The following is a 57,671-nucleotide window of genomic DNA, read 5'->3' as shown; positions in this document are numbered from 1 at the left end:
CACCCGCCAGCTTAAATCGGGGAATTTTTGTTCTTTGAGCCTGTTCAGGGCATTAAGAGAGGTGACACCCGGCGAAAGCACCAACTGGTTTTCTTTAACGCCTGCCAGTGTTTTGGGCCGCGGGCTACCCATGCGATAAACCATCTGCTGAGAAACAGAGTAATAAGCAGGGCCAGCGCGGTATTGCAGGCTGCGTTGGGTGTTGTAGACCAGGCCCGCAGCGATGACATCGGCATCATTATTATCAATGTCATCGAACAGCTCTTGAATGTTGGGGCGAACGGTCACTTCGAGCTTCACGCCAAGATAATCAGCAAACTGCTGGGCCAGTTCGTAATCCAGGCCGATTCGCTTACCCTGATAGAGCCCGTAAGTTAAAGGTGACTGAATGGTACTGACGCGCAGAACCCCCCGCGCTTGAATGGCGGCGATACGGTTTTCGGCTTGTCCGAACCAGGGAATGGAGGGCCATAGCGCCACTGCCAGCAACACGGTTACGGCACCGATAAGCAGATAATTAATCTTAAATAGTTTCAAATAGTTAATCTTCTGCGGTGCGTCGAGTTTTCGCTAACAACAGGCTTCAAAAATAGAGGTTCTACGAAGTGATGTGGCGCATTTTGCTTAACAAAACGCCACTGTGCAACTTTTTCAATATTAATGATTAAAATATCGCCAATGAAAACTAATCCGTTTATTTATACGCAAACGGTTTCGTCACGGCGGCGGATTATCTATAATGGCGCCCGTTTTCCCCTTGCGCCCACTGAAGCGTCCCCCTGGCGTTTCGAAGACGAGAGATCTTTGATGATGGAAATTCTGCGTGGTTCGCCCGCTTTATCGGCATTTCGTATTAACAAATTACTGACCCGCTTTAATGACGCCAACCTTCCGGTCAGCGACATTTATGCCGAGTATGTTCACTTTGCCGATCTCGAGTCGCAGCTCGACGCTGAAGAGCACGCCCGCCTGCAACGGTTGTTGAAATATGGTCCAACCCTTGCCGACCATGCCCCGACCGGCCACCTGATTCTGGTCACGCCGCGTCCTGGTACCATCTCACCCTGGTCCTCTAAAGCGACTGATATTGCCCATAACTGCGATTTGGCGAAAGTTAAGCGCCTCGAACGCGGTGTGGCGTATTACGTTACTGCAAGCCAACTGACCGACGCACAGCGCCAGGACGTTGCCACATTGCTGCATGATCGCATGATGGAAAGCGTATTTGGCTCGCTCGAGGATGCGCAGCAGTTGTTCTCTCATCACACACCTGCTCCAGTGCAAAGTGTTGACCTGCTCACGCAGGGCCGCGAAGCGCTGGTTGAAGCCAACATACGTTTAGGGCTTGCATTGGCAGAAGATGAAATCGACTACTTGCAGGATGCGTTCACTAAACTGGGTCGCAACCCGAACGACATCGAGCTGTATATGTTCGCGCAGGCTAACTCCGAACATTGCCGCCACAAAATTTTCAACGCCGACTGGATTATCGACGGCGTAGAGCAGCCTAAATCGCTGTTCAAAATGATTAAAAACACCTTCGAGAAAACGCCTGACTACGTGTTATCTGCCTATAAAGATAACGCCGCAGTGATGGAAGGCTCACAGGTAGGGCGCTTCTTTGCCGACCACGAAGCGGGCCGCTACGACTATCACCAGGAAGATGCGCATATCCTGATGAAAGTTGAAACCCACAACCACCCAACAGCCATTTCCCCATGGCCGGGTGCTGCGACCGGTTCCGGTGGCGAAATCCGTGATGAAGGCGCAACGGGTCGTGGTGCTAAACCGAAAGCAGGGCTGGTAGGTTTCTCCGTTTCAAACTTGCGTATCCCAGGTTTCGAACAGCCGTGGGAAGAAGATTTTGGCAAGCCGGATCGTATTGTTACCGCGCTGGATATCATGACCGACGGCCCTCTGGGCGGTGCGGCGTTTAACAATGAATTTGGTCGCCCGGCACTGACGGGTTACTTCCGTACTTACGAAGAGAAAGTAAACAGCCATAATGGCGTAGAGTTACGCGGTTATCACAAGCCAATCATGCTGGCGGGTGGCATCGGTAACATTCGTGCCGACCACGTTCAGAAAGGTGAAATCACCGTGGGTGCGAAACTTATCGTACTCGGTGGCCCATCCATGAACATTGGTCTGGGCGGTGGAGCGGCATCTTCTATGGCTTCTGGCCAGTCTGATGCGGACCTGGATTTTGCTTCCGTACAGCGTGACAACCCAGAAATGGAACGCCGCTGCCAGGAAGTGATCGACCGTTGCTGGGAGTTGGGTGATGACAACCCAATTCTATTTATCCACGATGTGGGCGCGGGTGGTCTTTCCAACGCCATGCCTGAACTGGTGAGCGATGGTGGCCGCGGTGGCCGTTTCGAACTGCGTGATATTCTGAACGACGAGCCGGGTATGAGCCCGCTGGAAGTGTGGTGTAACGAATCCCAGGAACGTTATGTTCTGGCGGTTGCGCCAGACCAGTTGCCGCTGTTTGACGAACTGTGCCGCCGTGAACGCGCACCATATGCCGTTATAGGTGAAGCCACTGAAGAAAAACACCTGGCGCTTAACGACAGCCATTTCAACAACCAGCCAATTGATATGCCGCTGGATGTACTGCTCGGTAAAACGCCGAAAATGGAACGCAACGTTGAAACCCTGAAAGCGAAGGGCGATGCGCTGGATTTGCGTAGTATCACGATTGCTGATGCCGTCAACCGTGTGTTGCATTTGCCAACCGTTGCGGAAAAAACTTTCCTCGTGACTATCGGTGACCGTTCGGTGACCGGCATGGTTGCTCGCGACCAGATGGTTGGCCCGTGGCAGATCCCGGTTGCCAACTGTGCGGTCACCACGGCAAGCCTCGATAGCTACTACGGCGAAGCGATGTCTCTGGGCGAACGCGCACCTGTTGCGCTGCTCGATTTCGCAGCATCTGGCCGCCTGGCGGTGGGTGAAGCGCTGACTAACATTGCGGCAACGCAAATCGGTGCGCTTAATCGCATAAAACTGTCTGCTAACTGGATGTCTGCGGCGGGTCACCCGGGTGAAGACGCCGGTCTGTACGAAGCCGTTAAAGCGGTGGGTGAAGAACTTTGCCCAATACTTGGCCTGACGATTCCGGTCGGCAAAGATTCTATGTCGATGAAAACGCGCTGGCAGGAAGGCACTGAGCAACGCGAGATGACTTCTCCGCTGTCGTTGGTTATCACCGCATTTGCCCGTGTTGAAGATGTCCGTCGCACCGTTACGCCACAGCTGCATACCGAAGATAACGCCTTGTTGCTTATCGATCTTGGCGCTGGCCACAACGCGCTGGGCGCTACCGCACTTTCTCAGGTTTACCGTCAACTGGGAGACAAACCTGCTGACGTTCGCAGCGCTGAGCAACTGAAAGGCTTCTTTAACGCGATTCAGGCGCTGGTGGCCGAGCAGAAACTGCTGGCTTACCATGACCGTTCTGACGGTGGCCTGTTAGTGACGCTGGCAGAGATGGCATTTGCTGGTCACTGTGGCGTGGAAGCGGATATCGCCACACTGGGTAACGACCATCTGGCGGCGCTGTTTAACGAAGAGTTAGGCGCGGTAATCCAGGTGAAAGCCGCCGATCGTGCCGCCGTTGAGAAAACGCTGGCTGAACACGGCCTGGCAGAATGTGTTCACTTCCTTGGTAAAGCGGTGACAGGTGATCGTTTCACGCTGACTGCTGATAAACATGCGGTGTTTAGCGAAAGCCGCACCACGCTTCGCCTGTGGTGGGCAGAAACCACCTGGCAGATGCAGCGCCTGCGTGACAACCCAGACTGTGCCGATCAAGAACATGAAGCGAAAGCCAATGACAACGATCCTGGCCTGAACGTTAAGCTGAGCTTCGATATCAAAGCCGATATTGCCGCACCGTTTATCGCCACGGGTGCGCGTCCGAAAGTCGCTGTGCTGCGCGAGCAGGGCGTTAACTCCCACATTGAAATGGCGGCTGCGTTCCACCGTGCGGGCTTTGATGCCATCGACGTGCACATGAGTGATTTGCTGGCTGGTCGCCGTGGTCTGGAAGATTTCCAGGCGCTGGTGGCGTGTGGCGGCTTCTCTTATGGTGACGTGTTGGGTGCAGGTGAAGGCTGGGCGAAGTCCATTCTCTTTAACTCACGTGTCCGTGACGAGTTCGAAACCTTCTTCCACCGCCCGCAAAGCCTGGCTCTGGGCGTGTGTAACGGTTGCCAGATGATGTCGAACTTGCGTGAACTGATTCCGGGCAGCGACCTGTGGCCACGCTTTGTGCGTAACCATTCAGACCGCTTTGAAGCGCGCTTCAGCCTGGTTGAAGTGACTTCAAGCCCGTCGCTGCTGCTGCAAGGTATGGTCGGTTCGCATATGCCAATCGCGGTTTCTCACGGCGAAGGGCATGTGGAAGTGCGCGATGCGGCACATCTTGCGGCGCTTGAAAGCAAAGGCCTGGTGGCGCTGCGCTTTATCGACAACTTCGGCAAGGTCACGCAGAACTATCCGGCAAACCCGAATGGTTCGCCAAACGGTATTACTGCGGTCACCAACGAAAGCGGGCGCGTCACGATCATGATGCCGCACCCGGAGCGTGTGTTCCGTACCGTGAGCAACTCCTGGCACCCTGCCGAGTGGGGCGAAGATAGCCCGTGGATGCGCATTTTCCGTAATGCGCGTAAGCAACTCGGTTAAGTTGTTGTGGAATCCCTGCTCCGGCAGGGATTTTTTTGTCACCATTTCCCGACAATCATCCGATTTAACTGTCTCCAATTTGAGACGTTTAAATCATTGATTTAAAATCATATAAAAAATAGATATTTTAAGTGTTGCTAAACAGCGACATTGTGTTTGAAAAACAATCAGTTTATTGCATGGTCAATTAAACAAATAAACATAATAGAAACATTGGCATGCATTATTTGTAGCAAACATGGCACATAGTATGCATAATACTGCGCAGTGGCTCATTCACCTTCTTATGTCAGCCCCCGCAAGGGTTGTGCTACATAAACCATAGAATGATGCACTCAAGGTGCCTGCCGTCCACTTTTGATTATTGTCAGTCTTGTACTGCTTTATCATGCTCCGGGCGAAACGTTGAGTAAGGCACCGCCTGATTCCAGGACAAAGGCAGAGATTATTCTCTGCCTTTGTTGTTTCTGCGTTCAAGACTTTAAACTCCCGCCATTCCCCGCTAGCATCAAATTATCCAGAATCCCAATGAGATAAGTCTATTGAACCAGTGGCATTTCTTCCCACGCTCCCTACGTCAGCTCGTCATGATGGCCTTTTTGCTGGTGCTAGTTCCGCTATTGGTTCTTGCCTGGCAAGCCTGGCAAAGCCTCAATGCGCTGAGCGACCAGGCGGCGGTGACTAACCGCACGACACTGGTTGATGCGCGCCGCAGTGAAGCTATGACTAACGTTGCACTGGAAATGGAACGTAGCTATCGACAGTACTGCGTGCTGGACGATACGACACTTGCCACGGTCTATCAGGGGCAGCGTAAGCGCTACGTACAAATGCTCGAAGCGCATTCCAGCGTTCTGCCCGACAACACGCTTTATCAGGCATTACGCCAGTCGTTAAACGATCTGGCCGACATCCAGTGCAAAAATAGTGGCCCGGATACCGCTGCTGCGGCACATCTTGAAACCTTCGCCACGAAAAATGCTGAAATGGTACAAGCGACGCGTGCGGTGGTGTTTTCCCGTGGGCAACAGTTGCAACAAGAAATTGCTGAACGCGGGCAGTTCTTTGGCTGGCAGGCGCTGGTGTTATTCCTGTTGAGCTTTGCATTGGTCATTATCTTTACGCGCATGATTATCGGCCCGGTTAAAGGTATCGAGAAGATGATTAATTTACTCGGTGAAGGGCGTTCATTGGGGAATTCGGTATTGTTTAAAGGGCCGCGCGAATTGCGCTCTGTAGGGCAGCGTATCGTCTGGCTCAGTGAGCGTTTATCCTGGCTTGAGTCCCAGCGCCATGAGTTTTTGCGCCATATCTCCCATGAGTTAAAAACCCCGCTCGCCAGTATGCGCGAAGGGACGGAATTGCTTGCCGATCAGGTCGTCGGGCCATTGACCAACGACCAAAAAGAGGTGGTGGAAATACTTGATAACAGTAGCCGCCACTTACAAAAATTGATTGAACAATTATTGGATTACAACCGCAAACTGGCGGATGTCCCGGTCGAACTCGAAAAAGTTGAGTTAGCGCCGCTTATTGAGATGGTTATCTCGGCTCACAGTTTGCCAGCACGAGCTAAAATGATGCGTACCGAATGCCATTTAAGCACCGTGGCGTGCCTTGCTGAACCCATGTTGTTAATGAGCGTGCTGGATAATCTCTACTCCAATGCGGTGCACTATGGGTCTGAATCCGGTACCATTTATCTACGAAGCGCGCAGGTGGGCAACACACTTCATATTGATGTTGGAAATACGGGTGACCCGATTCCCTCTGCGGAGCGAGAGATGATCTTTGAGCCTTTTTATCAAGGCAGCCACCAGCGTAAAGGTGCGGTGAAAGGGAGCGGGCTGGGGTTGAGCATCGCCCAGGACTGTATCCGACGCATGCAGGGTGAATTGCACCTGATTGACGATGAAACGGTAGATGTTTGCTTCCGTATCGAGTTGCCTGTTTTTCCCGAGAACAAATAAAAAATGAAAGCGACTATTTTTTACGTGCTGCGTAACCGCTTGTTTACCCGGCTTCGCAGCCCTGTTTTGATTCGTCCTGTTTCAGCATTGTTAGTGCCATTATTGCTGGCGAGCTGTGTCCAGAATACTGCGCCGAAAGATGTAAAACACGTACTGCCAGCAGAAGAGCCAGAGCAGCAACTGGCAGATTATTTGTCTACGGATTGTGAAGAGATCTGGCAAAACCAGAGCCACGATTCGATGAGTAACCCGCTTTACTGGCTCAGAGCGATGGACTGTGCCGAGCGTTTAGCGCCAGTGCAGGCGAGGGCAGAAGCACGCCGTTGGCCATCCGATACCTGGCGCGACACGTTTAAGCGCGGCATTTTATTAGCCAATGCGAAAATTACCCCAACCGAGCGCCGTCGTTACATGGTGAAGCTCGATGCGATGACGACAGAAGTGCCTGCACAGGTGCGCTCGTTATTCCAGGTGTGGCGTGATGGGCAAGCATCCTTGCTGGCGCTGTCAGATGAACGCACGCGCTACAGCAAATTACAGCAATCTTCAGACAACGAGCTCGATACGCTGCGTGAACAGCAGCAACGCCTCAGAAGCCAGCTCAACCTGACGACCCGCAAACTGGAAAACCTGACGGACATTGAACGCCAGCTTTCCAGCCGCAAACCTGCCGGTACTGAGCTGCCGGATAACACCAAACCCGCGCAGGAGGCGAAACCATGACGCAACGTAAACCCGCCAGATTACTGCTGGTTGATGACGACCCTGGCTTGCTAAAACTGCTTGGCATGCGTCTGACTAGCGAAGGTTATACCGTCTTAACTGCGGAAAGTGGGGCTGAAGGGTTGCGTCTATTAGGGCGGGAGAAAATCGACCTGGTGATCAGTGACCTGCGGATGGACGAAATGGACGGCATGGCGCTGTTCGCTGAAGTCCAGAAAGTGCAGCCTGGGATGCCGGTTATTATTCTTACCGCCCACGGTTCGATTCCTGACGCCGTGGCAGCAACGCAGCAGGGTGTATTTAGCTTCCTGACGAAACCGGTTGATAAAGACGCGCTGTATAAAGCCATCGACGATGCGCTGGAACACACCGTGAGCGCGGGTGACGATATGTGGCGCGATACTATCGTCACCCGTAGCCCTGGGATGTTACGCCTGCTGGATCAAGCGCGCATGGTTGCCCAGTCGGATGTCAGCGTCCTGATTAACGGACAAAGCGGGACCGGTAAAGAGATCCTCGCTCAGGCCATTCACAACGCCAGCCCGCGCAGTAAAAAAGCGTTTATCGCTATCAACTGCGGCGCGTTGCCGGAACAGCTACTGGAATCCGAACTGTTTGGTCATTCACGCGGCGCATTTACTGGCGCGGTCAGCAGCCGGGAAGGGCTGTTCCAGGCCGCAGAGGGCGGAACGTTGTTCCTCGATGAAATTGGCGATATGCCGATTCCCTTGCAGGTGAAATTGCTGCGTGTGTTGCAGGAGCGCAAAGTGCGCCCTTTGGGCAGCAACCGAGACCTCGATATTGATGTGCGTATTCTCTCTGCCACCCACCGCGACTTACCCAAAGCGATGGAGCGCGGCGAGTTTCGTGAAGATTTGTTCTACCGCCTGAATGTGGTGAGCCTGAAAATCCCTGCCCTGCAAGAACGCGCGGAAGATGTGCCTTTGCTGGCAAATCATTTATTGCGCCAGTCTGCCGATCGCCATAAGCCGTTTGTGCGCAGTTTTTCGACCGATGCCATGAAGCGCCTGATGGCGGCAAGTTGGCCTGGCAACGTGCGCCAGTTGGTTAACGTGATTGAACAGTGCGTGGCATTGACGTCCGCTCCGGTCATCAGCGAAGCCCTCGTCCAGCAAGCGCTGGAAGGGGAAAACACCGCGCTGCCGACGTTTGTTGAAGCGCGTAATCAGTTCGAGCTGAACTACCTGCGCAAATTGCTGCAAATGACCAAAGGCAATGTTACCCAGGCTGCGCGTGTAGCGGGGCGTAACCGTACCGAATTCTACAAATTACTCTCACGGCATGAACTCGATGCCAATGACTTTAAAGAGTAGTTTGTGGTAGGTTGAATCATTGATGAAGTGCGGGAAGACAGAGAAGACCATGAAAAAAATTGATGCGATTATTAAGCCGTTCAAACTGGATGATGTGCGTGAAGCGCTGGCAGAAGTTGGCATCACCGGCATGACGGTGACTGAAGTTAAAGGTTTTGGCCGTCAGAAAGGCCACACCGAACTGTACCGTGGTGCTGAGTACATGGTGGATTTCCTGCCAAAAGTAAAAATTGAAATTGTCGTGACAGACGACATCGTTGATACCTGCGTGGATACCATTATTCGTACCGCGCAAACCGGTAAAATCGGCGATGGTAAAATCTTTGTCTTTGACGTGGCACGCGTAGTGCGTATCCGTACTGGCGAAGAAGACGACGCCGCGATTTAACTGGCCTTTTTGGCGGGAGTTAAATTGATATTACTCGCCATTTTCAATACTCAAAATAATTCGAGTCGCAGGAAGGCGGCCAGGCCGCAAGTCCCCAGGAGCATAGATAACTATGTGACTGGGGCGAACGGATGCAGCCAACGCACCTGCAACTCGAAGTATGAAGAGTATAAATCACATCACCTTATGCGGGCCAAAACACTCATAATTAATTCGGTCCTGTTCAACGCCCACCTTCACTAACTGCTCCGCCGCAAAACGCATAAAACTCACAGGGCCGCACAGATAGAACTGCATATCTGGCGCGCTGATTTTGCTCTCCAGTGCGACTAAATCCATCAGCCCTTCGCTATCGAATTTAGCTTCTGCACGGCAGCTTGCGGATGGTGTGCGATACCAGACGTGGCGTTCAAAGCGTGGCAACTGTTCACCCAGGTGATTCACTTCATCCGCAAATGCATGTACGTCACCATGTTCAGCCGCATGGAACCAGTTCACCTGCGCGCTATGGTCATTTTTCGCCAGCGTATCAAGCATCGCCAGCATCGGCGTTTGGCCAACACCGGCTGATATCAGCGTAACCGGAGTTTGTGCGCTCACGTCCATAAAGAAATCACCCGCCGGAGCGGCAAGATGCAGTTCATCGCCCACCTGCGCGTGGTTGTGTAACCAGCTTGAAACCTGGCCCAAATCTTCGCGTTTCACCGCAATGCGGTAGCGCTTACCATCTGGCTTACGGGTCAGGGAATACTGGCGAATTTCCTGATGCGGGAAACCTTCAGGCTTCAGCCATACGCCAAGATATTGGCCTGGCAGGTAATCAACCACGGGTTTGCCATCCAGCGATTCAAATTCAAAGCTGGTGATAAGGGTGCTTTGCGGCTCTTTTGCCACAATGCGGAAGGCGCGAGTGCCTTCCCAGCCGCCATTTTTCGCCGCGTTTTGCTGGTAAATTTCCGCTTCACGATTGATAAACACGCCTGCCAGCACGCCATACGCTTTGCTCCATGCATCCAATACTTCCTGGCCCGGGCTGAACATTTCATCCAGCGTCGCTAACAGGTGACCGCCGACGATGTCGTACTGTTCCGGTTTGATCTGGAAGCTGGTGTGTTTCTGCGCGATTTTTTCTACCGCAGGCAGTAACACCGCCAGATTTTCAATATTAGTCGCGTAAGCACAGATGGCGTTGAACAGCGCTTTACGCTGATCGCCATTGCGTTGGTTGCTCATATTGAAGATCTCTTTCAGCTCAGGATTATGGCTGAACATGCGATCGTAAAAGTGTGCGGTAAGTTTTGGGCCGGTTGCTGCAAGCAGGGGAATAGTCGATTTCACGGTAGCGATGGTTTGTGCATCAAGCATGGTGTTTCTCCATTTTCGGGCAGGTAAATTAATTGATGTATTTTAAATACATCTTATAAAATTATCGGATTAAAAAAAAGCACTACATTGTAAATGGATACTTACTGAGTCGATTCGGCTCACAGAACGTGAAATTTCTGCATGTTGATGATGAATTAATATCCGCAGAAATAGCTTGCCACTTTTTCCTTCAAACCCTTGCAGGACGCCGAGCCAATCGTTTGCGTAAAAACCTCTGTCAAGACCTATCACCCAACACTGTTTCGGTTTACACTGTTGCCCGTTGTATTTAAGGCGGCCTTAAAGCTGTTCAAATATTTACTGTTAGCTGAGTCTGGAGATGCGAATGTTAAAACGTGAAATGAACATTGCCGATTACGATGCCGATTTATGGCAGGCCATGGAGCAAGAAAAAGTACGTCAGGAAGAGCACATTGAACTGATCGCCTCCGAAAACTACACCAGCCCGCGCGTGATGCAGGCTCAGGGTTCTCAGTTAACCAACAAATACGCTGAAGGCTACCCAGGCAAACGCTACTACGGCGGCTGCGAATACGTTGATGTCGTTGAACAACTGGCTATCGACCGCGCAAAAGAGCTGTTCGGCGCTGATTACGCTAACGTGCAACCGCACTCTGGTTCACAGGCTAACTTTGCGGTATACACCACTTTGCTGGAACCAGGCGACACCGTTCTGGGTATGAACCTGGCACACGGCGGCCACCTGACTCACGGCTCACCGGTAAACTTCTCCGGCAAGCTGTACAACATCGTTCCTTACGGCATCGATGAAACCGGTCACATTGATTACGCAGACCTGGAAAAACAAGCTAAAGCCCATAAGCCGAAAATGATCATCGGTGGTTTCTCTGCTTATTCCGGCGTGGTTGACTGGGCAAAAATGCGTGAAATCGCAGACATGGTTGATGCGAAACTGTTCGTGGACATGGCACACGTTGCTGGCCTGATTGCCGCTGGCGTTTACCCGAACCCGGTTCCACACGCACACGTTGTGACGACCACTACGCACAAAACGCTGGCAGGCCCACGCGGTGGTTTAATCCTCGCAAAAGGCGGCAGCGAAGAGCTGTACAAGAAACTGAACTCCGCTGTCTTCCCAGGCGCGCAGGGCGGCCCACTGATGCACGTTATCGCGGGTAAAGCTGTGGCACTGAAAGAAGCCATGGAACCTGAGTTCAAAACGTATCAGCAACAAGTGGCTAAGAACGCGAAAGCAATGGTTTCTGTGTTCCTGGACCGTGGCTACAAAGTGGTTTCTGGCGGTACTGACAACCACCTGTTCCTGCTGGACTTGGTTGATAAAAACCTGACCGGTAAAGAAGCCGATGCCGCACTTGGCCGTGCAAACATCACCGTAAACAAAAACAGCGTGCCAAACGATCCGAAGAGCCCGTTTGTGACTTCTGGTATCCGTATCGGTACGCCTGCGGTGACTCGCCGTGGCTTCAATGAAGCAGACGTTCGCGAACTGGCTGGCTGGATGTGTGATGTGTTAGATAGCATCAACGACGAAGCGGTTATCGAACGCACCAAGCAAAAAGTTCTGGATATCTGCGCCCGCTTGCCGGTTTACGCATAATTTCCGCTACGTAAGTGACTAAAGCCCACGTTATGTGGGCTTTGTTGTTTTTGAAGGCTAATGCTGATCGCGCGTGATTAAACTGCAGTTCTTCGCAGTGGCTACGGTATCGCTGCTCTGAGTTGCCTGAATACAGGCATCCATTGGCGATAAGGGGGGCGGGGTATTAACCGTCTGGGCTGCACAACCTACCAATAACAGCCCGAATATCATTGCACCTGCTTTATGCATCATTTCTCTCCATGCCAGATGTTGACTGGGATATCCGGGGAATATTTCCTCACGGCTTATTCTTTACCCAGCGTGGCTTCCACATACAAATAACCAATTCCCATCACTTGCTGTGGCCGCGAAAGCTTGCCGAAGCTAATTTGCGTCGCATTAATCTTTAGCGCATCGCCATGGTCAAACGGGTTAAACCCAATCTGCCGATTGATGGTGGCCAGCCAGTCCTCGCCAAATCCACAGCTTCTGCCATAAAACAAAATATTGTTAATATTTAATATATTAAGGAAATTATACAAACTCAGCCCAATGGCATTAGCGGCACTTTCTACCCAGCTGCGGACCTGTTCATCGCCATTATGCCAGGCGGAAATAAGCTGTGCGGAGGTGACATTTTCCGGGTCTTGTCGTACCGAACCAGGTTGCGATTTTAGCCAGATACGCGCCTGTTTTTTTAACGCCGAAAGCGATGCGACGGTTTCCAGACAGCCGTAGCGCCCACAGTCACAGGCCATGCCATCAGGGTTCACAATGGTGTGGCCGATTTGCCCGCTGCCATACAAACTGCCGCGATAAATCTGCCCGTTGATGACAAACGACGAACCAATCCCATAATCAACATTGATGACGCAGAAATCCTGGCGATTCGCCGGGTTTTGCCATTTCTCTGCCAGCGCCAGCATTACACAATCGTTATCCACTTTTACCGTTACGCCGAGCTTTTCCTCCAGCAGATATTTAATTTCCACCGGCTCTCGCCACGGTGCCTGTGGCATAGTTTGTGACACGCCGGTAACCGGGTCGACTTGCCCGTGGATAGCCAAAGCAAGGTTGATCGTTTTCTTCGGCCATTTTTTACGCTGAGTGCGCCAGATATTTTCAATCGCGGCCAGTAAATCTTGCGGTGTGCAAGCATTGACATGAATACGTTCAAACTCACCCAGTGGTGAAAGTTGCGCATCGCACAACTGGCTCTCAATGCTGGTGGGCGTCACATTCATGCAGAGAATAAAATCCCCGTCGAGCGGGATTTGGTAACTGCCACTGTTAATGCCTCGCAGACTGAGGTTCTCGCTGGAATGGCTTAGTTTGCCATCGTTGACCAGCTCGTCGAGGATCTTGCTCACCGCCGGAATCGACAGCCCGGTATATTGAGAAAAATGAGATTTGCTTAGCCGCTTATGCTGCCACACCAGCTTCATGAAAATCTGGCGATTGAGTTGCCGCACGCGTTGGTTGTTCAGCCCTGAATCATACATTTCACTAAACTCCGTTAACTTTATTGTGTGAGCATTAAGCGCTCTAAGCCTGAGTGAGTTCTCTACACTGCAAACATAACGTATTTCACTGTTGTTTGTTTACTGGAGAAGCGAAATGTACGGAGCCGTCAACGTCTGGCAAGAGACGATTGCTATACCCACCTGGACGACCGGTGCGGAAGACCCGAATCCGATGTTTCTGGAAAACCGCGTTTATCAGGGGTCTTCCGGTGCCGTTTACCCTTACGGTGTTATTGACACACTTACCGGCAATCGCGAGATGCGCGAATACAATGCAGTGTGGATTGAAAATGATTTCATCCGTGTGATGTTACTGCCTGAATTGGGTGGTCGTATTCACAGGGCTTATGACAAAGTGATGGAGCGCGATTTCGTTTACTACAACGAAGTGGTGAAGCCTGCATTGGTGGGATTAGTGGGGCCGTGGATTTCCGGCGGTATCGAATTTAACTGGCCACAACACCACCGCCCAACCACCTTCATGCCAGTCGACGTGACTTTCCAGAAACATGAAAACGGTGCGCAAACTGTTTGGCTCGGTGAAGTGGAGCCGATGCGCGGCTTGCAAGTGATGACCGGTTTTACGTTGTACCCGGAAAAAGCGCTTATCGAAATCACCGGCAAAGTGTTTAACGGTAATGCCACGCCGCGCCATTTCCTGTGGTGGGCAAACCCAGCAGTCAAAGGCGGAGACGAGCACCAAAGCGTCTTCCCGCCAGATGTCACGGCGGTATTCGACCACGGAAAACGTGACGTTTCTGCCTTCCCGATGGCCCACGGCACTTACTACAAAGTCGACTATTCCGCAGGCGTGGATATCTCGCGCTACAAAAACATCCCGGTGCCAACCTCATACATGGCGGATAAATCGGATTACGATTTTGTCGGCGCTTACCATCATGGCGAGCAGGGCGGTTTGCTGCATATTGCCAATCACCATGTTTCACCGGGTAAGAAACAGTGGACGTGGGGTAACTGCGATTTCGGTCTGGCGTGGGACCGTAACCTGACCGACGAGAACGGCCCGTATATCGAACTGATGACCGGTGTATTTACCGATAACCAGCCCGACTTTACCTGGATTGCGCCGTTTGAGGAGAAAGTGTTCGTCCAGAATTTTTTGCCTTACAGCAAGCTCGGTACGCTGCAAAATGCCAACACACAGGCGGCCATAAAACTGGAGCGCCACAACGGTAATCTGCACATTGGTGTGTATGCCATTGCGCCGGTACCTGACTTTACGCTCAGCATTGAAGCCGCAGGTAACACACTCTGGAAATCGGCACTTTCACTGCAACCCGCTCAGGCGTGGCAGGAAAAACTCAACAACGACTGGCCACAACGCCTGACGCTGAATTTATGTGATATGCAAGGCAACGTCATTCTCAGCTACTGCGAACATATCCCTGAAGATTTACCTCTGCCGCAACCTGCTTGCGTGCCCGCCAAACCGCATGAAATCACGAATTGCGATGAATTGTATTTTATCGGTCAGCATCTGGAGCAGTATCTGCACGCCAGCCGTTCGGCACTGGATTATTACCAGCGTGCGCTGGCATTAGATCCTGAAGATTACCGCTGCAATGTAGCGCTCGGGCAGCTTGAATTTAACCGGGGCAACTGGACGCTTGCCGAACAATATGCCGATGCGGCACTGAAGCGGGCGCACCGTCTGAACAAGAACCCACAAAATGGCGATGCCAGCATGCTGCGCGGTACCGCAAAAGAAAAACAGGCTGATTACGACGGCGCGTTTGATGATTATTTCAAAGCAAGCTGGAGTGGTAACTGCCGTGACGCGGCATTTTACGCCCTGGCTCGCCTGGCATTACGCAAAGGCGACGCGACGCAAGCTCTGTCATTTGTGAATCAAAGCCTGAAATTCAACGCCAGCAATAACCTGGCGATGGGGTTGAAAGCGCTGGTCTTACAGCAAACAGGTGCATCACAAAAAGCACTACTCTGGATTGCTGCACAGCTTGAGGAATACCCACTCAGCTACGCTCTGCACTACGCCCGCTGGGCCGTTACGCAAAATGAAACTGACCGCGCTGAACTGGTGCGTATTACCGGGAAACGCGGTGTGAATGCCAGTGTTCTGGCCGGGTGGCTGGTGAGTCTTGGTCAGGACGTTCAGGCCAGAGCGCTGCTGCGCATTCTTGGTTCGCAGGAAGCAATGCCGCTGTTATGGCAAGCCGCTCTGGAAACCGACCGCGCCCAGCAACATCTTTATGTGCAGCAGGCTCAGGAAAACTTTGCCCGCAAAGTACGCTTCCCTAACACGCTTGATGAAGTGCAGATGCTGCAACGTTTGCCGCATGATGGCTTCGCGCAATATCTGCTCGGTTGTTTCTGGTACAGCAAACGTCGCTATAACGAAGCCGTCGCCTGCTGGCACTTTAGCGCACAACAGCTGCCGGACTTCGGCGCGGTGCAACGTGTTCTGGGGATTCATGCCTGGAACAAATTGCACGATGCCCAAATGGCGCAGCAATATCTGCAACGCGCCGTAACGCTCGAACCCGATAACGCGCGCTTCCTGTTTGAACTCGATTACCTGCAAAAACTCAACGGTCACTCTACGGTGGATCGTCTGGCACATCTGGCCGCTCGCCGCGACGTGGTGCTTAAACGTGATGATCTGACTGCCGAGTTACTCAGCTTGTGGAATATTCACGGAGAAACAGACTCCGCAGCGCAAGTTTTAGCGCAACGTAAATTCCACCCATGGGAAGGCGGTGAGGGCAAAGTCACCGGCCAGTATCTGATTAACCTGCAACGCCGCGCACTGGAATGCATAGCCGCTAAACAGTTCGGCAAGGCTGAAGAGTTACTTCAACAAGCGTTGACCTATCCGGAAAACCTCGGTGAAGGGCGTTTAGTCGGCCAGAGCGATAACGACATCTGGTATCTGCTTGGCTGGTGTGCGCAGCAATTGCAGCAGCAAGAACGTGCGCAGCGCTATTTTGAACGCGCTCTGGAAGGGGGGGCTGCGCTGGACGCAGGCCGTTATTACAACGATCAGCCCGTTGATTACCTGTTCTATCAGGCAATGGCTTTGGTTCGTATGGGTGAAAAAGAGCAGGCGCAGCAGCAATTCCGCAGTTTTATTCGCTGGGCCGATACGCACTTCAATGACCTGTCCGAACCCGATTTCTTTGCCGTATCGCTACCCGACCTGGTTGCGCTTGATGCTGACCGCCAGGCTGCGCATCAGCAGCACTGCCTGTTTGTTGCAGCACTTGGGCACCTTGGGCTGGGGGAGTATTCCGAGTTTGAAACTGCATTAGAAACCTTACTTTCACGCAATCCTGCTCATGACAAAGCACATCTTCTGCAACTGGCAATGCAGCGTGGGGTCTTTGCCTGAGTTTTGACATAACAATAAATGGTGGGAAATAAATCCCGCCTCCTCTGTATCTCTACAAAGCGAGGAACAACAATGAAAACTGTGCAGACACAACTACGCATGGGCTATGTATGGACTATCTGTCTGGTGGCCGCCTGTGGCGGTTTGCTATTCGGATATGACTGGGTGGTGATTGGTGGAGCAAAACCCTTCTACGAAGCTTACTTTTCGATAACCGACCCTGCGCAGTCTGGCTGGGCAATGAGTTCCGCACTGGTAGGCTGTATTTTTGGTGCCCTGGTCTCTGGCTGGTGCGCCGATAAATTTGGGCGCAAAACACCACTGATTATCTCGGCGATATTGTTCAGTGCCTCCGCCTGGGGTACGGCGATGGCCAGCAACTTCGACATGTTTGTGGTGTTCCGCATTGTCGGTGGGGTGGGCATCGGTCTCGCGTCTGCATTAAGCCCAATGTATATCGCAGAAGTTAGCCCGGCAGAAAAGCGCGGCAAGTTTGTTGCTATCAACCAGTTGACCATCGTGATTGGCGTGTTGGCCGCACAGCTTATCAACCTGATGATTGCCGAACCGGTTGCCGCAACGGCGTCGATGCAGCAAATCACGCAAAGCTGGAACGGGCAGGTTGGCTGGCGCTGGATGTTCGGTGCCGAACTGGTTCCGGCGCTGGCTTTCCTGGTGCTGATGTTCTTTGTGCCAGAGTCACCACGCTGGCTTGTGCGTGCCGGGAAGAATGAACGTGCCCACAAAATGCTTAAGCGCATCGGTAACCAGAAATATGCCGATGATACGCTCAACGATATTCTGCAAACCCTGAATAACGACACACAAAAAGTCTCCTGGGGAACGCTGTGGCAGCCGCAGGTTAAGCCCATCATTATTATTGGGATGGTGCTGGCGGTGTTCCAGCAGTGGTGCGGGATTAACGTGATATTTAACTACGCGCAGGAGATTTTTGCCTCCGCCGGGTTTGATATTAACAGCACGCTGAAATCCATTGTTGCCACCGGTTTAATCAACCTTATCTTCACTCTCGCAGCACTGCCGCTGGTGGATAAAATTGGCCGCCGTAAGCTGATGTTATTTGGCGCTGCGGGCCTGACTATCATCTATGCATTAATCGGTGCCGCATACGGTCTGGGCATTCTGGGGCTGCCGGTGCTCATTCTCGTCCTGGCGGCGATTGCGATTTACGCTTTGACGCTGGCCCCTGTGACTTGGGTTCTGCTATCAGAAATTTTCCCGAACCGGGTTCGTGGCCTGGCGATGTCTTTGGGTACGCTGGCGCTGTGGGTGGCCTGTTTCCTTCTGACCTATACCTTCCCGTTGTTGAACGCCGGTCTTGGGGCTTCAGGGAGCTTCCTGCTTTATGGCTTGATTTGTGCCGCAGGTTTTGTCTATGTGCGTCGTTATGTTCCGGAAACCAAAGGTGTGAGCCTGGAAGCGCTGGAAAAACGCATGGCAGAACAATACGGTGCAGCGGCTAAAGCTCGCGCTGAAAAAGTGGCGCAATAACAATGCAAAGCCTGCTACTCGAAAATAGCCATCTGCGTTTAGTTGTCGCCCCGGAGGGGGCGGCAATCCTGAGCCTGGATTCACTCGCGCATCAGTTGCCGATACTTCATCCCGGCGAGAAAGCGCTGTTCCCGATGCTGCCGCTGGCAAATCGGGTTGCCGGAAATCACTTCCTGCTTCACGGTGAAACGATTACGTTGCCGGAAAGCCCGGTCGATGAACAATTTTTTCTCCATGGCGATGGCTGGCTGAAAAGCTGGCAGGTGGAAACCGAGGATAGTAAGCAGATTGTTTTAACGCTGGATAGTCAGCATGAGTGCGGGTTTGATTATCACGCGCGGCTGAATTACCGGCTGGAAGGTAAGCGTTTTATCGCTGAGCTTGTGCTTACTCACCGGGGAAGTAAGCCGATGGTCTATGGGCTGGGTTTTCATCCCTTTTTCCATCTCACACCCACGACACACGTGCAGTTTGGAGCAACGGGATTCTGGCCTGAAGGAGAGAATCACTTACCTCTTGAGTGGCGTGACCAACTGACGGCACAAACCAATTTCATCACGGCGAAAATCCCGGACAACCAGTGGTTGAACGTCGGTTATTCCGGCTGGAATGGCACGGTGCTGATTGAAAGCGGCGAAATGCGCCTGCAGCTTAAATGTGCAACTCCATATCTGATGGTGTTCCGCATGGTAGACGAACCTTTTATTTGCCTCGAACCGCAAAGCCACCCGGTGAATGCCCATAATATGGCCGGACAGCCGGGGCTGGTGTTGTTGGGGGCAGGGGAGTCGACACAGTTGCAGATGGAGATTGCCGTTTTGTCGTGAGCACCAGAATCATCTCGGTTTAGCGTAGCGATATCGGCAATAGTCACCCGGCATAACCATATCATTTGAAAGTGTTATTGGCTTGTTAATGAATGCTTGCAAGCTAGCCAACGCTCGGACACACTAACGCCTCCAAAACGGGAGGGATCATGGTTTTGCATTCAACGCGCTGGCTGGCGCTCAGTTATTTTACCTACTTCTTTAGCTACGGGGTTTTCTTACCATTCTGGAGTGTGTGGCTCGCCGGAGTCGGTCTGCCTCCTGAAACCATAGGGCTATTGTTAGGCGCAGGGTTAATTGCCCGTTTCCTCGGTAGTTTGCTTCTGGCCCCCCGTGTTACCGATCCTTCCCGACTTGTTTTTGCTCTACGACTTCTTGCTTTACTCACACTACTTTTCGCTGCTGCTTTCTGGTTCGGGCAAACCGCCATCTGGTTATTGGTTGTGATGGTCGGCTTTAACCTGTTCTTCTCACCACTGGTGCCACTGACCGATGCGTTGGCCGGAACCTGGCAGCGCCAAATCACCATGGATTACGGCCGCGTGCGCTTGTGGGGGTCGCTGGCATTTGTGATTGGCTCTGCCATGACAGGCAAGCTGGTGAGTATGTTTAGCTACCAGGCAATACTGGTGCTGCTGAGTATTGGTGTTGTATCCATGCTCATCGGCATGATGCTGCGCCCATCCGTGATGCCACAAGGTGAAACCCGTCATAGCGAAGGCGCGGGCTGGCCTGCGTGGAAGAAACTGGTGCTCGGTTCATGGCGCTTCCTTGCCTGCGTAACGTTATTGCAAGGCGCACATGCGGCTTACTATGGGTTCAGTGCGATTTACTGGCAGGGCGCAGGGTATTCCGCTTCGGTTATCGGCTATCTGTGGTCGCTGGGTGTCGTTGCGGAAATTGTGATTTTTGCCCTGAGCAACAAACTGTTCCGCAACTGGAGTGCGCGTGATTTGCTGCTGCTTTCTGGCGTGACGGGGATTTTGCGCTGGAGCCTGATGGCGTACACCACCGATTTGCCGTGGCTGATTGCCGCGCAAATCCTGCATTGCGGCAGTTTCACCGTGTGCCACCTCGCGGCGATGCGCTATATCTCGGCACGCGAGGGCAACGAAGTGATTCGCTTGCAGGCGGTCTATTCTGCGGTAGCAATGGGCGGCGGTATTGCGATTATGACCATGTTCTCCGGCTACCTTTACCAGCATATGCAGGGTGGGGTGTTCTGGATTATGGCGCTGGTGGCCGTACCTGCGTTGTTCATTCGGCCACGCCCAGTCTCGTATTGTGTTAACTCTCAATAATTTTGCGGATCTGCTGCTGCTGGTGTTCACCCAGCGGCAGCGTAACGTGAATCAGTGGTGGAGAAAAAAGCGGTAGCGACGTTGAATAGGGCGTGATCACCAACGCCACTTCTTTGGGCGCGCCCTCTTTTTGATAGCTGTGAATCGTCAGGTGTTTAATATTGAGCGGCAGTAACGTGAGTTCGCGTAGCTGCTGTTCAATACTTTGTTCAAGTTCAAGATTGTTACCCGTCAGCAATAAAACCTGTTTCTCATGCAGATCATTTTCCTGCATTAACCACGCGCCAAAAATCACCGCCACCAGACCCACTTCTTCATCTGAAAAACGCATCTCAAAATGGTTTTCAAAATCGTTGAATGCTTCACGCGTGGTGCGCATCAGGCGTGGATACAGGCGCGTAATTTCTTCCGGCAGGCTGTTATCAATGCCAATACCAAACTGGCAGCGATCCAACGCCTGGGCAAGATGAATGTACAGCTGGTCGCTGAGGCCCTGTTCATCGCTAAAAGACATCCCCGCCTGTTCGCGAAAGCGCGCAATCATGCCGGAAATGGCTACACGTAAGCGTAAGTCTTGTTGATGGTTATCGTTAATAGGATCAGGCATGCGCAGCAGCTGGAACAGAAGTGCCAGAAACAGTTGTTCGTTTTCATTAGCCGATTGCATCACCCGGCGCTTCCAGTGGCGGGCGATTTCAAGCGCTGCCATAAACTCCGGGCGCATTTGAGTCCACGAACGTTGCTGCTCGGTAAACTCAGGGGTAATTCCCGCATGGTGCTGATGCAGACAGTATTGCAGGAATAGGGTTAAAAATTGCACATCGCGGCTGTCAAACTGCCGCTGTAAGCGTCGTTCGCAGAGGCCTATCAACGCCTGGAGGTTTTTCTCGTCATACAATGCCGTCAGAATCCCTTGCTGTTTAAGCTGGGTTTTGAGTGCCGGCGTAAAATGCTGCTGCACAAAGTGCGGGCATAATCGCAATGCGCGGCGTAGCCAGTGCAACAAGCACAGGCGGCGATCCAGAGGCGTACCCTCAATCCGATAGCTGCCGTCCTGTTGTGTGATAAGCCTCAGCCGGTGATAGCGCTGGATTTCATCGCCCGTGTCGGCTATATCTTGCAGGGCTTTGGTGTCATCGACCCCGTTGAGCCTGGCGAGGATCTCTGGCGTGACGGTTTGGCCCGGTAAGTAAAGCAACAAAAGCAGGTGGCAGCGACGCTGCGGACTGGAGAGTACAGATGGTGGTGGGGAAAGCAGTGTCATCATCCGCATAACCAATTCAACGTTAATTAATGCTAAGAGTAGCTAAAGCTTTTGTCGTAGAGAGCGACATTTGAGCTTTTTAATTACGGAATTCTGACTGGCTCACAGAATTATAATTTCGAGAGAATAATGAGCAGGAAAATGTGTAACAGAATTGCGTCTTTTGCCTTAATTTCTGCACTTTTTAGCCCAGAGGCTTCGGCTCATCCGCACAGTTTTATCACGCTCGTGACGACGGTGATGAGCGAAAATGATCAGCTCACGGGTCTTAAAATGCAGTGGACGATGGATGAAATCACTTCAGCCGATCTACTGTATGACGCAGGCGATGCAAAGCCCGGTTCGCCGGTGTGGAAGAAACTTGCCGCCGAAGTGATGGCCAATGTTTTAGGGCAACATTACTTCACTGAATTCTGGCATAACGGCAAAAAAGTGACGTTTAACAATTTGCCACCCGAGTACGGGCTTGCGCGGGTAGGGCATCAGGCGGTGCTCACCTTTGTATTACCGCTGGCGCATCCGCAGCCATTTAAAGGGCAGACGTTCCAGTTTGCGACGTTCGACCCGAGCTATTTTGTCGATATGAGTTATGACAATTCCAGTGATGCCAAATTGCCGAAAACATTAGCCTCACTTTGCAAAATCTCAGTGAAAACCCCGCAGCCGAACGAAGATACGCTGGCCTTCGCACAATCGCTGGATAAAGCCGATGCACCGCCCGAAGATATGGAACTGGGCAAACAGTTTGCTCAACAGGTGATATTGCAATGTCAGTAATGCCTTCTGCTCAATCCCCTTCACGCCGCTGGCTTCAGCTGTGGCCGCTGGCATTCTTCCTGCTTATTTGTGCCGCAGCGCTTTACAGCCTGTGGCATTACTGGCCACAAATTCTCATCGACAGTGCGATGTGGCAGAAATCGATTAACCAGCAAATGAGCACACTTCTGCGTGAGGTTGCCGAGAACCCGGCGCGGGCGGGTTGGTCATTGCTGTCATTTAGTTTTGTTTACGGTGTTCTGCATGCCCTCGGTCCGGGGCATGGCAAAGTGGTGATCACCACCTGGCTTGCAACCCATCCTTCACGTTTAAAAAGCAGCCTTAAGCTGACATTCGCCGCTTCTTTATTACAAGGGCTGGTGGCGATTGGCCTGGTCACCATGGTGCTGGGGGTTCTGGCATTACCTTCCCGCCAGTTGCATATGAGCAGTTTCTGGCTTGAGAAAGGAAGCTATTTGCTGGTGGGCATTTTGGGTTTGATGCTCTGCGGTCGGGCGTTACGCCAGTTGATGAGGGCACTGCGTCAGCCGACGCGCTTTAAATCCTTCACGCCGCATCATGTTCACCATGAAAAATGTGGCTGTGGTCACCAGCACTTGCCGACGGAGCAACAGCTTGAAGCCGGAGAGGACTGGCGTGCCCGGGCGATGATTGTGTTGTCGATGGGGATGCGCCCATGTTCCGGGGCCATCATGGTGCTGCTGTTCAGTAAGGTGATTGGTGTGTATAGCTGGGGAATGTTCTCGGCGCTGACAATGGCGGCAGGCACCTCTATTACCATTTCTGGTCTGGCCTTTTTGGTCCACGGATTCCGTCAGCTTGCAGTACGCATTAGCGGTAATAAAGCACCGGTTTTATGGCGGCAAGTCGGCTGGGCGACACTGGCATTTGCAGGTGGTGGAATTTTAGTATTAGCAGCAGTGGTGATGTGGCTGAGTGCTCAACCGGTAATGCGCGGGATTCGACCGTTTTAATTGAATGCCTTCCCGACGGGAAGGCATTTTCTGAGATTAACGCTTCAGCGCTTCGCTCAGTTCATCACGCATAGCTGCCAGCATCGCTTTAACAACACGTGGATTACCTGCAACGATATTGCCGCTGGTCAGGTAGTTGTGGCCGCCGGTGAAATCACATACCAGGCTACCAGATTCGCGAGCAATCAGTTCACCTGCTGCGAAATCCCAAGGTTTCAGGCCAATCTCGAAGAAACCATCAACACGGCCAGCCGCAACGTATGCCAGATCCAGAGCAGCAGAACCGGTGCGACGGAAGTCAGCACACTGTGTGAACAGTTTGGTCACGATGTTCATATAAGGAGTAGCGTGTTGCTTCAGTTTGAACGGGAAGCCAGTTGCCAGAATGGTGCCATCGAGGTCACGTGCATTGCTGCCGCGCAGACGGTAACCGTTCAGCTGTGCGCCTTGACCACGAACGGCTGTGAACAGCTCATTACGCATTGGGTCATAAACAACGGCAACTTCGGTGCGGCCCTTAACACGGACAGCGATAGATACAGAGAAGTGTGGCAAACGTTTGATGAAGTTTGAAGTGCCATCCAGAGGATCGATAACCCATTGCACATCCTGCTCGGTACCCGCCAGCTCGCCTGATTCTTCAGCGATAATGGTGTGTTGCGGGTAGGATTTGCGGATAATTTCGATAATCAGACGCTCGGCGTCTCTATCTACGTTAGTCACAAAATCGTTGCTCCCTTTTTGACTCGCTTCTACAGCGTCAGGGGTTTCGTAGTTCTTGACAATTAAATTGCCCGCCTTGCGCGCAGCGCGCACGGCGATGGTGAGCATCGGATGCATCGGTCTCTCTCTGGATGTTAAAGAACGGGAAAACGCGGCGGAGTATAGCAGAGCGTTCGGAATATGTCCCAGGGTTATGATAGGATATCGCGATAATCTTTTCAGGCTATGAGTCAACGATGCTGCAAAACGTACGTATAGTGCTGGTTGAAACCTCCCACACCGGCAACATGGGCTCCGTAGCCCGTGCAATGAAAACCATGGGGCTGACAAATCTGTGGTTGGTTAATCCACTGGTGAAACCTGACTCTCAGGCAATCGCGCTCGCTGCGGGTGCCAGTGATGTTATTGGCGAAGCGAAAATTGTTGATACCCTCGACGAAGCCCTGGCGGGTTGTAGTCTGGTGGTAGGAACGAGCGCTCGTTCACGCACGCTGCCATGGCCGATGCTCGACCCACGCGAATGTGGTCTTAAGACCATTTCTGAAGCGCAAGATGCGCCAGTGGCGATTGTGTTTGGCCGTGAACGTGTTGGTTTGACCAATGACGAATTGCAGAAATGTCATTACCACGTCGCGATTCAGGCTAACCCGGAATACAGTTCACTGAACCTGGCGATGGCGGTACAAATCCTCGCTTATGAAGTGCGCATCGCCTGGCTTGCTACGCAAGAAGAAGGCAAAGAAGCGGTGGTTGTTGAAGACCAGACTCAGTATCCATCGGCTGACGATCTCGAGCGTTTTTACGTTCACCTGGAGCAAGTATTGCTGAAAACGGGCTTTATTCGCACCAGCCATCCGGGCCAGATTATGAGCAAATTACGCCGCTTATATAACCGTGCACGCCCGGAAACTCAGGAACTTAACATTCTGCGCGGCATGCTTTCTTCTATTGATAACGAGAAAAAATCCGGCAAATAATACTTGAGTAAATTACTAGGTTAAATAGTTGACCAATTTACTCGGGAATGTCAGACTTGCGACCTGCTATGTGACAATCACATTTATAAAAAACCCCCGGTTCGAGGGGCGATTTGAGGTTAAGTAAGACATGAGACTGACATCGAAAGGACGTTATGCCGTGACCGCAATGCTTGACGTTGCGTTGAACTCCGAATCAGGCCCGGTACCGTTGGCTGATATTTCCGAACGTCAGGGAATCTCTCTCTCCTACCTGGAGCAGTTATTCTCCCGTCTGCGTAAAAATGGCCTGGTTGCCAGCGTACGTGGTCCAGGCGGTGGTTATCTGCTGGGTAAAGAAGCAAACAGCATCGCAGTTGGCGAAGTTATCAGTGCTGTAGATGAATCTGTTGATGCCACGCGTTGCGCGGGCAAAGGCGGTTGTCAGGGCGGTGATAAGTGCCTGACCCACGCATTGTGGCGTGATCTGAGTGACCGTCTGACTGGTTTTCTGAATAACATCACCTTGGGTGAACTGGTGAATAACCAGGAAGTGCTGGACGTCTCTGGCCGTCAGCAAAATGAAAACCTTCGCAGTACGCGCTCTCAAGACGCGATCGACGTCAAACTGCGCGCCTAATTTACCCGTCATATTTCGGGTTGCAACTGTATTGGCCGCACTTGTTCACCCCAGTCACTTACTTGATGTAAGCTCCTGGGGACTCTCAAGTTTGCCGCCTTGCTGCAACACGAACTATTTAGGGTAAAAATAAAAAAGAATTTTAGAATCAGGCCGGGGTGTTACACCCCGTCAACAAGGTCGTTCATTCAGCCAGTTGCCTGATTCATTGCATTGAGTGATGTACGGAGCATAAAGAGCAATGAAATTACCGATTTATCTCGATTACTCTGCGACTACGCCGGTTGACCCGCGTGTTGCGCAGAAAATGATGCAGTTTTTGACTATGGACGGAACCTTCGGTAACCCGGCTTCTCGTTCTCACCGTTTCGGTTGGCAGGCGGAAGAAGCTGTTGATATCGCCCGTAACCAAATCGCTGAACTGGTTGGTGCAGACCCGCGTGAAATCGTCTTTACCTCCGGTGCAACTGAATCTGATAACCTCGCTATCAAAGGTGCGGCTAACTTCTATCAGAAGAAAGGCAAGCACATCATCACCGTTAAAACCGAACACAAAGCTGTGCTGGATACCTGTCGCCAGCTTGAGCGTGAAGGTTTTGAAGTGACTTATCTGGCACCACAGAGCAACGGTATCGTTGACCTGAGTGTGCTGGAAGCGGCGATGCGTGAAGACACCATTCTGGTCTCTATCATGCACGTGAATAACGAAATCGGCGTGGTGCAAGATATCGCGGCAATCGGCGAAATGTGCCGTGAGCGTGGCATTATCTATCATGTTGATGCGACTCAGAGCGTGGGCAAACTGCCTATCGACTTGAGCACCCTGAAAGTTGACCTGATGTCGTTCTCTGGTCACAAAATTTATGGCCCGAAAGGGATCGGCGCACTGTATGTTCGCCGCAAACCACGTATTCGTATCGAAGCTCAGGTACACGGTGGCGGTCACGAGCGCGGTATGCGTTCTGGTACTCTGCCTGTTCACCAGATTGCTGGCATGGGCGAAGCTTACCGTATCGCGAAAGAAGAGATGGAGACAGAAATGTCCCGTCTGCGCACGCTTCGTAACCGTTTGTGGAACGGCGTGAAAGATATGGAAGAAGTCTATCTGAATGGCGATCTGGAAAATGGCGTGCCAACGATCCTCAACGTGAGCTTTAACTACGTTGAAGGTGAGTCACTGATTATGGCGCTCAAAGACCTCGCGGTTTCTTCTGGTTCTGCCTGTACATCAGCAAGCCTCGAGCCATCCTACGTGCTGCGCGCACTGGGCATGACCGACGAACTGGCTCACAGCTCTATCCGTTTCTCTTTGGGTCGTTTTACTACTGAAGAAGAGATCGACTACACCATCGAACTGGTACGTAAGTCCATTGGCCGTCTGCGCGAACTTTCTCCACTGTGGGACATGTTTAAGCAGGGCGTGGATATTAACTCCATCGAATGGGCTCATCACTAATCGTTCGCTTTGAACGTCGATATCGGATTCAGGAAAATTAAAAATGGCTTACAGCGAAAAAGTAATCGATCACTACGAAAACCCACGCAACGTTGGTTCTTTTGATAATAGCGATGATAACGTCGGCTCCGGCATGGTGGGTGCACCAGCTTGTGGTGACGTGATGAAGTTGCAGATCAAAGTTAACAATGAAGGTATTATTGAAGACGCACGCTTCAAGACCTATGGCTGTGGCTCTGCCATCGCTTCCAGCTCGCTGGTGACCGAATGGGTCAAAGGTAAATCTCTGGATGAAGCGCAGGCAATCAAAAACACCGACATCGCAGAAGAACTCGAACTGCCACCGGTGAAGATTCACTGCTCAATCCTTGCAGAAGACGCTATCAAAGCGGCTATCGCGGATTACAAAAGCAAACGTGAAGCTAAATAATTATTGTTGAGTTTTTTTCAAAATAATTTGAGTTGCAGCCAGGTGGCAAGTTTATGAATCTCCAGGAGCTTACTAAAGTAAGTGACTGGGGTGAGTGAGAGTAGCCAACACCCCTGCGACTCGAAGAATGAAGAAAAATTGATTGAGGTTGTTGTATGTCGATTACCCTTAGCCACAGCGCTGCCGATCGTGTGAATGCCTTTTTAGCTAACCGCGGTAAAGGTTTTGGTCTGCGTTTGGGCGTTCGTACTTCTGGTTGCTCCGGCATGGCTTATGTTCTGGAATTTGTTGACGCACCGATGGCAGAAGACACCGTGTTCGAAGACAAAGGCGTGAAAGTGGTCGTCGATGGTAAAAGCCTGCAATTTTTAGACGGTACCGAGCTCGACTTCGTCAAAGAAGGTCTTAACGAAGGGTTTAAATTTACGAACCCTAACGTGAAAGATGAGTGTGGCTGCGGTGAAAGCTTCCACGTCTGATACTCGCAAATACCCCGTGTAGCGCAAGTTGTACGGGGTATCACGCTCTACTATGAAACCCCGAGTCTGTTATGGATTACTTCACCCTCTTTGGGTTACCGCCAGAATTTGCCCTCAACACTGAGCTGTTGGCTACCCGTTACCAGGAGCTGCAACGCCAGTTCCATCCTGATAAATACGCCAGTCGCCCTCAGGCAGAAATTCTGCTGGCGGTGCAACAGTCGGCGACCATCAATCAGGCATGGCAAACGCTGCGTCATCCATTGCCGCGCGCAGAGTACATCCTCTCCCTCAACGGTTTTGATCTGGCGAACGAACAGCATACCGTGCGTGACACCGCGTTTTTGATGGAACAACTCGAATTGCGCGAAGAGCTTGATAATATCGAGCACGCCAAAGATAGCGACCGCCTGGAATCCTTTAGCGCCAATGTTAATGCGATGGTGAAAACCCGTATGGCTTTGATGGTAGAGCAGTTGGATAATCAGGACTGGACGCAGGCGGCGGATACTGTGCGTAAACTGCGTTTTCTCGATAAACTGCGCAGCCAAATAGAACAACTCGAAGAAAAGCTGCTCGATTTTTAACTGGAAGCTCAATATGGCGTTATTACAAATTAGTGAGCCGGGCCTGAGTGCGGCACCTCATCAGCGTAAGCTTGCGGCGGGTATCGACTTAGGCACCACCAATTCACTGGTTGCAACTGTTCGTAGCGGGCAAGCTGAAACGCTGCCTGACCATGAAGGGCGTCACCTGTTACCTTCGGTGGTGCACTACCAGCAACAAGGCCTGAATGTGGGCTGGGACGCGCGTGCGCAAGCCGCAACAGATCCGGCAAACACTATCAGCTCCGTAAAACGTCTGATGGGCCGTTCGCTTGCCGATATCCAGGCGCGTTACCCGCATCTGCCTTATTCATTCAAAGCGAGTGAAAACGGCCTGCCGATGTTAGATACCCCGGCCGGGCTGCTGAACCCTATTCGTATTTCATCCGACATCCTTAAAGCACTTTCCGCTCGCGCAACCGAAGCGTTAGAAGGTGAACTTGATGGCGTGGTGATTACCGTTCCTGCTTATTTCGACGATGCACAACGCCAGGGCACCAAAGACGCTGCGCGTCTGGCTGGCCTGCATGTGTTGCGCCTGCTTAACGAACCGACCGCAGCGGCTATCGCCTACGGCCTGGATTCTGGCAAAGAAGGCGTTATCGCGGTCTTCGATTTAGGCGGCGGTACTTTTGATATCTCCATTCTGCGTTTAAGCCGCGGTGTGTTTGAAGTGCTGGCAACCGGCGGCGATTCCGCGCTGGGCGGCGATGATTTCGACCATCTGCTGGCCGACTGGCTGCGTGAGCAAGCCGGGGTGGCTGATCGCAGCGACAACCGTGTGCAGCGCCAGTTACTCGACGCCGCCATTGCTGCGAAGATCACCCTGAGCGATGCCGAAATCGCGACGGTTGAAGTCGCTGGCTGGACAGGCACCGTGACGCGCGAGCAGTTCAACGAGCTGATTGCCGCGCTGGTTAAACGTACTTTACTGGCTTGCCGCCGTGCGCTCAAAGACGCAGGCGTTGAAGCAGATGAAGTGCTGGAAGTGGTCATGGTTGGCGGTTCAACTCGCGTGCCATTAGTGCGTGAACGTGTTGGCGAATTCTTTGGCCGCACGCCGCTGACTTCCATCGACCCGGACAAAGTTGTCGCCATTGGTGCGGCAATTCAGGCGGATATACTGGTGGGTAACAAGCCAGACAGCGAAATGCTGTTGCTGGATGTGATTCCGCTGTCGCTTGGCCTTGAAACCATGGGCGGCCTGGTAGAGAAAGTCATTCCACGTAATACCACCATTCCAGTGGCGCGTGCGCAGGACTTTACGACCTTCAAAGACGGCCAGACGGCGATGTCGATTCAGGTGTTACAGGGCGAGCGCGAACTGGTACAAGATTGCCGTTCACTGGCTCGTTTTGCGCTGCGCGGAATACCAGCGATGCCAGCGGGTGGGGCGCATATTCGCGTCACCTTCCAGGTGGATGCTGACGGCTTACTGAGCGTCACCGCGATGGAGAAATCCACCGGCGTTGAAGCGTCAATCCAGGTGAAACCTTCTTATGGCCTGAGCGATGGCGAAATCGCCAGTATGATTCAGGACTCCATGAGCTATGCCGAGCATGATGTGAAAGCGCGCATGCTTGCAGAACAAAAAGTCGATGCAGCCCGGGTGCTGGAAAGCCTCCAGGGTGCATTAACCAGCGATGCCGCGCTATTAAGCGCTCATGAGCGAGCGGAAATTGACTCAGCGATGGCGGCGTTAAGCGCTGCCGCAGCGGGCGATGACGCCGATGCTATTGAACAAGCCATTAAAAACGTAGACAAACAAACACAGGATTTCGCCGCACGTCGTATGGATGAATCAATCCGTAAGGCGCTGAAAGGCCACTCCGTGGACGAGGTTTAACATGCCAAAGATTGTTTTTCTGCCTCATCAGGATTTGTGTCCAGATGGTGCAGTTTTGGAAGCGAATGTCGGTGAAACCATTCTTGACGTTGCACTGCGCAACGGCATCGAGATTGAACACGCCTGTGAAAAATCCTGTGCCTGCACCACTTGCCACTGTGTCGTGCGTGAAGGCTTCGACTCCCTTGCTGAAAGCACGGAAGATGAAGACGACATGCTGGACAAGGCCTGGGGCCTCGAGCCTGAAAGCCGCTTAAGCTGCCAGGCTCGCGTGACTGATGAAGACCTGGTTGTTGAAATGCCACGTTACACCATCAACCATGCACGTGAGCACTAACAGGAGTAGCTTATGGGACTGAAATGGACCGATAGCCGCGAAATTGGCGAAGCGCTGTACGACAGCCGCCCGGATCTTGATCCAAAAACGGTGCGTTTTACCGATCTGCACCAGTGGATCTGCGATTTGGAAGATTTTGATGACGATCCAGGCGCATCCAATGAAAAAATTCTGGAAGCGATTCTGTTAGTCTGGTTAGATGAGACTGATTAATTGAACCAAGCGGGCTGCCTCAGGCGGCCCGTTTTTATATGAAGCATGAGCTGAAAAGTATAAGGAAAAGAAAATGTCAGAAGCCATGAAAATCACGCTATCCACGTCGCCTGCCGATGCGCGTTGGGGCGAAAAAGCCGCTTACAGTATTAATGACGAAGGAATTACCCTGCACCTGACAGGCAAAGATGACCTGGGGCTAATCCAACGTGCGGCACGTAAAATTGACGGCCAGGGCCTGAAACACGTACAGCTGGCAGGTGAAGGCTGGGATGTTGAAAAGAGCTGGGCTTTCTGGCTGGGTTACCGTGCACCGAAAGGCACGCGCAAAGTTGACTGGGCTGTGCTTGGCGAAACCGAGCAAAAAGAGCTGAATAACCGCCTGAAAATCATCGACTGGGTGCGCCACACCATTAACACGCCTGCTGAAGAGCTCGGCCCGGAGCAACTGGCTTCCCGCGCTGTTGATCTGCTGTGTGACGTGGCTTGCGATAATGTTTCTTACCGCATCACCAAAGGCGAAGATCTGCGCGAGCAGAACTATATGGGTATCCATACTGTTGGCCGCGGTTCCGAGCGCCCACCTGTGTTACTGGCGCTGGATTACAACCCAACTGGCAACCCTGATGCACCGGTTTATGCCTGCCTGGTCGGTAAAGGTATCACTTTCGATTCCGGCGGCTACAGCATGAAGCAAAGTGCATTCATGGATTCCATGAAGTCCGATATGGGCGGCGCTGCCACCATTACCGGTGCACTGGCATTTGCAATCACTCGCGGTCTTGATAAGCGTGTGAAACTGTACCTGTGCTGCGCAGACAACCTGGTGAGCGGTAATGCCTTCAAACTGGGCGACATCATTAAATATCGCAACGGTAAAACCGTTGAGATCATGAATACTGACGCAGAAGGCCGCCTGGTGTTGGCTGATGGTTTGATCGACGCTTGTGCGCAAAAACCAGAACTGATCATCGACTGCGCAACCTTAACGGGTGCGGCGAAAACGGCGTTGGGTAATGATTACCACGCGCTGTTCAGCTTCGACGACGGGCTGGTCAACCGTTTAATGGCTAGTGCGGCGGCAGAAAACGAACCATTCTGGCGTTTACCGCTGGCTGAGTTCCACCGCAATCAGTTGCCGTCTAACTTCGCAGAGCTGAACAACACCTCCAATGCTTCATTCCCGGCGGGTGCCAGCACGGCGGCAGGCTTCTTGTCCCACTTCGTGGAAAACTATCATTCAGGTTGGCTGCACATTGACTGTTCGGCAACGTACCGTAAAGGTGCCGTTGAGCAGTGGTCTGCTGGTGCAACAGGCATTGGTGTGCGTGCGATTGCGAATCTGTTGACTGGAAAGTAACGTTACCTCAAGTTAATGTCGGATGTCGCTAACGCTAATCCGACCTACGAAGGTAATGAAAGCAGTTGTAGGGTGGATTAGCGAAGCGACATCCACCATATTGCTGGTAAGCGAGCGGTGGATAGCACTCCATTTATCTACCCAACATATTCTCGTTCTGTTTTCCCCTGGAACCACCATGTCAGAAGCAAAAAACGAACTCGAAACGCTGCTTGAGCAGGCCGCCACTGAACCCGCTCATCGCCCGGCATTCTTCCGCGTGTTACTGGAATCCACCGTTTGGGTACCGGGTACCGCCGCTGAAGGCGAAGCTATTGACGCCGATAGTGCAGTCGAATTGCAGCACTGGGAAAAAGATGACGGCACCTCGGTCATTCCGTTCTTCACCTCCGTTGAAGCGCTGCAACAAGCCATCAGCCACGAGCAGGCATTTGTCGTGATGCCAGTGCGTACGCTATTTGAAATGACGCAGGGCGCGACACTGTTCCTGAACGCGAAATTGCCAACTGGTAAAGAATTTACCCCGCGCGAAATCACCCATTTGATAAGCGATGAAAGTGACCCTTTAACTCAGCAGGAAGTGCTGGATGGCGGGACATCTTTGCTGCTTTCCGAAGTGGCTGAGCCACCGGCACAAATGGTCGACTCCCTAACCACGCTGTTTAAAAACCTGAAAACCGTGAAGCGTGCGTTTATCTGCTCGATTAAAGAACATGCAGATGAACAACCGAACCTGCTGATTGGTATTGAAGCTGAAGGTGATATCGACGCGATAATTCGTCAGGCGGGTAGTGTTGCAACGGACACTTTACCGGGCGACGAGCCAGTCGATATTTGCCTGGTAGCGGAAGGTGAGAAGGGCATCAGCCACTTTATGATGGCGCACATTACACCTTTCTATGAACGCCGTTGGGGCAGTTTCCTGCGTGATTTTAAAACCAACCGGATTATCTGATTTTTTATGCTGTTGCCTGCAACAGCAATAAATCAATCAGCATCACCAGATTCGACTCAAATGAGGTGATCCCGGCGGCCTCTGCCGCATAGTGGATTGCCTCGTCATACAGCGGAAAATGCACATCAGCCAGTTCGGATAAACTGTTTGGCGATGCTCGCGTGAACGCCACAATCGACATCCCCACATTTTGCGCGATCCGCGCCTTATCCAATACTTGCTCGGTTTCACCGCTGCGAGAAATGGCGATAAACACCTGATACTTTGAGGCGTTACTTAAAAAGATGCCCCGACTGTCACCCGGCCCGGAAATAAACGCCGTTTTCCCCAACACCTGAAGTTTCTTGGTCAGGTATTCCGCGAATAAATAAGAAAACCCGGCACCGTACAAAAAGAAACTCTCTTTTTCCCGCAGTAATGTCGCAAACTTCTCCATCAGTTCAGGCGTGACCCAACGGAAAGTCTGGCGGTAATTATCGACAAACTGATCAAATAAAACCGGCATTTCGCTGGCGGACTGAGCAGGTTGGTTAGCAATATGCGGAGTACTGGAAAGTAGTTGCTTACAGTGCCAGATAAACTCGCTGTAACCGCTAAATCCGAGCTTCTGGCACAGTCGCATAATGGTGGCGCTGGAAACAAAAGTTACCTGAGCGAGTTCCCGCACCGTGATATTACCAACCAGCAATGGGTGGTTTGTCAGGTGTGAGAGAACGCGGTATTCAGCGCGGGTTAAAGAATCCCCGCGCTCCAGCAAGCCTGCCAGTCGGTTGTCCATTACTGTGCTTGAGCGGGTTCGACGGGTAAATCCGGTCGTGCACCCCATTCACTCCAGGACCCGTCGTACAGTGAAACACCGTTAACGCCAAGCGTGGTTAGCGCCAGAACGACCACTGCGGCCGTTACGCCTGAACCACAACTGGCGATAATCGGTTTTTCAAAACTGACACCCTGGCGGGTGAAAATCTCGTTCAAGTCGTCGGTGGTTTTCAGTTGGCCGTTTTCTACCAGGTCATTCCATGGAACGTTGAAGGCGCCAGGAATATGCCCGCGTCGCAAACCTGGGCGAGGTTCATCGACTTGTGCGTTAAAACGTGGAGCAGGACGGGCATCAACAATTTGTGCGGTGCCTTCATGGCTGACCAGTAAGACATCGGTCAGGCGCTTAATCACCATCGGGTCGAAATTCACGTCGAACTCGCCTTCCGGCAATTCAACATCACCCTGCTGGAGGGGAAATTCTTCGCGCTGCCAGTCGGCCAGACCGCCTGCCAGAATCGATACGTTTTCCACGCCGAAAGTTCGCAGCATCCACCATGCACGCGGCACGGAGAACAGGTTGCCTTCATCGTAAACGACCAGATGTTTATCACTACTGATACCCAACTCTCGCATGGCGACAGCAAAGGCTTCAGCGCGCGGCATCATATGTGGCAAAGGGCTGGTGTGGTCGGAAAGGGCTTCAATATCGAAAAACACCGCGCCAGGCAGATGGCCGGCACGGTATTCGGCCGCGACATCACGATGCTCCTGGCCGGGAGGTGCCATGCGAGCATCAATAATCTGGATGTTCTCATCATTAATATGTTCTGCGAGCCAGTCGCCCGCAACGAAGAAAGTGGTGGACATGGTTGCCTCCGAATCGTTATTTACTCTCGGATTGTCGGTGTTTTTCACCCAACCGACAAGCAACCATGTCCAGGTGCGCGAGGTACCTCGTATTTATTGCAAAACTATTTCACGGCTTCGCCATCTTTCCACGCTTGTTGCAACTGCGGCCAGTAATCACGATTAGCTTCAATCATATCGTCGAGAATCGCTTTTGCATGTTGCATGGTCGGCACGGTGCGGTTGAGCGTAAACGCCTGCAATGCTTTCTCGTAGCTGCCTTCGATAGTGGCTTCAACCAGCAATTGTTCAGAAGCTAGCTGCTGCATCAATAATGTCTGATGGAACAGCGGAACCGCACCCATGCGCACAGGCTCTGGGCCTTCCGATGTGATGTAAGCCGGGACTTCCACCATGGCGTCATACGGCAGGTTGGCAATCGCCCCTTTGTTTTCCACAATAACCAGATGGCGCTGGCGTAAATCAAAGGCCAGAGAACAGGCGACATCAACGATAAACGCCCCGTGCACACCAACGTGGAAGGCATCCGGCAAAATACCGGTTTGCTTGTATTCGGCGGCTGCGGCAAACAGTTTCTTCTCGCGCCCATCCATCACTTCATTAGCGCGGGTATAGTCCGGGTTTTGATGCTCGACGATATCGTTCGGCATCAGGTAATACTGCAAATATGGGTTCGGCAGGAATTCCGGGAAATGATCCATAATCGGTTTGATATGGCGCCAGGTTTTCACCCACGACGGGTCCGAATGCTGTGGATCGGTTTGCGCGGCATCTTCGGTCAGCAGACCAAACTTAGCGATATGGCGGCGCAGCTCTGGCAGGCGGTCTTCGCCATCAACCAGCACGCGGGTAAACCAGCCGAAATGGTTCAGGCCGAAGTAATCGACTTCAAGCTTATGGCGATCAACCCCGAGGATGGCACCCATATTGCGCATTGCCGCAACCGGCATATCACAAATATTGAGCACTCGGGCGTTTGGACGCAAGCGGCGCACGCCTTCAGCCACAATTGCCGCCGGGTTGGAGTAGTTCACAATCCATGCTTTTTGGTTCGCGTAACGTTCGACAAAATCACACAATTCAACCATCGGCAAAATGGTGCGCAGGCCATATGCCAGGCCGCCTGGCCCACAGGTTTCCTGCCCAACCACACCATGACGTAGCGGGATTTTTTCATCCTGCTCACGCATTTTATATTGCCCGACGCGCATTTGTGCGAAGACAAAATGGGCACCGCTAAAGGCGACTTCCGGGTCGGTGGTGACAGTAAATTTGATGCTTTGGCTATGGTCACGAATGACTTTCTCTACCACCGGAGCAATGACCGACTGGCGCTCACCATCAATATCGTAAAGGCGAATCTCAGCTAACGGGAAATCGGCCAGGCGCACCATCAGGCTTTTAACAATGCCCGGAGTGTAAGTACTGCCACCACCGGCAATGGACAAAATAAACGGGGGTTTAAACATCATTGACTCCTTTAGAGAAATGTCTCTACTGCTTCACGCATTTTTTTGACATGCAGCCCGTAGACCACCTGAACGTTATTACCTTGTTTAATGACCCCTTTCGCGCCTGTTGATTTCAGGCGGGGCTCGTTGATAACTGACACATCCCGCACCGTGACTCGCAAGCGGGTGTAACAGTTGTCGACCACTTCAATATTGGCCCGGCCACCGAGGCCTTCGATAATCGCTTCACCCAAGCCATCGTTGCTGCCTTTGGCTTGATACTCTTGTTTGCTATACAGTTTTGTCTCCTGGTCGTCGCTCTCACGCCCCGGTGTTTTCATATCGAAACGGCGGATCAGGAAGCGGAACACCAGGAAATAGATAACCGACATCACCAGCCCGACTGCGATATACATCGGCCAGTTGGATTTCTCAGTGCCAAGCGGCAGGTTATAGAGGATGAAATCGATAATTCCGTTGGCACCGATGGCGTGAACGCCCAACAGATAGAACAGCATCATGCCAATACCAGTCAGTACCGCGTGCACGCCGAACAGCAGTGGGGCGACAAACAGGAAGGAAAACTCCAGCGGCTCAGTCACGCCAACCAGCATGGAGGTCAACGCTGCGGGAATGAGAATGGCTTTGGCTGCCGCTTTGCGCTCAGGTTTCGCCGTCATATACATGGCGAGTGCCGCAGCAGGCAGGCCGAACATTTTGCTTATGCCGCGAGCATCCCACACGACGGTGCTGCTAAGTTGATGGACGCTCGGACACGCCATTTCCGCGAAGTAAATATTGCGCGCTCCCTGGTAAACACTGCCGCAAACATCGGCAGTCCCGCCTAATTCGGTATACAGGAATGGGGTATAAACAAGGTGATGTAGACCCGTTGGCACCAGAATGCGTTCGAGGAAACCGTAGATAGCAACGCCAAATGCCCCGGCACCTTTAATCGCTAATGCCAGTGCGCTGATTCCATGTTGAGCAAACGGCCAAAGCTCGCTCATCACTACGCCAAGCAGCATTGAAACCGGAAGCATAATAATCGCAACAAAACAGTGGCCGGAGTAAATGGCCATCGCGCCAGAAAACTGTACGCCGGAATAGCGGTTGTACAGATATCCTGAAAGCGCCCCGGTCAGTATCCCGGCAAAAACACCCATCTCAAGCACTTGCACACCTAAAACCATGCTTTGCCCTGCGGCCCGCATTTGGTCGGCAGGTGCTAATTCACCCTGCAATTGCAGCGTTACGTTCATCGCATTAATGAAGACGATAAAAGTGACCAGGCCAATCAATGCTGCATAGCCTTTGTCTTTTGCAGCAAGGCCAATTGGGATCCCAACGCCAAACACCAGAGCCAGGTTTGCCAGTACCGAAACGGCAGATTTAGCGATCAGCACACCCGTATGCTGAATAGAAGAGTGACCGAGGAAAGGTAAGTACTCGGCCAGGTTTCCATTGCCTAATACATTACCAAACGCGATAAATAAACCGACGATGGGTAAAATAAGCACTGGGCCGTAGAGCGATTTTCCGAAGTTTTGTAAGGCATTAACGGCACTTTTCATTTAGCAGTCTCTTATTATTACTTTGGCTATACCCGTCATACTTCAAGTTGCATCTTTGTTGGCTACGTTCACTCACCCGAATCACTTACTTATGTAAGCTCATCGGGACTCATTCTCTTGCCGCCTCAATGCAACTCGAATTATTTAGGGTATTCGCACCGCGTTGAGGCAGCGACTCAGCCAGAAATGTAGCAAAAAAAAAGGCACTTCATCCATCTATCCTATTGTTTTAAAAACAAATGACTCATAAGGTAACATGTAACCTTCCAGGCTGTGATCGCGCATGCACTTTGACAGGGTTTGCTGATGAAACCGTTACACGATCCCTGCTTTCCTTTGCGAGCCAGTACGCAATGCAGAATTTGGATACTTTCGTTTTTCTGATGTACCCGCATAATAGTTGTTGAACTGAGTTGTTTAATGGGCCTTATCGGCCAGGGATAAAAATGAAATCAATTCGTCTGGTAGGGCTGGCGGCAACGCTGATGGGTGCATTGGCACTTGTGGGCTGTGACAATAACGATAAACCACAAACGGTGGCGAAGAATGACACTTCGGCCCAGCAACAGGTTGCAGCCCCTGCTAAGCCCGATGCCTCGCAACTTGAGAAACTCGCGAAGGGGTCTGCGGGTAAACCACTCAAATTGCTTGATGCCTCTGAAGTGCAACTTGATGGCGCGAGCACGCTGGTACTCACATTCTCGATTCCCTTAGATCCCAACCAGGACTTCTCCCAGGTGGCGCATCTGGTCGATAAAACCAGTGGGAAAGTTGATGGCGCGTGGGAACTTTCGACTGACCTTAGAGAATTACGTCTACGCCATCTCGAGCCGAAACGTGAAATGATTCTGACTGTCGATAGCGGGCTGCTTGCACTCAATAAAACGACTTTCGACAGTAACTTTGAAAAGCAAATCTCAACGCGTGACATTCAACCGAGTGTGGGCTTTGCCAGCCGCGGTTCATTGCTGCCGACCAAAGTTATTGCCGGTTTACCGGTGATGGCGCTCAACGTCGATAAAATTGACGTCAATTTCTACCGAATAAAAAGTGAATCGTTAAGTGCCTTTATTAGCCAGTGGCAATATCGAAATGCGGTCTCTAACTGGGAGTCTGACAATCTATTAAAACTTGCTGACCTGGTTTACACCGGCAGGTTTGATCTCAATCCTGCACGTAATACGCGTGAAAAGTTGCTGTTACCCCTTGGCGAAATTAAGCCGTTGCAACAGCCGGGTGTTTATATCGCGATTATGAATCAGGCAGGCCATTACAGTTACAGTAATGCCGCGACGCTGTTCACGCTGAGCGATATTGGTGTATCGGCTCACCGCTACCATGACCGCTTAGATGTGTTTACTCAAAGCCTTGAAAATGGGGCCGCGCAATCTAAAGTAGAAATCACGCTGCTTAACGAGAAAGGGCAAACCCTGGCACAGGCCACCAGCGATGGTGATGGTCACGCCACACTGGAAAAAATAGAAAAAGGAACCTTATTACTGGCGAGGACCAGCGAGCAAACCACCCTGCTGGACTTGAACCGACCGGCGTTGGATCTTGCAGAGTTCAATATTGCCGGTGATGCCGGCTTCAGTAAGCAATTCTTTATGTTTGGGCCACGCGATCTTTACCGCCCAGGTGAAACGGTGCTGCTCAACGCATTATTACGAGATAGCGACGGAAAAATTTTACCGGCACAGCCAGTGAAACTCGAAGTGGTGAAACCCGATGGACAAGTCGCCAGAACACAAGTCTGGCAGCCAGAGAAGGGCTTGTACCAGTTCAACTATCCCCTGAGCCAGGATGTGCAAACTGGCAACTGGCAGGTGCGGGTAAATACGGGTGATAACCAACCTCGGATCTGGACCTTTAAAGTCGAAGACTTCATGCCTGAGCGCATGGCGCTCAATATCACCAGCAGCCAACAACCTACAAGTCCAGACTCCGCCGTGAGCTTCCAGATTGCCGGGCGCTATCTCTATGGCGCACCGGCTTCCGGCAATAGCTTGCAAGGGCAACTTTTCCTGCGCCCTCTTCGCGAAGCGGTATCTGCTTTGCCTGGTTTCCAGTTTGGTGACATTAACGAAGAAAACCTCACCCGCAATCTGGATGAAGTTCAGCTCTCACTCGATGAACAGGGTAAAACCACGGTCAGCGCTGACAGCCAGTGGTCGGATGTTCATTCACCATTGAAGTTGGTGCTACAAGCCAGCTTGCTGGAGTCAGGTGGCCGCCCGGTCACGCGCCGTGCCGAGCAAGCCATCTGGCCTGCTGATGCTTTACCCGGTATTCGCCCGCAATTTGCCAGCAAAGAAATCTATGATTACCGCACCGACAGCACGCGTACCCAACCTATTGTTGATGAAGACAGTAGCGCAGGTTTTGATGTGGTTTTTGCCAATGCTAAAGGGGAAAAGCTGGCCGTTTCCGGGCTTGATGTGCGGCTGATTCGCGAACGCCGGGATTACTTCTGGAGTTGGGAAGAGGGAGAAGGCTGGCAGTCTCAGTACGATCAGAAAGATTTAGTGGAAGCCGAACAAAAACTGGATCTTACCGCAGGTGAAACGGGCAAAGTGGCCTTCCCGGTTGAGTGGGGATCCTACCGCCTTGAAGTGCGCGATCCGGACACGAATATCGTTAGCAGTATTCGCTTCTGGGCAGGTTACAGCTGGCAAGATAACAGCGATGGCGCAGGTGCTGTGCGCCCGGACCGAGTCACGCTGAAAATTGATAAGCCGAACTACAAAGCTGGCGACACTATCAATTTGCATATTTCTGCTCCGGCGGCAGGAAAAGGCTACGCAATGGTGGAGTCCAGCGATGGCCCGCTGTGGTGGAAGGAAATTGATGTTCCCGAAAAAGGCCTGGATATCGCTATTCCGGTGGATAAAAGCTGGCAGCGCCATGACCTTTATCTGAGTACCCTGGTGATTCGACCGGGTGATAAGAGTCGTGCGGCAACACCGAAACGTGCAGTTGGGATTTTGCATCTGCCGCTGGGTGACGAAAGTCGCCGTCTGGCCGTGGCGCTGGAGGCCCCGGCCAAAATGCGTCCGAATCAAAACCTGACAGTGAAAGTCAAAACTCAGCCGATTAACGGTGAAATGCCGAAGCAAATTAATGTGCTGGTGTCTGCCGTGGATAGCGGCGTGTTAAATATCACCGACTATAAAACGCCAGATCCGTGGGAAGCATTTTTCGGGCGTAAGCGTTATGGCGCAGATTTATACGATATCTACGGCCAGGTTATCGAAGGAGAAGGGCGGCTTGCGGCGCTGCGTTTTGGTGGTGATGGCGATGAAGGTGACGAACTCAGTCGCGGCGGTAAAAAGCCGGTGAACCATGTCACGATCATTGCTCAACAGGCTCAGCCAGTGCAATTAGATGCCAACGGTGAAGGGACTGTGACGCTACCCATTGGGGACTTTAACGGCGAGCTGCGTGTCATGGCGCAAGCCTGGAACGACGACCGCTTTGGCAACAACGAAGCTAAAGTGGTGGTCGCCGCACCGCTCGTCACGGAACTGGCAGCCCCGCGCTTTATGGCGAGCGGAGATAAGAGCCGTTTAGCAATGGACCTCACCAACCTGACGGACCAACCTCAACAACTTAGCATTAACCTGACAACGACGGGTTTGCTTGCTTTGGATTCCCAACCGGTTCAAACCGTTACGCTGGCACCGGGTGCGCGCAAAACGCTGTTTATTCCAGTCCGTGCGCTGGACGGCTTTGGTGACGGGCAACTTGATGCACAGATTAGCGGGCTTAACTTGCCGGGTGAAACCTTTGCACCGCAGAATAAACAGTGGAAGTTAGGCGTTCGACCACCATTCCCGGCACAAAGTATCAACAGTGGTGCGGTGCTGGCGGCAGGTGAAGTGTGGGATGTTCCACCGCAACATATTTCCGGCCTGGCACCTGCAACACTTGAAGGCCAGGTGCTATTGAGTGGTCGACCGCCGCTAAACCTCGCTCGCTATATTCGTGAGCTGAAAGCCTATCCATATGGCTGTCTTGAACAGACAACCAGTGGGTTGTTCCCGTCGCTTTACACCAATCAGGCTCAGTTAGCCGCTCTTGGCATTAAAGGCACCACTGATGAACAGCGTCGTGCAGCAATCGACGCGGGGATTTCTCGCCTGCTGGATATGCAACGTGACAACGGCAGCTTTGGCCTGTGGGACAAAGAAGGGCCTGAGGAATACTGGTTGACGGCGTATGTGACCGACTTCCTGGTTCGTGCCAGCGAGCAAGGTTACAGCGTGGATATAGATTTGCTCAACAAGGCTAACCAACGCCTGCTGCGTTACCTTCAGGATTCGGGGCTTATCGCTCTGCGTTATAGCGATGATGCAGCCGCCAGTAAATTTGCGGTTCAGGCCTATGCCGCACAAGTCCTGGCTCGCCAGCAAAAAGCACCGCTTGGTGCCTTGCGTGAACTTTGGCAACGTCATACCAACGCTCGTGCGGGCTTGCCGCTGGTGCAGTTGGGTGTAGCGTTAAAATTGATGGGGGATGCGCCACGCGGTGACAATGCAATCAGCTTAGGTTTGAAAACGAATCGTAGCGACGAGCGCAGCTGGCTTGCCGATTACGGTAGCGAACTGCGTGATAAAGCGATGATGTTGAGTTTGCTCGAAGAGAACAAATTGTTGCCAGACCAGCAGAATCAATTGCTGCTGGAGCTTTCTAACCTTGCTTACAGCCAGCGCTGGTTGTCGACTCAGGAAAGTAATGCGTTATTCCTGGCCGAGCGTAACTGGCAAACAGCCAAAGGGGACTGGCAATCGCAGGCATCTTTCGCAGCTGAGCCTCTGTCGGGTACTGAATCAGTAACTCGTAACCTGAATGCTGAGCAACTTGCAGGCCTGCAGGTCACAAACACAGGGGCTGGCAATCTCTATCTTCGTGTAGACAGTGTGGGTTACCCGAATCAAGCACCCGCGCCATATAACAACGTTCTGCATATTGAGCGCCATTTCCTTGACGCGAAAGGTAACAGCAAGTCGTTGTCAGAGCTGAAAAGCGGTGAACTGGTGATGGTCTGGCTGGACGTGTGGGCGGATAAAAATGTCCCTGATGCCCTGGTTGTTGATTTACTACCTGCCGGGCTTGAACTGGAGAACCAGAATCTTTCTGAAAGCAGTGCAAACCTGAGTGAAAGTGATAACCAGGTTCAGGGTCTGTTGAACCAGATGCAACAGGCGGATATTCAGCATATGGAGTTCCGTGATGATCGCTTTGTTGCCGCGTTACCGCTCAATGAAGGGCAGCATGCGACGCTGGTTTACCTGGCTCGTGCAGTGACTCCGGGAACCTATATGGTGCCAGTTTCGCAAGTGGAGTCGATGTATGTACCTCAGTGGCGGGCAACAGGAGCCAGCACAGGCATGCTGACTGTTCATCCGTAACGGGCAGGGCAAAGTGCGAAAGCCATTACGCTTGCGGCGCCGCTATTTACTGGTGGTGCTGCCTCTTATGTTATGTCTGGGAATTTGGCTGGCGGACAGGCTTTGGCCGCTGCCGCTTTCCCAGGCGAATCCTGCACGAGTTGTTGTTGCGGCTGATGGCACCCCCTTATGGCGCTTCGCGGATGAGAATGGGATCTGGCGCTATCCGGTTACGTTGAGCGATGTATCTCCTCTCTACCTTGAAGCGCTGATCAACTATGAAGATCGCTGGTTTTGGGATCACCCAGGGATTAATCCGCTGTCGATTTTACGTGCCGCCGGGCAGGATCTGCTTAGCGGCAAAGTGATTTCGGGTGGCAGTACCTTGACGATGCAAGTCGCCCGACTGCTTGATCCGCACCCTCGCACATTTGGGGGGAAAATCCGCCAGGTGTGGCGCGCGTTGCAACTTGAATGGCATTTATCGAAGGAAGAAATTCTCACGCTCTACCTTAACCGGGCGCCATTTGGCGGGACGCTACAGGGCGTGGGAGCAGCCAGTTGGGTTTATCTCGGAAAATCTCCCGAGCACCTGAGTTATGCGGAAGCGGCATTACTGGCGGTATTACCTCAGGCCCCCAGCCGCCTGCGCCCGGATCGTTGGCCTGAACGGGCACAAGCCGCACGTAACAAAGTTCTTATGCGTATGGCACAACAAGCCGTCTGGGAGCCGCAGCAGGTTAAAGAATCTCTGGAAGAACCGGTATGGCTGGCACCACGGCAGATGCCACAACTGGCACCGCTTCTTTCTCGTTACCTGGTGAGCCGCAGTAAAGATCAAAAAATAACGACGACGCTGGATGCGCCATTGCAGCGCCAACTTGAAGAACTGGCTTTGAACTGGAAAGCTCAACTCCCGCCACGTTCATCAATGGCGATACTGGTTGTCGATCACACCACAATGGCAGTGCGTGGCTGGGTTGGGTCAGCGGATATCACCGATGAAAACCGTTTCGGGCACGTTGATATGGTCACTGCAATTCGTTCGCCCGGCTCGGTACTGAAACCTTTTGTATATGGGATGGCGCTCGATGATGGGCTGATTCATGCCACCTCTTTGTTACAGGATGTGCCGCGCCGCTTCGGTGATTACCGTCCCGGGAATTTTGATACCGGCTTTCATGGGCCGGTGAGTATGAGTGAAGCGCTGGTGCGCTCGCTCAATCTCCCGGCGGTACAGGTGCTCGAAGCGTACGGTCCAAAACGTTTTGCTGCGCAATTGCGAAACGTCGGCCTGAATCTTCGCTTCCCGGCGGGAAGTGAACCGAATCTCTCTCTGATTCTTGGCGGCGGCGGTGCGAGACTTGACCAGATTGTTGCGGCATATAGCGCTTTCGCCCGTCATGGGCGAGCTGCCCAGTTGCGTTTGCAGCCTGAACAACCCTTAATCGAGCGCCCGCTGATGTCGGCGGGTGCTGCCTGGATTATTCGCCGTATTCTGGCGGGTGAGGCACAGCCGCAGCCAGATGCCACATTGCCCGCTGTGGTCCCATTGGCCTGGAAAACCGGTACCAGCTATGGGTATCGTGATGCGTGGGCCATTGGAATAAACCCACGATATTTGATTGGTGTCTGGACGGGTCGCCCGGACAGTACACCCGTTGCCGGGCAGTTTGGCTTAGGCAGTGCTGTGCCGCTACTCAATCAGGTTAACAATTTACTGCAAGCCAGTTCGGCGGTGCAGCAAGCACGTTTGCCCGTTGACCCTCGCCCAGATTCTGTTTCCGCAGGGCAAGTTTGCTGGCCGGGTGGGCAAGATTTGCCTGCCGGAGACAGCAATTGCCGGCGCAGATTAACGGGCTGGTTACTTGATAAAAGCGAACCACCCACGCTGGAAGCGCCGGGGCAGGAGGGGATCCAGGGGTTAAGGAAGGTCGTCTGGTTAGATAATCAGGGAAAACGCGTGGCTGCTGATTGCCCGGGTGCCACGCAGCAAATTATATCTTTGTGGCCTTTGCCGCTTGAGCCATGGCTACCCGCCAGTGAAAAAAGAGCTTCACGTTTGCCTGCGCAATCTGAGCTGTGTCCTGCGCCGCAGAAAGATGAAGTTACGCCTTTATTATTGTTAGGTGTCCGCGAGGGCGCTATTTTGAAGCGTCTGCCTGGCGAATTACGCTTGGCGCTTCGCCTGAGTGTTCAGGGCGGGCAGGGAGAACGCTGGTGGTTTTTGAATGGTGAGCCTGTCGGCGAAAACCGTAACGGAATTGCGTTGGATCTGGATAAAGCGGGGGCGTATCAGGTTTTGGTCCTCGATGAGGCAGGGCAGATTGCAGCGGCTCATTTCACATTGCAGTAGGTCGGTAGTCTACTTTTTAGGCGCTCGCATCAAAAATGTTACCGATATTAATCTTATTTTAAAAAAATGTTACCTGCATCCATAGGCAACGCAAGACTTGCTCATTATAATCGGCGCCAAATCATAACCGGCTGGCCGGTGCAAACAGAACAGACACAGAGGTAATCATGGCTATTGAACGTACTTTTTCCATCATCAAACCAAACGCGGTGGCAAAAAACGTTATTGGTAATATTTATGCTCGTTTTGAATCCGCTGGGTTTAAGATTGTTGGCGCAAAAATGCTGCACCTGACTTCTGAACAGGCTCAGGGTTTCTACGCTGAGCACGAAGGCAAACCGTTCTTCGATGGTCTGGTTGCGTTCATGACTTCTGGTCCAATCATGGTTAGCGTTCTGGAAGGCGAAAATGCCGTTCAGCGTCACCGTGACATCTTGGGTGCTACCAACCCGGCAAACGCTTTGGCGGGTACTTTGCGTGCAGATTACGCTGACAGCTTTACCGAAAATGGTACTCACGGTTCCGATTCTGCTGAATCTGCTGCGCGTGAAATCGCATATTTCTTCGCTGAAGACGAAGTGTGCCCACGTACTCGCTAATAACTTTTTCTGGTTGGGTTGCAGGCTAAAACAGCGGTAACCCAATTAATTAAGCTATTGGCACTATCTGTTAAGCGACCGTTACATTTTTTTTGTATGTACATCGTTTTCAGTCATGGCATCTGTGCCATAGAGTTTGTACAATGATACGCCCCGGATGAGTCTGCTCTCCGGGGCGTATCTTTTTAACCCACCTGGGGCCGTAACGTGTAACAACGAGGCCGGAAGAAATTATGTCAGAGCAAATTGTCACTCCTGAGACACCAGTTTCAGTCGTTTCCAGCAAGTCCGAAAAAATTAACCTGTTGGATCTTAACCGCCAGCAACTGCGTGAGTTTTTTGCCGATATGGGCGAAAAGCCATTCCGCGCCGATCAGGTCATGAAATGGATGTATCACTATTGCAGTGATGACTTCGATGAAATGACTGACATCAACAAAGTTCTGCGTAACAGACTTAAAGAAGTCGCTGAAATCCGCGCTCCTGAAGTTGCTGAAGAGCAGCGTTCCGCAGACGGCACAATTAAATGGGCTATTCGCATCGCCGATCAGCTCGTTGAAACGGTGTATATCCCTGAAGAAGACCGCGCCACATTGTGTGTTTCTTCCCAGGTTGGTTGTGCTCTGGAATGTAAATTCTGCTCCACAGCTCAGCAAGGCTTTAACCGTAACCTGCGTGTTTCTGAAATCATCGGGCAGGTATGGCGTGCGGCGAAAATTATTGGCGCGCAAAAGAAAACCGGCGTACGTCCTATTACTAACGTTGTCATGATGGGTATGGGTGAACCGTTGTTGAACCTCAACAATGTGGTTCCAGCAATGGAAATCATGCTTGATGATTTCGGCTTCGGGCTTTCTAAACGTCGCGTTACGCTTTCGACTTCCGGTGTCGTTCCGGCGTTGGATAAGTTGGGTGACATGATTGATGTGGCATTGGCCATTTCTCTGCATGCGCCGACGGACGAAATCCGCGACCAGATCATGCCTATCAACAAAAAGTACAACATCGAGACTTTCCTGTCCTCTGTGCGTCGCTATCTGGAGAAATCCAACGCCAACCAGGGCCGTGTCACCGTGGAATACGTTCTGCTGGATCACGTCAACGATGGTACTGATCATGCGCATCAGTTGGCTGAATGTCTGAAAGATACGCCATGTAAAATTAACCTGATCCCATGGAACCCGTTCCCTGGGGCGCCATATGGCCGTAGCTCCAATAGCCGTATTGACCGTTTCTCAAAAGTATTAATGAGTTATGGCTTTACGACCATCGTGCGTAAGACGCGTGGCGATGATATCGATGCAGCTTGTGGTCAGTTGGCTGGCGAAGTTATTGACCGTACAAAACGTACGTTACGTAAGCGTATGCAGGGTGAACCCATTGATGTTAAAGCAGTCTGATAAACTATTACGTTAGTCAGATATGAACCCTGCAGCAGCGCTGGTGCAGGGTTCAAAAAACACATAGTGATATCCTGGAGTTATGCAAGTTTAGCGAGTGACTTTAAGATTAATAATTACGGTGCGTTTCATAGCGCTTTAAGGCAGTATGTAACGGTACAACAATAGTTTAGGCGCATCTATTTAAGCCATCGCTGCTTGCAATACACTGACAACATTAAAAATGCTGTCTATGGTTAACTCATCGATGATTAAGTCGTTCACACAAAGCGGTATGTTTATGTGAACATGCAGTTTGAGCTGAATGTTATGTTGTCTGGAGGTTTACCCTTCAGAACACAGATTTGTTTCGCGAAGCGGGAGAGCGTGGTGAAGCGGAAACGCTGTGCTGCAAGACTCCTGCCTAATTCCTCAATCGAACAGTCCCAGCAATTGTAGCTAATGAATACTGAAGCCACTCACGAATCAAATGCAGAAAAAACCACGGGTGAACGTTTACGTGTTGCCCGTGAAGAACTCGGTCTTAGCCAACAAGCCGTGGCCGAGCGCCTGTGCCTGAAAGTTTCCACCGTTCGGGATATTGAAGATGACAAGGCTCCTGCCGAGTTAGCGTCGACCTTCCTGCGTGGTTATATCCGTTCTTATGCACGTCTTGTGCGTATTCCGGAAGAAGAACTGTTGCCGATGATGGAAAAACACGCACCTATCAGAGCGGCCAAAGTTGCTCCAATGCAAAGTTTTTCACTGGGGAAACGCCGTAAGAAACGTGACGGTTGGCTGATGAGCGTCACCTGGCTCGTTTTGTTTGTCGTTATCGGCCTGACGGGTGCGTGGTGGTGGCAAAACCACAAAGCACAGCAGGAAGAAATCTCGACTATGGCAGATCAATCTTCAGCTGAACTTTCTGCCAGCAACAGCAACTCTCAGTCAGTACCTCTAACGACCAGTGATTCATCTGAGTCTGATACTTCTGCACAGCAACCTGTGCAGACTCCAGCAGAGACACAGCCTGCTCCTGTAACTGATTCAGCATCAAATCAAGCCCCAGCAGTGACGGCCCAGCAAAACACACCAGCGGATTCTTCCGCTGTTGTGTCACCAAGCCTGGCACCTGTTGATAATGCGCAGTCCACTGCAACGTCACCGTCGCAAAATAGTGCGTTACCTACCGATCAGGCTGCTGTGAATACACCTGTGGCTGATGCGAATGCGCTAGTGATGAACTTCAACGCCGATTGCTGGCTCGAAGTGACCGACGCAACGGGTAAGAAATTATTCAGCGGTATGCAGCGTAAAGATGGCAATTTGAATTTAGCCGGTCAGGCACCGTATAAATTGAAAATTGGTGCTCCAGCTGCAGTCCAGATTCAGTTCCAGGGTAAACCTGTCGATTTGAGTCGCTTTATCAGAACTAGCCAGGTTGCACGTCTGACAGTAAGTGCTGAATAATCGCAGCCAGCATGACGCGTAATTGTGGAGATTTGTAATGCATAATGAAGCCCCAATTCAGCGTAGAAAATCCAAACGGATCTACGTAGGAAATGTTCCTATCGGCGACGGGGCACCGATCGCCGTTCAGTCGATGACCAACACCCGTACTACGGATGTTGAAGCGACTGTTAATCAGATTCGAGCGTTAGAAAGAGTGGGTGCCGATATCGTTCGCATATCAGTACCCACCATGGACGCAGCAGAAGCGTTCAGGCTCATCAAACAGCAGGTCAACGTCCCGTTGGTCGCTGATATCCATTTTGACTATCGTATCGCCCTCAAAGTTGCTGAGTATGGCGTCGATTGTCTACGTATTAACCCAGGCAATATCGGCAACGAAGAGCGTATTCGTAGCGTTGTGGATTGTGCCCGGGACAAAAATATCCCGATCCGTATCGGTGTTAACGCCGGATCGCTGGAAAAAGATCTGCAAGAAAAGTATGGCGAGCCAACGCCTCAGGCGTTGTTAGAATCCGCGATGCGTCATGTAGATCATCTGGATCGCCTCAACTTTGATCAGTTCAAAGTGAGTGTAAAAGCATCCGATGTTTTCCTCGCGGTCGAATCCTACCGTTTGCTGGCTAAACAGATCGATCAGCCACTGCATTTGGGGATCACCGAAGCGGGTGGCCTGCGTGCAGGCTCTGTGAAATCGGCCATCGGCCTTGGCTTATTGTTGGCCGAAGGGATTGGTGACACGCTGCGCGTATCACTAGCCGCCGATCCGGTTGAAGAGATCAAGGTTGGTTTCGATATTCTGAAATCTTTGCGCATCCGTGCTCGCGGTATTAACTTTATCGCCTGCCCGACGTGTTCGCGCCAGGAGTTCGATGTTATCGGTACGGTGAACGCTCTCGAAGAACGCCTGGAAGATATCATCACGCCAATGGATGTTTCGATTATTGGTTGTGTAGTGAACGGGCCGGGCGAAGCGCTGGTATCCACGTTGGGTGTGACCGGTGGTCACAAGAAGAGTGGTTTCTACGAAGACGGTGTGCGTCAGCGTGATCGAATGGATAACGAAAACATGATTGCGCAGCTTGAAGCGCGTATTCGTGCCAAGGCTTCCATGCTCGATGAATCGCAGCGGATTAGTATCCAGCAGCTGGAAAAATAGTGCGAAACATGGGAAGCATTCGGCTTCCCGTGTATGATTGAACCCGCCAGACGTTTTGCTAAAGCAAGCAGTCTGATTTCGGGTTCATTTTTTGTATAAATTCGGTAGAGAATAAACGTGGCAAAAAACATTCAAGCCATCCGCGGCATGAACGATTACCTGCCTGGCGAAACCGCCATTTGGCAGCGCATTGAAGGCATTCTGAAACAGGTGCTCGGCAGCTACGGTTACAGCGAAATCCGTTTGCCGATTGTAGAGCAGACCCCGTTATTCAAACGCGCAATCGGTGAAGTGACCGACGTGGTTGAAAAAGAGATGTATACCTTTGAGGACCGCAACGGCGATAGCCTGACTCTGCGTCCTGAAGGCACCGCGGGCTGCGTGCGTGCCGGTATCGAACATGGTCTTCTGTACAATCAGGAACAGCGCTTGTGGTACATCGGGCCGATGTTCCGCCATGAGCGTCCGCAAAAAGGGCGTTACCGCCAGTTCAATCAGTTGGGTGTCGAAGTCTTTGGTCTGCAAGGGCCTGATATTGATGCTGAGCTGATCATGCTGACCGCGCGCTGGTGGCGTGCGTTGGGTATCGACCAGCATGTTAGCCTGGAACTGAACTCAATTGGTTCGCTTGAAGCACGCGCTAACTACCGTGACGCGCTGGTTGCGTTCCTGGAGCAGCATAAAGAGAAGCTTGACGAAGATTGCCAGCGTCGTATGTACAGCAACCCGTTGCGTGTACTGGACTCTAAAAATCCGGAAGTTCAGGCTCTACTGGATGATGCACCTACGCTGGGTGATTATCTGGATGAAGACTCTCGTGAACATTTCGCAGGCCTTTGCCAATACCTTGATGCTGCGGGTATCGCGTATACCGTGAATCAACGCCTGGTGCGTGGTCTGGATTACTACAACCGTACCGTTTTCGAATGGGTAACAAGCAGCCTGGGTTCTCAGGGCACCGTTTGTGCGGGCGGTCGTTACGACGGTTTGGTCGAGCAACTTGGTGGCCGTGCAGCACCTGCAGTTGGCTTTGCTATGGGTCTGGAACGTCTTGTTTTGCTGGTTCAGGCTATCAACCCGGAATTTAAAGCAGAATCTGTTGTCGATATTTACCTGATATCGTCAGGTCAGGGAACGCAAGCTGCGGCGATGCTGTTAGCTGAGCAATTACGTGATCAGGTCCCGGCTATTAAGCTGATGACTAACTACGGCGGTGGCAACTTCAAGAAGCAGTTCGTCCGTGCAGATAAGTGGGGCGCGCGTGCAGCCCTGGTGCTGGGTGAAACTGAAGTCGCAAATGGTCAGGTCGTCGTGAAGGATCTGCGCACAGGTGAGCAAACTACCGTTGAACAAACAAACGCGGTGGCTCATTTGCAGGCGCTACTGGGTTATTTTCCCCGGTGATTAATCGTTAAGGAGAAGGACTGCGTGGAAATTTACGAAAACGATAACGAACAGGTTGATGCAGTAAAACGCTTCTTTGCTGAAAATGGCAAAGCGCTGGTAGTAGGTGTCGTACTGGGTATTGGTGCGCTGGTCGGTTGGCGTTACTGGAACAGTCATCAGGCTGAAAGTTCGATGGCTTCTTCTCTTGAATATCAATCTGTTACAGATGCTGTGCGTGCCGATCAACCTGCGACACTGAGTGCCGCAGAGAAATTTGCTGCCGGCACTAAGAACACCTATGGCGCTTTGGCGTCATTGGAGCTGGCTCAGAAATACGCTGATAACAATGATCTCGCGAAAGCGGCAGCTCAATTACAGCAAGGCCTGAGCAGCACCAGCGATGAAAATTTGCAGGCGCTTATCAACGCGCGTCTGGCACGTATTCAAATACAACAAAAGCAATCTGATGCGGCGCTGAAAACCCTCGACAGCATTAAAGGCGAAGGTTGGGTAGCGATTGTTGCTGATTTGCGCGGTGAAGCGCTGCTCAGCAAAGGGGACAAGCAAGGTGCACGCGATGCGTGGAGCAAAGGCTCACAAACTGACGCTTCTCCAGCCCTGCGCGAAATGATGCAGATGAAAATTAATAATTTGTCGAGCTAAGAGGGACCCGATGCAATTGCGTAAACTACTTGTACCAGGGCTGATTTCTCTGACGCTGCTCAGCGGTTGTTCACTGTTTAGCGGTGAAGAAGACGTGGTAAAGATGTCTCCACTGCCGACAGTTGAAAACCAGTTTGAACCTGAAAAATCATGGAGTACTTCTGTTGGTAGCGGTATTGGCGATTTCTACTCCAATCTGCACCCAGCATGGCAGGACGGCAACATTTATGCCGCAGACCGCCGTGGTACTGTGAAAGCCGTTAACGCGGATGACGGTAAAGAAGTCTGGTCTGTTGACCTGTCTGAAAAAACGAATTTCTATTCCAGCAACCTGCCAGCACTGCTTTCCGGTGGTGTAACAGTTGATGGTGCGCACGTATACGTTGGTAGTGAGAAAGCACAGGTTTATGCGCTTAACACCTCTGATGGTAGTATTGCGTGGCAAAGCAAAGCTGCAGGCGAAGTACTTTCTCGCCCGGTAGTCAGCGACGGTTTGGTTCTGGTTCACACCAGCAATGGTCAGCTTCAGGCTCTTGACGAAACTGATGGTGCAGTGAAATGGACAGTAAACCTGGATATGCCAGCGCTTTCTCTGCGTGGCGAATCCGCTCCAGCCATAGCGTTTGGTGCTGCTATTGTTGGTGGTGATAACGGTCGCGTAAGTGCTGTGCTGATGAAGCAAGGCCAGATGATTTGGCAGCAACGTATTTCTCAGGCAACCGGTGCAACTGAAATTGACCGCCTGAGCGATGTCGATACTACGCCTGTCATCGTTAACGGTGTGGTTTATGCTCTGGCATATAACGGTAACCTGACTGCGCTGGACTTACGTTCAGGCCAGGTGATGTGGAAACGTGAACTGGGTTCGGTAAACGACTTTATTGTTGATGCGAACCGTATTTTCCTTGTCGACCAGAACGATCGCGTTGTGGCTCTGAATGCTGATGGCGGTGTCACTCTGTGGACGCAAAGCGATCTGCTGCACCGTAATCTGACCTCGCCTGTTCTGTACAACGGTTATCTTGTTGTCGGCGACAGCGAAGGGTATATGCACTGGATCAATGCCGATGACGGCCGTTTTGTGGCTCAACAAAAAGTGGACAGTTCTGGCTTCCAGACTGAGCCCGTTGTTGCCAGCGACAAGCTGTTAATTCAGGCTAAAGACGGTACGTTGTACGCTATTAAGCGTTAAATTTGCCTGAAGTATTTTTAAGTGCGAAACGGTTCCCGTAGTCCAGGAGCCGTTTCCTGTTTTTAGAAACGATGTGATTTGACGTCGTTTTAAGATGAATTTTGAGTTATGAGGTTTTAATCATGGTACCTGTGGTTGCGCTTGTCGGGCGCCCTAATGTCGGAAAATCCACGTTGTTTAACCGCTTGACGCGTACCCGAGATGCGCTGGTCGCGGATTTCCCGGGGCTGACTCGCGACCGCAAGTATGGTCGTGCTGAAGTGGAAGGTCGCGAATTTATTGCTATTGATACCGGTGGTATTGATGGCACGGAAGACGGCGTTGAAACACATATGGCTGCGCAGTCGCTGTTAGCGATTGAAGAAGCTGATGTGGTGCTGTTTATGGTGGATGCACGTGCTGGTCTGATGCCTGCCGATGAAGCCATTGCTAAACACCTGCGTTCTCGTCAGAAGCCAACCTTCCTGGTGGCAAACAAAACTGATGGCATGGACCCGGATCAGGCAGTTATTGATTTCTACTCCCTGGGTTTAGGTGAAATTCACCCGATTGCTGCTTCTCATGGCCGCGGCGTGACAACGCTTCTCGAACACGTTCTGATTCCTTTCATCGACGAAAAAAATCCGCGTGAGCCGGAAGAAGAAATTGATGAAGATGCAGCCTATTGGGCAGCATTCAATGCTAAACATGGCATTGTGTCTGAAGACGACGAAGAGATTGAAGAAGAGGAAGAAGAACCTTTCAACCCTATCGATTTACCCATCAAACTGGCGATTGTTGGCCGTCCGAACGTAGGTAAGTCAACGCTTACTAACCGTATTCTTGGCGAAGACCGCGTTGTGGTTTACGACATGCCGGGCACCACCCGTGACAGCATCTACATCCCAATGGAACGCGATGAACGTGAATTCATTCTTATTGACACCGCGGGTGTACGTAAGCGTGGCAAAATCACGGAAACCGTTGAGAAATTCTCGGTAATCAAAACGCTGCAAGCCATTGAAGATGCTAACGTTGTATTGCTGGTGATTGATGCGCGTGAAGGTATTTCCGATCAGGATCTATCTCTGCTCGGCTTTATCCTGAATAGTGGGCGCTCACTGGTGATTGTGGTCAACAAGTGGGATGGCCTGAGCAACGAAGTCAGAGAGCAAGTTAAAGAGACGCTGGATTATCGTCTGGGCTTTATCGACTTTGCTCGCGTGCACTTCATCTCTGCGCTGCATGGCAGCGGTGTGGGCAACTTGTTTGAGTCTGTTCGTGAAGCCTATGACAGCTCCACGCGCCGTGTAAGTACTGCGCTGCTGACCCGTATTATGTCTATGGCTGCTGAAGATCACCAACCGCCGTTGGTACGTGGCCGTCGCGTTAAGCTGAAATATGCTCACGCCGGTGGTTATAACCCGCCGATTGTCGTGATTCACGGCAACCAGGTTAAAGACCTGCCAGACTCCTACAAACGTTATCTGATGAACTACTTCCGCAAATCGTTGGACGTCATGGGTACGCCAATTCGTATTCAGTTCAAAGAAGGGGAGAACCCGTTTGCTAACAAACGTAACACCCTGACACCGAACCAGTTGCGTAAACGTCAGCGTTTGATCAAGCACATCAAGAAAAGCAAGTAATTCTCTGCTCTCTAAAACAAAAACCCGGTTTTTATACCGGGTTTTTTTATGGCTGTATTTACTTCACCTGATACTTATTTTGCAGTTCGCTGATGCGCTGTTGATACTCATCACTCAGGCATTTATTTTTATCATCGGCTTTCCAGCATTCATTTCTACCTTTAATCCACCCGCGTTGCTCTGCTTTAAGCGTCGAGTTATTGTTAGATTTTACCAGTGCCTTCTTGTAGGTATCCGTGAGTTTGAGATCCATTGCCGATAATGTATCACTTTGGCAGATGAGTTCTTCCATACTCCCTTGGCTCACGGCAGCACAAGAGAACGAAGGGCCAGATTTAGCTGCCGTTTGTTTATTCGCAGCGGGGGCAAAACTGACTTCATCTTCTGCTAAACAGACACCGTGTGTACGGTTAGGACCCGTAAAGGAGATATCAGGGTTACCTTCAGCAGAACGCACAATGCTGATAATGGTTTTCCCGCTGGTTGCTTCCCAGTAGCTGGCACTGCTCTGTTTAACCGTCGCTTTCTGGCCATCGACCCACACGTCACCTTTACCATCGCTGTATACGCCGCCTGTTTTTCCACAGCTAAAGTTGAATGCTTGCGGTTGCGCCGCAAATGAGGCAAGTGGGAACAGAGCGAGTGCAATTAACATAAGTTTTTTCATCATCAAACCTTGAGCAGAAGTTGGTGCTTTTTAATGGATATTTATAATATATACCCTAAATAATTCGAGTTGCATCGCGGCGGCAAGAGAACGAGTCCCGATGAGCTTAGTGAACTAAGTGATTTGGGTGAGAGAACGCAGCCAACAAAGATGCAACTTGAAGTATGACGGGTATAAGTATCAAACCCGTACGGGACAAGTACTAAGCCCGATATTCAGCACAGCTAATTTACATAATGCAATTATCTTTAAATTGTTTTCTCTTGTTGTAATAAAAAACCAATCTATTACTAACATAAATAGCATATTTAATATTTTTAACTTTAGCATTTCTATAGAGGGGAATTGAAAGCTTGCTTTACATTGGGCAGCGTGTATTAATTGATAAAATAAATACCAGGCAAAATGATAAATATGTTAATGATCTTATGTCGGAAAATAAAGTATGTTGTGATAGTGTTTGTTTCTTTGCTGTCTTTTTTTGCAAAGGCTGACGATTCTATTAATCATCTCAAAGATCGACACAGCATCACATTTTCATATTTGGATGGTGAGTTTCCTTTTTCATATACGCTCACAGGTAAGCCCAAGGGTATTGCGATTGATTTATGTGAGAGCCTTGCGGAGCATATCGGTAAAGAGATAGGCACGCCGCTAGCGGTTAAATGGATTAAAGTCGTTCCGGCAGCACGCTTCCAGTCATTGATGAATCACCAGTCTGATATAGAGTGCTCGGACATCACCAACACTATCGAAAGACGGCAATATCTGTTGTTTTCTATTCCGTTTTTTTATGCATCAACCGCATTTATCTCCCATAAATCCAGCCACCTCGATAACACAAACGTGCTCTCAGGCCACACAGTGTTCGTGACGTCGGGTGATATAGCCGTGCAAGCGGTAACGAAGCTAAACGCTAAATTAGGTTTTTCACTCTTCACCCATTTAACCCAGTCAGCATTTTCGGGTTTTGAGGATATGAAATCTACGGATAACTCGGTGTTTGTTGCGGACGATGTTTTGCTTTATTCGCTCAAAGCAACAAGCCCGACGCCGGATGATTATGTTATTTCCAACGATAATCTTATCGATGCTCAGCCTTTCGCTTTAGCGTTACCGCATGAATCTTTCGCCCTGCAAAAAGAAGTTAATAACGCCATGATGGAGATATTCTCTACAGGTGAATTTGACAGGATATACAGCAAATGGTTTTTAGCCCGTATTCCACCTGATAATACTCTGATTAACATGTCAATGCCGAGTCACTTGAAGCAGGATATTGCAAAGTGGAGTGCTGAATATGCTTCATTGCATGCTAAATAACGGTTTTAATCATTTTTGTGTGTAGAAATTATTGAAGCCAACAATTTGTCTCATCACTTCTGCCTGATAAGCGGCCTGACTTTGTGATGCAAAACTGGGTTGTCGCTTTCATCTTTCAGTTTCACGCCGGTCAAACGGCGAACAAAAGCTTGTTCCAGTAACCATGCCAGCTTAAATGCGGCCGCCGTGTGGCTAAGTCC

At 51.5% G+C, this 57,671-nt stretch carries 45 protein-coding genes (2 of these 45 running past the window's edge); 34 read left to right on the top strand and 11 right to left on the bottom strand.

Translation table 11 applies throughout. The features are described 5' to 3' along the window. On the bottom strand, positions 1-537 hold the 5' end (the start) of the coding sequence (gene mltF / locus M975_RS13915; RefSeq protein ID WP_064560344.1) for a membrane-bound lytic murein transglycosylase MltF. The gene continues 1,014 nt to the left of window position 1, outside the view; only the first 537 of its 1,551 coding nucleotides appear in the window; the start codon lies at positions 535-537; its stop codon lies off the left edge, out of view. A 270-nt stretch (positions 538-807) separates the two neighbouring features. Here mltF and purL point away from each other — a divergent pair, with 270 nt between their 5' ends. The 5 genes from purL to glnB all read left to right on the top strand — a co-directional run bounded on the left by purL (position 808) and on the right by glnB (position 9,110). Continuing rightward, entirely contained in the window at positions 808-4,695 is a 3,888-nt protein-coding gene (gene purL, locus M975_RS13910) for a phosphoribosylformylglycinamidine synthase (protein WP_064560342.1), read from the top strand. A gap of 587 nt (positions 4,696-5,282) precedes the next feature. Beyond that, a complete protein-coding gene (gene qseE / locus M975_RS13905) occupies positions 5,283-6,665 on the top strand; it encodes a two component system sensor histidine kinase QseE/GlrK (protein WP_157093389.1) in 1,383 nt (460 codons plus the stop codon). 3 nt (positions 6,666-6,668) lie between these two features. Beyond that, a complete protein-coding gene (gene qseG / locus M975_RS13900; RefSeq protein WP_064560338.1) occupies positions 6,669-7,388 on the top strand; it encodes a two-component system QseEF-associated lipoprotein QseG in 720 nt (239 codons plus the stop codon). Continuing rightward, entirely contained in the window at positions 7,385-8,722 is a 1,338-nt protein-coding gene (gene glrR, locus M975_RS13895; RefSeq protein ID WP_064560336.1) for a two-component system response regulator GlrR, read from the top strand. Before qseG ends, glrR begins: the two co-directional genes overlap by 4 nt. A gap of 49 nt (positions 8,723-8,771) precedes the next feature. Continuing rightward, positions 8,772-9,110 carry a nitrogen regulatory protein P-II gene (gene glnB / locus M975_RS13890; protein ID WP_002438074.1) on the top strand — a complete coding sequence of 113 codons (339 nt, stop codon included), beginning with the start codon at positions 8,772-8,774 and terminating at the stop codon, positions 9,108-9,110. 174 nt (positions 9,111-9,284) lie between these two features. Here the strand turns inward: glnB and hmpA are convergent, their stop codons facing one another. Beyond that, positions 9,285-10,475 (bottom strand): NO-inducible flavohemoprotein, encoded by a 1,191-nt coding sequence (gene hmpA / locus M975_RS13885; protein WP_064560334.1) that lies wholly within the window; start codon positions 10,473-10,475, stop codon positions 9,285-9,287. Positions 10,476-10,821: 346 nt separating this feature from the next. Here hmpA and glyA point away from each other — a divergent pair, with 346 nt between their 5' ends. Beyond that, complete coding sequence (gene glyA / locus M975_RS13880) at positions 10,822-12,075, top strand: serine hydroxymethyltransferase (protein ID WP_064560332.1); 1,254 nt, start codon at positions 10,822-10,824, stop codon at positions 12,073-12,075. 287 nt (positions 12,076-12,362) lie between these two features. Here the strand turns inward: glyA and M975_RS13875 are convergent, their stop codons facing one another. Then, the gene (locus M975_RS13875) at positions 12,363-13,559 is read right to left on the bottom strand and encodes an ROK family protein (RefSeq protein ID WP_064560330.1); all 1,197 of its coding nucleotides are present in this window, start codon (positions 13,557-13,559) and stop codon (positions 12,363-12,365) included. A 115-nt stretch (positions 13,560-13,674) separates the two neighbouring features. Here M975_RS13875 and M975_RS13870 point away from each other — a divergent pair, with 115 nt between their 5' ends. The 4 genes from M975_RS13870 (at position 13,675) to M975_RS13855 (ending at position 20,590) form a co-directional block, all read left to right on the top strand. Beyond that, positions 13,675-16,950: a DUF5107 domain-containing protein gene (locus M975_RS13870; RefSeq protein WP_064560328.1), complete on the top strand. Its 3,276-nt coding sequence runs from the start codon at positions 13,675-13,677 to the stop codon at positions 16,948-16,950. 72 nt (positions 16,951-17,022) lie between these two features. Then, on the top strand, positions 17,023-18,462 hold the full coding sequence (locus tag M975_RS13865; RefSeq protein ID WP_064560325.1) for a sugar porter family MFS transporter: 1,440 nt from the start codon (positions 17,023-17,025) through the stop codon (positions 18,460-18,462). 2 nt (positions 18,463-18,464) lie between these two features. Next, positions 18,465-19,289 carry an aldose 1-epimerase gene (locus tag M975_RS13860; protein ID WP_064560323.1) on the top strand — a complete coding sequence of 275 codons (825 nt, stop codon included), beginning with the start codon at positions 18,465-18,467 and terminating at the stop codon, positions 19,287-19,289. Positions 19,290-19,438: 149 nt separating this feature from the next. Beyond that, complete coding sequence (locus M975_RS13855; RefSeq protein ID WP_064560322.1) at positions 19,439-20,590, top strand: 3-phenylpropionate MFS transporter; 1,152 nt, start codon at positions 19,439-19,441, stop codon at positions 20,588-20,590. Here M975_RS13855 and csiE read toward each other — a convergent pair. Further along, positions 20,577-21,857 carry a stationary phase inducible protein CsiE gene (csiE, locus tag M975_RS13850; protein ID WP_064560395.1) on the bottom strand — a complete coding sequence of 427 codons (1,281 nt, stop codon included), beginning with the start codon at positions 21,855-21,857 and terminating at the stop codon, positions 20,577-20,579. The genes M975_RS13855 and csiE overlap by 14 nt on opposite strands. Positions 21,858-21,995: 138 nt before the next feature. Between csiE and M975_RS13845 the strand changes: the two genes are divergently transcribed. Beyond that, positions 21,996-22,631: a DUF1007 family protein gene (locus tag M975_RS13845; RefSeq protein ID WP_064560320.1), complete on the top strand. Its 636-nt coding sequence runs from the start codon at positions 21,996-21,998 to the stop codon at positions 22,629-22,631. Continuing rightward, positions 22,622-23,605, top strand: coding sequence for a nickel/cobalt transporter (locus M975_RS13840; RefSeq protein ID WP_064560318.1), 984 nt, complete (start codon positions 22,622-22,624; stop codon positions 23,603-23,605). The genes M975_RS13845 and M975_RS13840 overlap by 10 nt, the downstream gene beginning before the upstream one ends. A gap of 36 nt (positions 23,606-23,641) precedes the next feature. Here M975_RS13840 and suhB read toward each other — a convergent pair whose 3' ends face one another. Then, the gene (suhB, locus tag M975_RS13835) at positions 23,642-24,445 is read right to left on the bottom strand and encodes an inositol-1-monophosphatase (RefSeq protein WP_064513082.1); all 804 of its coding nucleotides are present in this window, start codon (positions 24,443-24,445) and stop codon (positions 23,642-23,644) included. Between the two features lie 119 nt (positions 24,446-24,564). Here suhB and trmJ point away from each other — a divergent pair, with 119 nt between their 5' ends. From trmJ to sseB, 11 genes are all read left to right on the top strand, one after another. After that, positions 24,565-25,305 (top strand): tRNA (cytosine(32)/uridine(32)-2'-O)-methyltransferase TrmJ, encoded by a 741-nt coding sequence (gene trmJ / locus M975_RS13830; protein WP_064513080.1) that lies wholly within the window; start codon positions 24,565-24,567, stop codon positions 25,303-25,305. Positions 25,306-25,435: 130 nt separating this feature from the next. After that, on the top strand, positions 25,436-25,924 hold the full coding sequence (gene iscR, locus M975_RS13825) for a Fe-S cluster assembly transcriptional regulator IscR (protein WP_064513078.1): 489 nt from the start codon (positions 25,436-25,438) through the stop codon (positions 25,922-25,924). 241 nt (positions 25,925-26,165) lie between these two features. Continuing rightward, positions 26,166-27,380, top strand: coding sequence for an IscS subfamily cysteine desulfurase (locus M975_RS13820; protein WP_064560316.1), 1,215 nt, complete (start codon positions 26,166-26,168; stop codon positions 27,378-27,380). A gap of 43 nt (positions 27,381-27,423) precedes the next feature. Further along, positions 27,424-27,810: a Fe-S cluster assembly scaffold IscU gene (iscU, locus tag M975_RS13815; RefSeq protein ID WP_064513073.1), complete on the top strand. Its 387-nt coding sequence runs from the start codon at positions 27,424-27,426 to the stop codon at positions 27,808-27,810. A gap of 155 nt (positions 27,811-27,965) precedes the next feature. Continuing rightward, complete coding sequence (gene iscA / locus M975_RS13810; protein WP_064513071.1) at positions 27,966-28,289, top strand: iron-sulfur cluster assembly protein IscA; 324 nt, start codon at positions 27,966-27,968, stop codon at positions 28,287-28,289. Positions 28,290-28,360: 71 nt separating this feature from the next. After that, positions 28,361-28,876 (top strand): co-chaperone HscB, encoded by a 516-nt coding sequence (hscB, locus tag M975_RS13805; RefSeq protein ID WP_064560314.1) that lies wholly within the window; start codon positions 28,361-28,363, stop codon positions 28,874-28,876. A gap of 13 nt (positions 28,877-28,889) precedes the next feature. Next, entirely contained in the window at positions 28,890-30,740 is a 1,851-nt protein-coding gene (gene hscA, locus M975_RS13800) for a Fe-S protein assembly chaperone HscA (RefSeq protein WP_064560312.1), read from the top strand. Between the two features lies 1 nt (position 30,741). Further along, on the top strand, positions 30,742-31,077 hold the full coding sequence (fdx, locus tag M975_RS13795; protein ID WP_034459208.1) for an ISC system 2Fe-2S type ferredoxin: 336 nt from the start codon (positions 30,742-30,744) through the stop codon (positions 31,075-31,077). 12 nt (positions 31,078-31,089) lie between these two features. Continuing rightward, the gene (gene iscX, locus M975_RS13790; protein ID WP_064513065.1) at positions 31,090-31,290 is read left to right on the top strand and encodes a Fe-S cluster assembly protein IscX; all 201 of its coding nucleotides are present in this window, start codon (positions 31,090-31,092) and stop codon (positions 31,288-31,290) included. Positions 31,291-31,363: 73 nt separating this feature from the next. Beyond that, the gene (pepB, locus tag M975_RS13785) at positions 31,364-32,650 is read left to right on the top strand and encodes an aminopeptidase PepB (RefSeq protein WP_064560309.1); all 1,287 of its coding nucleotides are present in this window, start codon (positions 31,364-31,366) and stop codon (positions 32,648-32,650) included. Positions 32,651-32,828: 178 nt separating this feature from the next. Next, positions 32,829-33,605, top strand: a complete 777-nt coding sequence (gene sseB, locus M975_RS13780) for an enhanced serine sensitivity protein SseB (protein ID WP_064513061.1) — start codon at positions 32,829-32,831, stop codon at positions 33,603-33,605. 4 nt (positions 33,606-33,609) lie between these two features. Here sseB and M975_RS13775 read toward each other — a convergent pair whose 3' ends face one another. The 4 genes from M975_RS13775 to M975_RS13760 all read right to left on the bottom strand — a co-directional run bounded on the left by M975_RS13775 (position 33,610) and on the right by M975_RS13760 (position 38,259). Then, a complete protein-coding gene (locus tag M975_RS13775; protein ID WP_064560307.1) occupies positions 33,610-34,383 on the bottom strand; it encodes a MurR/RpiR family transcriptional regulator in 774 nt (257 codons plus the stop codon). Beyond that, positions 34,383-35,234 carry a 3-mercaptopyruvate sulfurtransferase gene (sseA, locus tag M975_RS13770; protein WP_064560305.1) on the bottom strand — a complete coding sequence of 284 codons (852 nt, stop codon included), beginning with the start codon at positions 35,232-35,234 and terminating at the stop codon, positions 34,383-34,385. Before sseA ends, M975_RS13775 begins: the two co-directional genes overlap by 1 nt. A 104-nt stretch (positions 35,235-35,338) precedes the next feature. Next, a complete protein-coding gene (locus M975_RS13765) occupies positions 35,339-36,703 on the bottom strand; it encodes a 6-phospho-alpha-glucosidase (RefSeq protein WP_064560304.1) in 1,365 nt (454 codons plus the stop codon). A gap of 11 nt (positions 36,704-36,714) precedes the next feature. After that, complete coding sequence (locus M975_RS13760; RefSeq protein WP_064560302.1) at positions 36,715-38,259, bottom strand: PTS transporter subunit EIIC; 1,545 nt, start codon at positions 38,257-38,259, stop codon at positions 36,715-36,717. A 446-nt stretch (positions 38,260-38,705) separates the two neighbouring features. Between M975_RS13760 and M975_RS13755 the strand changes: the two genes are divergently transcribed. The 10 genes from M975_RS13755 (at position 38,706) to der (ending at position 55,481) form a co-directional block, all read left to right on the top strand. Continuing rightward, positions 38,706-43,670, top strand: a complete 4,965-nt coding sequence (locus tag M975_RS13755; RefSeq protein ID WP_064560300.1) for an alpha-2-macroglobulin family protein — start codon at positions 38,706-38,708, stop codon at positions 43,668-43,670. A gap of 31 nt (positions 43,671-43,701) precedes the next feature. Next, the gene (pbpC, locus tag M975_RS13750) at positions 43,702-46,005 is read left to right on the top strand and encodes a peptidoglycan glycosyltransferase PbpC (protein ID WP_425339009.1); all 2,304 of its coding nucleotides are present in this window, start codon (positions 43,702-43,704) and stop codon (positions 46,003-46,005) included. A 167-nt stretch (positions 46,006-46,172) separates the two neighbouring features. Further along, the gene (gene ndk / locus M975_RS13745; RefSeq protein ID WP_064560297.1) at positions 46,173-46,604 is read left to right on the top strand and encodes a nucleoside-diphosphate kinase; all 432 of its coding nucleotides are present in this window, start codon (positions 46,173-46,175) and stop codon (positions 46,602-46,604) included. A gap of 233 nt (positions 46,605-46,837) precedes the next feature. After that, positions 46,838-48,004, top strand: coding sequence for a dual-specificity RNA methyltransferase RlmN (gene rlmN / locus M975_RS13740; RefSeq protein WP_064560295.1), 1,167 nt, complete (start codon positions 46,838-46,840; stop codon positions 48,002-48,004). Between the two features lie 441 nt (positions 48,005-48,445). Continuing rightward, positions 48,446-49,453 (top strand): cytoskeleton protein RodZ, encoded by a 1,008-nt coding sequence (gene rodZ / locus M975_RS13735; RefSeq protein WP_064560293.1) that lies wholly within the window; start codon positions 48,446-48,448, stop codon positions 49,451-49,453. 37 nt (positions 49,454-49,490) lie between these two features. Beyond that, a complete protein-coding gene (gene ispG / locus M975_RS13730; RefSeq protein WP_064560291.1) occupies positions 49,491-50,612 on the top strand; it encodes a flavodoxin-dependent (E)-4-hydroxy-3-methylbut-2-enyl-diphosphate synthase in 1,122 nt (373 codons plus the stop codon). 117 nt (positions 50,613-50,729) lie between these two features. Then, positions 50,730-52,016, top strand: coding sequence for a histidine--tRNA ligase (hisS, locus tag M975_RS13725; RefSeq protein ID WP_064560289.1), 1,287 nt, complete (start codon positions 50,730-50,732; stop codon positions 52,014-52,016). Positions 52,017-52,040: 24 nt separating this feature from the next. Continuing rightward, a complete protein-coding gene (locus M975_RS13720) occupies positions 52,041-52,661 on the top strand; it encodes a YfgM family protein (protein WP_064560287.1) in 621 nt (206 codons plus the stop codon). A 10-nt stretch (positions 52,662-52,671) separates the two neighbouring features. Then, positions 52,672-53,853, top strand: coding sequence for an outer membrane protein assembly factor BamB (bamB, locus tag M975_RS13715; protein WP_064560285.1), 1,182 nt, complete (start codon positions 52,672-52,674; stop codon positions 53,851-53,853). Between the two features lie 122 nt (positions 53,854-53,975). Beyond that, the gene (der, locus tag M975_RS13710) at positions 53,976-55,481 is read left to right on the top strand and encodes a ribosome biogenesis GTPase Der (RefSeq protein ID WP_064560283.1); all 1,506 of its coding nucleotides are present in this window, start codon (positions 53,976-53,978) and stop codon (positions 55,479-55,481) included. Between the two features lie 58 nt (positions 55,482-55,539). On the opposite strand, the gene M975_RS13705 is transcribed toward der, so the two are convergent. Next, positions 55,540-56,148 carry a lysozyme inhibitor LprI family protein gene (locus M975_RS13705; protein ID WP_064560281.1) on the bottom strand — a complete coding sequence of 203 codons (609 nt, stop codon included), beginning with the start codon at positions 56,146-56,148 and terminating at the stop codon, positions 55,540-55,542. Between the two features lie 414 nt (positions 56,149-56,562). Here M975_RS13705 and M975_RS13700 point away from each other — a divergent pair, with 414 nt between their 5' ends. Further along, positions 56,563-57,471: a transporter substrate-binding domain-containing protein gene (locus M975_RS13700; RefSeq protein WP_064560279.1), complete on the top strand. Its 909-nt coding sequence runs from the start codon at positions 56,563-56,565 to the stop codon at positions 57,469-57,471. 53 nt (positions 57,472-57,524) lie between these two features. Here M975_RS13700 and eutC read toward each other — a convergent pair whose 3' ends face one another. Continuing rightward, positions 57,525-57,671, bottom strand: partial view of an ethanolamine ammonia-lyase subunit EutC gene (eutC, locus tag M975_RS13695; protein ID WP_064560276.1) — the end only. The gene runs 627 nt beyond the window's last position; only the last 147 of its 774 coding nucleotides appear in the window; its start codon lies off the right edge, out of view; it ends in the stop codon at positions 57,525-57,527.

The sequence above is a fragment of the Buttiauxella brennerae ATCC 51605 genome, assembly GCF_001654925.1.
In the GTDB taxonomy this organism is placed as follows: Bacteria; Pseudomonadota; Gammaproteobacteria; order Enterobacterales; family Enterobacteriaceae; genus Buttiauxella; species Buttiauxella brennerae.
The sequence above is the reverse complement of the archived record's forward strand: the minus strand, read 5'-3'. Positions and strand labels throughout refer to the sequence as shown.

What these genes read in the sequence shown, in the direction of transcription:
- purL (WP_064560342.1), top strand. Translation starts at nt 808, where the DNA reads ATGATGGAAATTCTGCGTGGTTCGCCCGCTTTATCGGCATTTCGTATT.
- qseE (WP_157093389.1), top strand. Translation starts at nt 5,283, where the DNA reads ATGATGGCCTTTTTGCTGGTGCTAGTTCCGCTATTGGTTCTTGCCTGG.
- qseG (WP_064560338.1), top strand. Translation starts at nt 6,669, where the DNA reads ATGAAAGCGACTATTTTTTACGTGCTGCGTAACCGCTTGTTTACCCGG.
- glrR (WP_064560336.1), top strand. Translation starts at nt 7,385, where the DNA reads ATGACGCAACGTAAACCCGCCAGATTACTGCTGGTTGATGACGACCCT.
- glnB (WP_002438074.1), top strand. Translation starts at nt 8,772, where the DNA reads ATGAAAAAAATTGATGCGATTATTAAGCCGTTCAAACTGGATGATGTG.
- hmpA (WP_064560334.1), bottom strand. Translation starts at nt 10,475, where the DNA reads ATGCTTGATGCACAAACCATCGCTACCGTGAAATCGACTATTCCCCTG.
- glyA (WP_064560332.1), top strand. Translation starts at nt 10,822, where the DNA reads ATGTTAAAACGTGAAATGAACATTGCCGATTACGATGCCGATTTATGG.
- M975_RS13875 (WP_064560330.1), bottom strand. Translation starts at nt 13,559, where the DNA reads ATGTATGATTCAGGGCTGAACAACCAACGCGTGCGGCAACTCAATCGC.
- M975_RS13870 (WP_064560328.1), top strand. Translation starts at nt 13,675, where the DNA reads ATGTACGGAGCCGTCAACGTCTGGCAAGAGACGATTGCTATACCCACC.
- M975_RS13865 (WP_064560325.1), top strand. Translation starts at nt 17,023, where the DNA reads ATGAAAACTGTGCAGACACAACTACGCATGGGCTATGTATGGACTATC.
- M975_RS13860 (WP_064560323.1), top strand. Translation starts at nt 18,465, where the DNA reads ATGCAAAGCCTGCTACTCGAAAATAGCCATCTGCGTTTAGTTGTCGCC.
- M975_RS13855 (WP_064560322.1), top strand. Translation starts at nt 19,439, where the DNA reads ATGGTTTTGCATTCAACGCGCTGGCTGGCGCTCAGTTATTTTACCTAC.
- csiE (WP_064560395.1), bottom strand. Translation starts at nt 21,857, where the DNA reads ATGATGACACTGCTTTCCCCACCACCATCTGTACTCTCCAGTCCGCAG.
- M975_RS13845 (WP_064560320.1), top strand. Translation starts at nt 21,996, where the DNA reads ATGTGTAACAGAATTGCGTCTTTTGCCTTAATTTCTGCACTTTTTAGC.
- M975_RS13840 (WP_064560318.1), top strand. Translation starts at nt 22,622, where the DNA reads ATGTCAGTAATGCCTTCTGCTCAATCCCCTTCACGCCGCTGGCTTCAG.
- suhB (WP_064513082.1), bottom strand. Translation starts at nt 24,445, where the DNA reads ATGCATCCGATGCTCACCATCGCCGTGCGCGCTGCGCGCAAGGCGGGC.
- trmJ (WP_064513080.1), top strand. Translation starts at nt 24,565, where the DNA reads ATGCTGCAAAACGTACGTATAGTGCTGGTTGAAACCTCCCACACCGGC.
- iscR (WP_064513078.1), top strand. Translation starts at nt 25,436, where the DNA reads ATGAGACTGACATCGAAAGGACGTTATGCCGTGACCGCAATGCTTGAC.
- M975_RS13820 (WP_064560316.1), top strand. Translation starts at nt 26,166, where the DNA reads ATGAAATTACCGATTTATCTCGATTACTCTGCGACTACGCCGGTTGAC.
- iscU (WP_064513073.1), top strand. Translation starts at nt 27,424, where the DNA reads ATGGCTTACAGCGAAAAAGTAATCGATCACTACGAAAACCCACGCAAC.
- iscA (WP_064513071.1), top strand. Translation starts at nt 27,966, where the DNA reads ATGTCGATTACCCTTAGCCACAGCGCTGCCGATCGTGTGAATGCCTTT.
- hscB (WP_064560314.1), top strand. Translation starts at nt 28,361, where the DNA reads ATGGATTACTTCACCCTCTTTGGGTTACCGCCAGAATTTGCCCTCAAC.
- hscA (WP_064560312.1), top strand. Translation starts at nt 28,890, where the DNA reads ATGGCGTTATTACAAATTAGTGAGCCGGGCCTGAGTGCGGCACCTCAT.
- fdx (WP_034459208.1), top strand. Translation starts at nt 30,742, where the DNA reads ATGCCAAAGATTGTTTTTCTGCCTCATCAGGATTTGTGTCCAGATGGT.
- iscX (WP_064513065.1), top strand. Translation starts at nt 31,090, where the DNA reads ATGGGACTGAAATGGACCGATAGCCGCGAAATTGGCGAAGCGCTGTAC.
- pepB (WP_064560309.1), top strand. Translation starts at nt 31,364, where the DNA reads ATGTCAGAAGCCATGAAAATCACGCTATCCACGTCGCCTGCCGATGCG.
- sseB (WP_064513061.1), top strand. Translation starts at nt 32,829, where the DNA reads ATGTCAGAAGCAAAAAACGAACTCGAAACGCTGCTTGAGCAGGCCGCC.
- M975_RS13775 (WP_064560307.1), bottom strand. Translation starts at nt 34,383, where the DNA reads ATGGACAACCGACTGGCAGGCTTGCTGGAGCGCGGGGATTCTTTAACC.
- sseA (WP_064560305.1), bottom strand. Translation starts at nt 35,234, where the DNA reads ATGTCCACCACTTTCTTCGTTGCGGGCGACTGGCTCGCAGAACATATT.
- M975_RS13765 (WP_064560304.1), bottom strand. Translation starts at nt 36,703, where the DNA reads ATGTTTAAACCCCCGTTTATTTTGTCCATTGCCGGTGGTGGCAGTACT.
- M975_RS13760 (WP_064560302.1), bottom strand. Translation starts at nt 38,259, where the DNA reads ATGAAAAGTGCCGTTAATGCCTTACAAAACTTCGGAAAATCGCTCTAC.
- M975_RS13755 (WP_064560300.1), top strand. Translation starts at nt 38,706, where the DNA reads ATGAAATCAATTCGTCTGGTAGGGCTGGCGGCAACGCTGATGGGTGCA.
- ndk (WP_064560297.1), top strand. Translation starts at nt 46,173, where the DNA reads ATGGCTATTGAACGTACTTTTTCCATCATCAAACCAAACGCGGTGGCA.
- rlmN (WP_064560295.1), top strand. Translation starts at nt 46,838, where the DNA reads ATGTCAGAGCAAATTGTCACTCCTGAGACACCAGTTTCAGTCGTTTCC.
- rodZ (WP_064560293.1), top strand. Translation starts at nt 48,446, where the DNA reads ATGAATACTGAAGCCACTCACGAATCAAATGCAGAAAAAACCACGGGT.
- ispG (WP_064560291.1), top strand. Translation starts at nt 49,491, where the DNA reads ATGCATAATGAAGCCCCAATTCAGCGTAGAAAATCCAAACGGATCTAC.
- bamB (WP_064560285.1), top strand. Translation starts at nt 52,672, where the DNA reads ATGCAATTGCGTAAACTACTTGTACCAGGGCTGATTTCTCTGACGCTG.
- der (WP_064560283.1), top strand. Translation starts at nt 53,976, where the DNA reads ATGGTACCTGTGGTTGCGCTTGTCGGGCGCCCTAATGTCGGAAAATCC.
- M975_RS13705 (WP_064560281.1), bottom strand. Translation starts at nt 56,148, where the DNA reads ATGAAAAAACTTATGTTAATTGCACTCGCTCTGTTCCCACTTGCCTCA.
- M975_RS13700 (WP_064560279.1), top strand. Translation starts at nt 56,563, where the DNA reads ATGTTAATGATCTTATGTCGGAAAATAAAGTATGTTGTGATAGTGTTT.